Source organism: Leifsonia sp. 10L418, from assembly GCF_056395445.1.
The window spans coordinates 1-57,671 of sequence record NZ_JBFTJN010000011.1 but is presented as its reverse complement, the minus strand read 5'-3'; the positions used below and the strand labels follow the sequence as shown (position 1 = coordinate 57,671).

The 57,671-nt window shown below is 65.9% G+C and carries 43 protein-coding genes (1 of these 43 running past the window's edge); 31 read left to right on the top strand and 12 right to left on the bottom strand.

What is annotated here, in order from left to right; all coding sequences use genetic code 11:
- On the top strand, positions 1-710 hold the 3' portion of the coding sequence (locus tag AC1DCF_RS18070; RefSeq protein ID WP_441791923.1) for an IclR family transcriptional regulator. 61 nt of this gene lie to the left of the window's left edge; the window shows 710 of its 771 coding nt (coding positions 62-771); the start codon falls outside the window, past its left edge; it ends in the stop codon at positions 708-710.
- Positions 711-1,010: 300 nt separating this feature from the next.
- Here AC1DCF_RS18070 and hutH read toward each other — a convergent pair whose 3' ends face one another.
- From hutH to AC1DCF_RS18055, 3 genes are all read right to left on the bottom strand, one after another.
- Positions 1,011-2,561, bottom strand: a complete 1,551-nt coding sequence (gene hutH, locus AC1DCF_RS18065; RefSeq protein ID WP_477212194.1) for a histidine ammonia-lyase — start codon at positions 2,559-2,561, stop codon at positions 1,011-1,013.
- 210 nt (positions 2,562-2,771) lie between these two features.
- Positions 2,772-3,800, bottom strand: coding sequence for an alpha/beta hydrolase (locus AC1DCF_RS18060; RefSeq protein WP_477212193.1), 1,029 nt, complete (start codon positions 3,798-3,800; stop codon positions 2,772-2,774).
- 148 nt (positions 3,801-3,948) lie between these two features.
- Positions 3,949-4,449: a GNAT family N-acetyltransferase gene (locus AC1DCF_RS18055; protein ID WP_477212192.1), complete on the bottom strand. Its 501-nt coding sequence runs from the start codon at positions 4,447-4,449 to the stop codon at positions 3,949-3,951.
- Positions 4,450-4,548: 99 nt separating this feature from the next.
- Between AC1DCF_RS18055 and AC1DCF_RS18050 the strand changes: the two genes are divergently transcribed.
- Positions 4,549-5,616: a lactonase family protein gene (locus AC1DCF_RS18050; RefSeq protein ID WP_477212191.1), complete on the top strand. Its 1,068-nt coding sequence runs from the start codon at positions 4,549-4,551 to the stop codon at positions 5,614-5,616.
- 257 nt (positions 5,617-5,873) lie between these two features.
- Positions 5,874-8,225 carry a DEAD/DEAH box helicase gene (locus tag AC1DCF_RS18045; protein ID WP_477212190.1) on the top strand — a complete coding sequence of 784 codons (2,352 nt, stop codon included), beginning with the start codon at positions 5,874-5,876 and terminating at the stop codon, positions 8,223-8,225.
- Positions 8,226-8,509: 284 nt separating this feature from the next.
- On the opposite strand, the gene AC1DCF_RS18040 is transcribed toward AC1DCF_RS18045, so the two are convergent.
- Positions 8,510-9,046, bottom strand: coding sequence for a dihydrofolate reductase family protein (locus AC1DCF_RS18040; RefSeq protein WP_477212189.1), 537 nt, complete (start codon positions 9,044-9,046; stop codon positions 8,510-8,512).
- Between the two features lie 153 nt (positions 9,047-9,199).
- Positions 9,200-9,715 carry a CarD family transcriptional regulator gene (locus AC1DCF_RS18035; RefSeq protein ID WP_441791931.1) on the bottom strand — a complete coding sequence of 172 codons (516 nt, stop codon included), beginning with the start codon at positions 9,713-9,715 and terminating at the stop codon, positions 9,200-9,202.
- Positions 9,716-10,186: 471 nt separating this feature from the next.
- Between AC1DCF_RS18035 and AC1DCF_RS18030 the strand changes: the two genes are divergently transcribed.
- From AC1DCF_RS18030 to AC1DCF_RS18005, 6 genes are all read left to right on the top strand, one after another.
- Positions 10,187-14,224, top strand: coding sequence for an ExeM/NucH family extracellular endonuclease (locus tag AC1DCF_RS18030; RefSeq protein ID WP_477212188.1), 4,038 nt, complete (start codon positions 10,187-10,189; stop codon positions 14,222-14,224).
- 112 nt (positions 14,225-14,336) lie between these two features.
- Positions 14,337-14,990: a hypothetical protein gene (locus AC1DCF_RS18025; protein WP_477212187.1), complete on the top strand. Its 654-nt coding sequence runs from the start codon at positions 14,337-14,339 to the stop codon at positions 14,988-14,990.
- Positions 14,991-15,112: 122 nt separating this feature from the next.
- On the top strand, positions 15,113-15,832 hold the full coding sequence (locus AC1DCF_RS18020) for a YcnI family copper-binding membrane protein (protein ID WP_477212186.1): 720 nt from the start codon (positions 15,113-15,115) through the stop codon (positions 15,830-15,832).
- 9 nt (positions 15,833-15,841) lie between these two features.
- Positions 15,842-16,558, top strand: coding sequence for a copper resistance CopC family protein (locus AC1DCF_RS18015; protein ID WP_477212185.1), 717 nt, complete (start codon positions 15,842-15,844; stop codon positions 16,556-16,558).
- Between the two features lie 310 nt (positions 16,559-16,868).
- Positions 16,869-17,678 (top strand): thymidylate synthase, encoded by an 810-nt coding sequence (locus AC1DCF_RS18010; RefSeq protein ID WP_477212184.1) that lies wholly within the window; start codon positions 16,869-16,871, stop codon positions 17,676-17,678.
- Entirely contained in the window at positions 17,675-18,205 is a 531-nt protein-coding gene (locus AC1DCF_RS18005) for a dihydrofolate reductase (RefSeq protein ID WP_477212183.1), read from the top strand. Before AC1DCF_RS18010 ends, AC1DCF_RS18005 begins: the two co-directional genes overlap by 4 nt.
- Positions 18,206-18,396: 191 nt before the next feature.
- Here AC1DCF_RS18005 and AC1DCF_RS18000 read toward each other — a convergent pair whose 3' ends face one another.
- Complete coding sequence (locus AC1DCF_RS18000) at positions 18,397-19,059, bottom strand: fasciclin domain-containing protein (protein WP_477212182.1); 663 nt, start codon at positions 19,057-19,059, stop codon at positions 18,397-18,399.
- 342 nt (positions 19,060-19,401) lie between these two features.
- On the opposite strand from AC1DCF_RS18000, the gene AC1DCF_RS17995 reads away from it, so the two are divergent.
- Positions 19,402-21,123, top strand: coding sequence for a cytochrome c biogenesis protein CcdA (locus AC1DCF_RS17995; protein WP_477212181.1), 1,722 nt, complete (start codon positions 19,402-19,404; stop codon positions 21,121-21,123).
- 138 nt (positions 21,124-21,261) lie between these two features.
- On the opposite strand, the gene AC1DCF_RS17990 is transcribed toward AC1DCF_RS17995, so the two are convergent.
- On the bottom strand, positions 21,262-23,424 hold the full coding sequence (locus AC1DCF_RS17990; RefSeq protein ID WP_477212180.1) for a YhgE/Pip domain-containing protein: 2,163 nt from the start codon (positions 23,422-23,424) through the stop codon (positions 21,262-21,264).
- Between the two features lie 58 nt (positions 23,425-23,482).
- Positions 23,483-24,076, bottom strand: coding sequence for a TetR/AcrR family transcriptional regulator (locus AC1DCF_RS17985; protein WP_477212179.1), 594 nt, complete (start codon positions 24,074-24,076; stop codon positions 23,483-23,485).
- A gap of 192 nt (positions 24,077-24,268) precedes the next feature.
- Here AC1DCF_RS17985 and recQ point away from each other — a divergent pair, with 192 nt between their 5' ends.
- Positions 24,269-26,344 carry a DNA helicase RecQ gene (gene recQ, locus AC1DCF_RS17980; protein WP_477212178.1) on the top strand — a complete coding sequence of 692 codons (2,076 nt, stop codon included), beginning with the start codon at positions 24,269-24,271 and terminating at the stop codon, positions 26,342-26,344.
- A gap of 44 nt (positions 26,345-26,388) precedes the next feature.
- Here the strand turns inward: recQ and AC1DCF_RS17975 are convergent, their stop codons facing one another.
- The gene (locus AC1DCF_RS17975; RefSeq protein WP_477212177.1) at positions 26,389-26,973 is read right to left on the bottom strand and encodes a YdeI/OmpD-associated family protein; all 585 of its coding nucleotides are present in this window, start codon (positions 26,971-26,973) and stop codon (positions 26,389-26,391) included.
- Positions 26,973-27,497, bottom strand: coding sequence for a DUF1697 domain-containing protein (locus tag AC1DCF_RS17970; RefSeq protein ID WP_477212176.1), 525 nt, complete (start codon positions 27,495-27,497; stop codon positions 26,973-26,975). Before AC1DCF_RS17970 ends, AC1DCF_RS17975 begins: the two co-directional genes overlap by 1 nt.
- 115 nt (positions 27,498-27,612) lie before the next feature.
- Between AC1DCF_RS17970 and AC1DCF_RS17965 the strand changes: the two genes are divergently transcribed.
- From AC1DCF_RS17965 to AC1DCF_RS17955, 3 genes are all read left to right on the top strand, one after another.
- Positions 27,613-28,326 (top strand): PadR family transcriptional regulator, encoded by a 714-nt coding sequence (locus AC1DCF_RS17965; RefSeq protein WP_477212175.1) that lies wholly within the window; start codon positions 27,613-27,615, stop codon positions 28,324-28,326.
- Between the two features lie 212 nt (positions 28,327-28,538).
- Positions 28,539-29,573, top strand: a complete 1,035-nt coding sequence (locus AC1DCF_RS17960; RefSeq protein ID WP_477212174.1) for an ATP-binding cassette domain-containing protein — start codon at positions 28,539-28,541, stop codon at positions 29,571-29,573.
- Positions 29,570-30,355, top strand: a complete 786-nt coding sequence (locus AC1DCF_RS17955) for an ABC transporter permease (protein ID WP_477212173.1) — start codon at positions 29,570-29,572, stop codon at positions 30,353-30,355. Before AC1DCF_RS17960 ends, AC1DCF_RS17955 begins: the two co-directional genes overlap by 4 nt.
- A 199-nt stretch (positions 30,356-30,554) precedes the next feature.
- Here the strand turns inward: AC1DCF_RS17955 and AC1DCF_RS17950 are convergent, their stop codons facing one another.
- Both AC1DCF_RS17950 and AC1DCF_RS17945 read right to left on the bottom strand, forming a co-directional pair.
- The gene (locus tag AC1DCF_RS17950; protein WP_477212172.1) at positions 30,555-31,643 is read right to left on the bottom strand and encodes a hypothetical protein; all 1,089 of its coding nucleotides are present in this window, start codon (positions 31,641-31,643) and stop codon (positions 30,555-30,557) included.
- The gene (locus tag AC1DCF_RS17945) at positions 31,640-32,005 is read right to left on the bottom strand and encodes a PadR family transcriptional regulator (protein WP_477212171.1); all 366 of its coding nucleotides are present in this window, start codon (positions 32,003-32,005) and stop codon (positions 31,640-31,642) included. Before AC1DCF_RS17945 ends, AC1DCF_RS17950 begins: the two co-directional genes overlap by 4 nt.
- A 301-nt stretch (positions 32,006-32,306) precedes the next feature.
- Here AC1DCF_RS17945 and AC1DCF_RS17940 point away from each other — a divergent pair, with 301 nt between their 5' ends.
- From AC1DCF_RS17940 to AC1DCF_RS17860, 17 genes are all read left to right on the top strand, one after another.
- Positions 32,307-34,463, top strand: coding sequence for an acyl-CoA dehydrogenase family protein (locus tag AC1DCF_RS17940; RefSeq protein ID WP_477212170.1), 2,157 nt, complete (start codon positions 32,307-32,309; stop codon positions 34,461-34,463).
- A gap of 296 nt (positions 34,464-34,759) precedes the next feature.
- On the top strand, positions 34,760-39,631 hold the full coding sequence (locus tag AC1DCF_RS17935; protein WP_477212169.1) for a DUF4082 domain-containing protein: 4,872 nt from the start codon (positions 34,760-34,762) through the stop codon (positions 39,629-39,631).
- 52 nt (positions 39,632-39,683) lie between these two features.
- Entirely contained in the window at positions 39,684-40,835 is a 1,152-nt protein-coding gene (locus AC1DCF_RS17930) for a Gfo/Idh/MocA family protein (protein WP_477212168.1), read from the top strand.
- Positions 40,835-41,830, top strand: a complete 996-nt coding sequence (locus AC1DCF_RS17925; RefSeq protein ID WP_477212167.1) for an NAD-dependent epimerase/dehydratase family protein — start codon at positions 40,835-40,837, stop codon at positions 41,828-41,830. Before AC1DCF_RS17930 ends, AC1DCF_RS17925 begins: the two co-directional genes overlap by 1 nt.
- Positions 41,827-42,993 (top strand): DegT/DnrJ/EryC1/StrS family aminotransferase, encoded by a 1,167-nt coding sequence (locus AC1DCF_RS17920; RefSeq protein ID WP_477212166.1) that lies wholly within the window; start codon positions 41,827-41,829, stop codon positions 42,991-42,993. Before AC1DCF_RS17925 ends, AC1DCF_RS17920 begins: the two co-directional genes overlap by 4 nt.
- Complete coding sequence (locus AC1DCF_RS17915) at positions 42,990-43,625, top strand: NeuD/PglB/VioB family sugar acetyltransferase (protein ID WP_477212165.1); 636 nt, start codon at positions 42,990-42,992, stop codon at positions 43,623-43,625. The genes AC1DCF_RS17920 and AC1DCF_RS17915 overlap by 4 nt, the downstream gene beginning before the upstream one ends.
- Complete coding sequence (locus AC1DCF_RS17910) at positions 43,622-44,743, top strand: DegT/DnrJ/EryC1/StrS family aminotransferase (RefSeq protein ID WP_477212164.1); 1,122 nt, start codon at positions 43,622-43,624, stop codon at positions 44,741-44,743. Before AC1DCF_RS17915 ends, AC1DCF_RS17910 begins: the two co-directional genes overlap by 4 nt.
- The gene (locus AC1DCF_RS17905) at positions 44,740-45,984 is read left to right on the top strand and encodes a glycosyltransferase family 4 protein (protein ID WP_477212163.1); all 1,245 of its coding nucleotides are present in this window, start codon (positions 44,740-44,742) and stop codon (positions 45,982-45,984) included. Before AC1DCF_RS17910 ends, AC1DCF_RS17905 begins: the two co-directional genes overlap by 4 nt.
- Complete coding sequence (locus AC1DCF_RS17900) at positions 45,984-47,570, top strand: lipopolysaccharide biosynthesis protein (protein ID WP_477212227.1); 1,587 nt, start codon at positions 45,984-45,986, stop codon at positions 47,568-47,570. The genes AC1DCF_RS17905 and AC1DCF_RS17900 overlap by 1 nt, the downstream gene beginning before the upstream one ends.
- The gene (locus AC1DCF_RS17895) at positions 47,567-49,012 is read left to right on the top strand and encodes a glycosyltransferase family 4 protein (protein ID WP_477212162.1); all 1,446 of its coding nucleotides are present in this window, start codon (positions 47,567-47,569) and stop codon (positions 49,010-49,012) included. The genes AC1DCF_RS17900 and AC1DCF_RS17895 overlap by 4 nt, the downstream gene beginning before the upstream one ends.
- Complete coding sequence (locus tag AC1DCF_RS17890; RefSeq protein WP_477212161.1) at positions 49,009-50,220, top strand: rhamnosyltransferase WsaF family glycosyltransferase; 1,212 nt, start codon at positions 49,009-49,011, stop codon at positions 50,218-50,220. The genes AC1DCF_RS17895 and AC1DCF_RS17890 overlap by 4 nt, the downstream gene beginning before the upstream one ends.
- Positions 50,217-51,575: a glycosyltransferase family 4 protein gene (locus AC1DCF_RS17885; RefSeq protein WP_477212160.1), complete on the top strand. Its 1,359-nt coding sequence runs from the start codon at positions 50,217-50,219 to the stop codon at positions 51,573-51,575. The genes AC1DCF_RS17890 and AC1DCF_RS17885 overlap by 4 nt, the downstream gene beginning before the upstream one ends.
- Positions 51,572-53,140, top strand: a complete 1,569-nt coding sequence (locus tag AC1DCF_RS17880) for an acyl-CoA ligase (AMP-forming), exosortase A system-associated (RefSeq protein WP_477212159.1) — start codon at positions 51,572-51,574, stop codon at positions 53,138-53,140. Before AC1DCF_RS17885 ends, AC1DCF_RS17880 begins: the two co-directional genes overlap by 4 nt.
- Complete coding sequence (locus AC1DCF_RS17875) at positions 53,137-54,363, top strand: pyridoxal-dependent decarboxylase, exosortase A system-associated (protein WP_477212158.1); 1,227 nt, start codon at positions 53,137-53,139, stop codon at positions 54,361-54,363. The genes AC1DCF_RS17880 and AC1DCF_RS17875 overlap by 4 nt, the downstream gene beginning before the upstream one ends.
- A 28-nt stretch (positions 54,364-54,391) precedes the next feature.
- Entirely contained in the window at positions 54,392-54,649 is a 258-nt protein-coding gene (locus tag AC1DCF_RS17870; RefSeq protein ID WP_441791960.1) for an acyl carrier protein, read from the top strand.
- Complete coding sequence (locus AC1DCF_RS17865; RefSeq protein WP_477212157.1) at positions 54,627-56,414, top strand: hypothetical protein; 1,788 nt, start codon at positions 54,627-54,629, stop codon at positions 56,412-56,414. Before AC1DCF_RS17870 ends, AC1DCF_RS17865 begins: the two co-directional genes overlap by 23 nt.
- On the top strand, positions 56,411-57,671 hold a 1,261-nt coding region (locus tag AC1DCF_RS17860; RefSeq protein ID WP_477212156.1), incomplete at its 3' end, for a DUF4082 domain-containing protein. The genes AC1DCF_RS17865 and AC1DCF_RS17860, both read left to right, overlap by 4 nt.

Genomic DNA, 57,671 nt, shown 5'->3' with positions numbered 1-57,671 from the left:
CCCAGCGTGGTCCGGTGCCGGCATCCTCCATTGCGACGGCGCTCGATCTGCCGCGGTCGAGCGTCTATCACTTGCTGACGGTGCTCACCGAGCGGGGGTTCGCCCTGCATCTGCCCGAGGAGAAACGCTACGGTCTCGGCATCGCGGCATTTGAACTCAGCACGGGATTCTCGCGCCAGGAGCCGCTCAGCCGGGTCGGCCAGCCGCTGCTGGCCGGTCTGGTCGACCGGTTGGGCGAGTCCGGGCACCTCGCCGTGCTGCACGGCCGGGACGTGCTGTACATCGCCGAAGAGCGGGCGCCGCGCCGGCCCCGGTTGGTGACGGATGTCGGCATCCGTCTTCCCGGACACCTGACGGCAAGCGGTCGCGCACTTCTGGCCACCCTGCCGCCGGCGCAGTTGCGCGCTCTCTACCCGGATTCCTCGGCTTTCGTCGAGCGCAATGGGCACGCTCCGCACAGCTATTCAGAGCTCAAACGCATCCTCAATCAGGTGCGTGAGGACGGCTATGCGACCGAAGACGGCGAGGTGACGTCGGACTTCGCGTCGATCGCCGTCTCCGTGCGTGATCACGTCGGCTGGCCGGCCGCCGGAATCGCGATCACCTTTCCGCGCGGCAATGTGCCGCCCGAGAAGTGGCCGCAACTGGCGGCGCAGATTGCGGAGGTGGCGGCGGAACTGTCGCGGCGCATCCGCGGTCGCGTCGCCTAGTCCCTATCCACCTCCCCGTTGGTGCTAGTCCCCGTCGGTGTGTGTTTCGGTGGCTAACTCCGGTAATCCTGGAGGCCGAGCGGCATCCGCCGCATTGCTCCGCGGGGGAAGAAGGCCAGCGGGAGCGGATTACCGGAGTTAGCCACGGGCGCCGAGGCTGAACCTCGCAGTTCGGCCCCGGTGGACAGCGGCAGGGTTGGTGGCTAACTCCGGTAATCCGACCGGCGGCTGCCGAAGGAGTCCGGTGCCGGCGGGTAATAGCGCCGGATTACCGGAGTTACCAACGCGGATGCGGAAGAGCTAGCGCAGAGTGCCGACGGCCCCCGCCGCGGCATCCCGCACCGCACCCGACTGCACGAGACCGACGATCGCCTCGATCTCCGGCGAGAGAAAACGGTCGCTGCCGGGGCCCTCGGCGACGGTGCGCACGAGATCGCGCACAGCGCCGGTCGCCGGGCCAGGCAACAGCGGGGCGCGCAGGTCGAGCGACCGCGCGGCGGTCATCACTTCGATGGCGAGCACCCGGCCGAGGCCGTCGATCGACTTGCGCAGCTTACGCGCGCCGGCCCAACCCATCGACACGTGGTCTTCCTGCATCGCCGACGACGGAATCGAGTCGACGGATGCCGGCACGGCCAGTCGCTTGAGCTCCGAGACGATCCCGGCAGCCGTGTACTGCGCAATCATCAGCCCGGAGTCGACGCCGACCTCGTGCGCGAGGAACGGCGGGAGCCCCTTGTTGCGCGAGACGTCGAGGTGGCGGTCGGTGCGGCGCTCGCTCATGCTCGCGACATCCGCCGCGGCGATGGCCAGAAAGTCGAGCACGTAGGCGACGGGGGCGCCGTGGAAGTTGCCGTTCGACTCGACCCGGCCGTCGAGCGTGACGACGGGGTTGTCGACCGCGCTGGAAAGCTCGCGACCGGCAATCAGGGCGGCGTGGCTCGCGGTGTCGCGGGCGGCGCCGTGCACCTGCGGCGAGCAGCGCAGCGAGTAGGCATCCTGAACCGTGGTGTCCCACGGGCCGGCGTGGCTCGCCACCATGGGGGAGTCGCCGAGAAGGGCGCGCAGGTTGGCCGCGCTCTCACCTTGGCCAAGCTGCGGGCGAAGAGCCTGCAGGTCGGCGGCGAAAACGGCGTCGGTACCGAGCAGCGCCTCGACGCTCATCGCGGCGGCGATGTCGGCGGTCGAGAGCAGCATGGCGAGGTCAGCGAGCGCGAGCACGAGCATCCCGAGCATGCCGTCGGTGCCGTTGATGAGGGCAAGGCCCTCCTTCTCAGCGAGTACGACGGGGGTGATGCCGGCCGCGGCGAGGGCCTGTCCGGCATCCATGAATGTGCCCTCGGCATCCCGGACTTCGCCCTCACCCATGATCGCGAGCGCGCAGTGCGCGAGCGGCGCGAGGTCACCCGAACAGCCGAGCGAACCATATTCGCGCACGACCGGCGTGATCCCGGCGTTGAGCACGGCGGCGTAGGTCTCGGCGGTGGCCGGGCGCACGCCGGTGCGACCGGTCATCAGGGTCGAGAGGCGCAGAAGCATGAGCGCGCGCACGACCTCGCGCTCGATCTCCGGGCCGCTGCCGGCCGCGTGCGAGCGCACGAGACTGGCCTGCAGCTGGGCGCGGCGGTCGGAGGTGATGAAGGTGGTGGCGAGGGCGCCGAAGCCGGTGGAGATTCCGTAGTGCGGGTCAACGTCGCTGGCCAGATCGTCGATGATGCGCCGGGTCGCGGCGACGCCGGCGAGAGCCGTCGGGTCAAGAGTAAGAGGGGCGTTGTGGCGGGCGACGGCCACGACGTCGGCGAAGCTGACGGGGCCAGTGCCCACGGTGACGGATGCTGCGGAGAAGGTCATACTCTGATTCGACACTACGCAGACGGCTCAGGCAATCAATCCGAACCGGGTGCTGTCTGCGATTCCAGACGCACGGCTGCGTCCCCTGTCAGGTGCTGTCGCGAAAACCGCAAGATCTGGCCCGGTGTGAGCGAAAGCCGCACAGATCGTGCGTGATTCGGTGACAGTTGCGGTTTTCGCTGACAGCGCTCGGAGCGAACCCGCTCCCTGCTACCGGCCGAGCGTGCTGTGCAGAAAAGCGGCGACGGTGGCCCGCATCGGCTCGTCGAGAATCCCGATCGAATGCGCGGCGCCTGGCACCTCGACCAGGGTATGCACGACGCCAATCTTCTCGAGATGGGCGGCATAGTCGGTCGCCTGAGTCAGCGGCATGAATTCCTCGGAGGCGGTGCCGATGAAGACCGGCGGATCGTCGGCATCCGCTGCACCTAGTGCCGATGCGGCCCGCGCGGCCTCGCAGTCGGTCAGCGTGCTGCAGCCGAGGTAGCGCAGCGTGATTCGCCGCAGATCGCCGGTCAGCGCCGCTGCGGCCGCGGCCGGCGCAGCAGGAACCGCCGCGCCGGGCGGGGTGCTCGCCGCCGTCGTCCAGGTGTTCCGCCGTGTTGCCTCGCCAGCGGCGACTGCTGCCTCGCGCAGGTCGAATGGTGCCGACAAGACGGCGACGGATGCGACGCGCGATCCCGTCGTCCAACTCCCCGTTCCGCGGGCGCCGAGCAGCGCGGCCAAGTTGCCTCCGGCTGAGCCGCCGAACACGCCGATTCGATCGGGGTCGATGCCGTAGGTCGTGGCGTTCTCCGGCGCTCTGATCCACTCGACCGCGCGCGAGACATCCTCGATGGCTGCGGGGAACGGGGCGGCAGGAGCCAAACGATAGTTCACCGAATAGGCGACGAAACCGGTCGAGGCCAACCAGAGGCAGACCGCCCGCCAGTCGCTGCTCGCCTTGTCACCGCGCGCCCAGCTGCCGCCGTGAATCGAGACGACAGCCGGCCGTAGGGCGCCAGCGGCGGGTGAGCACACGTCGAGGGTGAGCATCGTTCCGTCGGCGAGGATGTCGTAGACGACATCGGCCGCCACGTCGATGTCGGCCGGCGGGGTGAACGTGCGGATGCCGATGATCTCGTCGGTCATCAGTTCGCTGCCGGTCGTGGTCGGATCCGTCTGCACCACGGGGTGAGTCGGCACATGAAAACCAGTGAGCATGCCGGTGCCCACGAGCATCAGAGTGACGGCGCCCACGATCGCCAGAGCCCGGACGCGGCGGCTGCCAGATCCCAGACTGGGACGAACACTATTCACGCGGACTCCGGGTTCCCTCTTGATATGAATGAGTCGAGACTAGAGGGCCGCCGGGCACGCCAGCGAATCAGCGGGAGTCTGGCCCTGCTCAGAGCGACTTCGCGAAGCACAGACTCTGAGTGGCGCCGATGTACTCACCGAAGAGCGGTATCTCCTGATAGCCGCGCTTTCGGTAGAGGCGCAGGGCTGCGCTGTGCAGCGGACCGGTTTCGAGCATGAGTTCGACGGCGCCTGCGTCCTGGGCATCGGATTCGATCCGGTCGAGCAATGTCGCAGCGACGCCCTGGCTGCGTCCGTCGGGATGAACGAAAAGGCTCTTGAGCTCGGCGGTGACTCTGGCTGCGCCGTGAGCTGCGCCATTCGCCGTCTCCTCAGTCGAAATCGACAGCACGAGAGCGGCCATGCCGAGGGCGCGGGCGTCGTCATCCCTCGCCAGATACACCGAGACATCCGGGTGGTCGAGTTTCTCGACACCCAGGAGAAAGTTGGTCTCTGGGGGATAGAGGGCGTGAGCAAAGTCGGCGCTCAACCGCACCAGGGTCTCGACCTCGGGTTGACGGGGTGACTCGATGCTGATCGTCAGTGCCATGCGCCCAGACTAGGTGGCGGAGATTTCGTGGAGGTTTCGGTCAAGCGTGGCGCGGCGTCATGACGAGGTGACGGGCGAAGATGCGGAAGGATGGCGGATATGGTCGACCAGTCAACAGCCCTTCCTGCTCTCTCGCTCTGGTGCGGCGGCTACACCAGCCCGACGGGAACGGCACCAGGGATCTCGGCGCTCGGCAGGGCGCCCGGTGCGGCAGAGCCTGCGTCGGTGACTGCGGTGGTGGCCGGCTCTCCCTCTTTCATGGCCGCGCATCCCACTCTTTCCCTGATCTATGCCGTCCTCGAGGTCGACGGGACCGTGCAGGCCTTTCGTCGGGTCGCAGAAACCGGGCTTGAACCCATCGGCGCGGAATGGCCGGCCGGCCCCGCGGCGTGCCATGTCTTCGTCGACCCCGAGGGCCGCTTTCTCGTCGTCACCTGCTGGGGCGACGGGGCTGTGCTGTTCTACGAGCTCGATGCCGACGGGGCGATCGTCTCGCGACACAGTGCGGCAGCGGCCACCGACCCCTACCCGGGCGCTGACCGGCAGTCGAGGGCGCACGCCACGGCGCTGCTTCCCGATGGACGCATCCTCACGACCGACCTGGGTTTTGATGTTCTGCGCGTCTGGCGGGTCGAACCGACTGGCTCTGCCACCGCCGGAACCGGCCTGATTCTCACCCAGGAGCTGCCACTCGGCGCCGGAACCGGCCCGCGTCACCTCACCGTTCACTCGAGCGGCCACGTATACGTCGTCACCGAATACTCGATCGAAGCCGTCGTGATCGGTCAAGACTCCGATGGAATCCTCGACGTGCGCGGCCGCATCCCGGCCACCATCGCCGGCGCCCAGTCGACGGATTCGGCGGCGGAGATCTCGCTCAACGAGGCGGGCACCCGGGTCTACGTCACGGTGCGCGGCTCCAACCGGCTTTCGACGCTCGAGGTGCAGAACGAGGGTGCGCGGCTCGAGCTCATCGGCGACGTCGACTGCGGCGGAAACTGGCCGCGTCACCATCTGCAGCTTGGAGAATGGCTTTTCGTGGCGAATCAGCTCTCGAACGAGGTGAGCGTTTTCTCGCTCGATCCCAGTTCAGGGCTGCCCGCGACGCCCGTCGGTAGCATCCCCGTCGGCTCGCCGAGCTGTCTGATTCCTCGTCGCCCGCAGTAACCGACGAGCGGTGCGGGCGGATGTTGCCAGTGACTTTTCAGCTTCCATCCGGTAACGTAGACAAGTCGGCTCTTGACACCGTGCGGTTTTTGTTTGCGCGGATGGGTTTGTAAGTCAGGTGGGCCGGTTCATCAGTAATCCGCTGGTGGAAATCACTGTATGTGAACGGTCCCGGCCATTGACTGCCCGGGTTCTCAGGTTGCGTCGCAGAAGCGGCGCCGTTTGCCATGTACTCAACACAACCCAGAAATACCTCTATGCCTAAGAGCAAGAAGCCTGCCGTCGGTCGCGCGGCCAAGAATTTCGATCCTAACCACTCCGGTGGTTCACGGGGCGGAGCCCCCAAGACAGGCAGCAAGAGCCCGAGCCACCGCGGTTTCCGCGCTGACGAAGGCGCCCCCAAGAAGCAGCGCTGGAACGCCGACGAGCGTGCAACCCGCTCCGCGTCCCGCCCCGCCGGCGACCGTCCGGCTTATGGCAACGACCGCTCAGAGCGTCCCGCCTATGGTGGAGCCCGCACCGAGCGCCCGGCCTACAACAACGACCGTGGCGACCGTGCTCCGCGCACCGACCGCCCCGCATACATCAACGACCGCCCGGCCCGTGGTGAGCGTCCGTCCTACGGTGACCGTGCCCCGCGCACTGACCGTCCGGCGTACAACAACGACCGTCCGTCGTACGGTGACCGTCCGGCCCGTACCGAGCGTCCCTCGTACGGTGACCGTGCCCCGCGGACTGACCGTCCGGCCTACAACAACGACCGTCCGGCTCGTACCGAGCGTCCGTCGTACGGCGACCGTGCTCCGCGCACTGACCGTCCGGCCTACAACAACGACCGTCCGTCGTACGGTGACCGTCCGGCCCGTACCGAGCGTCCGTCGTACGGCGACCGTGCTCCGCGCACCGATCGTCCGGCCTACAACAACGACCGTCCGGCCCGTACCGAGCGTCCGTCCTACGGCGACCGTGCTCCGCGCACTGACCGTCCGGCGTACAACAACGACCGTCCGTCGTACGGTGACCGTCCGGCGCGCACCGAGCGTCCCTCGTACGGCGACCGTGCCCCGCGCACTGACCGTCCGGCCTACAACAACGACCGTCCGGCTCGTACCGAGCGTCCGTCGTACGGCGACCGTCCGGCTCGTGCCGAGCGTCCTTCCTACGGCGACCGTGCCCCGCGCACTGCCCGTCCGGCCTACAACAACGACCGCCCGGCTCGCACCGAGCGCCCGTCGTACGGTGACCGTCCGGCCCGCACGGAGCGTCCGTCCTACGGCAGCGACCGCGCCCCGCGTCGCGACTTCAACAGCGACCGCCCGAGCATGAGCAGCAGCGGCGACAGCAAGTTCTACCCGAGCCGCGAAGACAAGCCTCGCTTCACCGCCGAAGAAGACGTGGTTCTGGAGCGTCTCGAAGCGCAGGCCACGACGGCATCCGATGTCGTCGGCGTCAGCTTTGCCGACCTCGGCCTCGGTGGCAACATCGTGCGTGAGCTCGGACTGCTCGGTGCGGCCAGCCCGTTCCCGATCCAGGCTGCCACCATCCCCGACGTGCTCGCCGGCCGCGACGTGCTCGGCCGCGGCCGCACCGGCTCCGGCAAGACCATCGCCTTCGGCGCTCCCCTCGTGGAGAAGCTGATGGAGAACGAGGGAAGCAAGAACCGCCAGCAGGGCCGCAAGCCCCGCGCGCTGATCCTTGCCCCGACCCGCGAGCTCGCGCTGCAGATCGACCGCACCGTGCAGCCCATCGCACGCAGCGTCGGCCTCTTCACCACGCAGGTCTACGGCGGAGTTCCGCAGTACCGTCAGGTCAGCGCTCTGCAGCGCGGCGTCGACATCATCATTGGTACCCCTGGCCGCATCGAAGACCTCATCGACCAGGGCAAGCTCGACCTCAGCCAGGTCAGCATCACCGTGCTCGACGAGGCAGACCACATGTGCGACCTGGGCTTCCTCGAGCCGGTGCAGCGCATCCTCAACCAGACCAAGAAGGGCGGCCAGAAGCTCCTCTTCTCGGCCACGCTCGACAAGGGTGTTGCCACCCTGGTCAAGCAGTTCCTGACCAACCCGTCCGTGCACGAGGTCGCCGGTGAAGACCAGGCCTCCTCGACCATCGACCACAAGGTTCTGGTTGTCGAGCACCGCGACAAGAGCGCCATCATCGAGCAGCTCTCCAACCGCGACGGCAAGACGCTGATCTTCAGCCGCACCCGTGCCTACGCTGAGCAGCTTGCTGACCAGCTCGAAGATGCAGGAATCAAGGCCACCAGCCTGCACGGCGACCTGAACCAGGCCCGCCGTACCCGCAACCTCGCGTTGCTGACCAGCGGCCGCGTGAACGTGCTTGTCGCAACGGATGTCGCTGCCCGCGGCATCCACGTCGACGACATCGACCTGGTCATCCAGGCCGACGCCCCCGACGAGTACAAGACCTACCTGCACCGCGCCGGCCGCACCGGCCGTGCGGGCAAGACCGGTACCGTTGTCACGCTCATCCCGAAGCAGCGTCAGCGTCGCATGGACGAGCTTCTCGGCCGCGCCGAGATCGATGCCAGCTACGCCAACGCCGTTCCCGGCGACTCGTCAGTCAGGGCCCTCGCGAACCTCTAGGTTCTGAGAGACAAGGGGCATCCACCGTCACGGTGGGTGCCCTTTTTCATGCCTGGGCGAGAGAAACCCGTGACCAGGTGCGCAAAAGAGCGCCTCGATTCGCGCGACGCGCCGAGGCGTTGCTTTCGCAATAGTGCCGCTCACCCCTACGCTTCAGATGTTGCCCGTGTGCCGTTAGCGGTACGCATCCGTGCTCGGCTGCAATTCGGGTTTGCAGCCGGGAACGTGCGACACGTAGTCTGCGGGGCGTCCATTGGACGCCCCGCAGTCTGCGTCGGGCGCCATTACGTCAGCCGGTAGACCAGCTCGATCGCACCATTCTCAAACGATGTCGTGTGTGCGAGTTCGAGGGGCGCCGTCGGGGTCCCGAGCGGCAACAACCGTTTGCCAGACCCCAACACGACCGGAACGATCGTGAGTTTCAGCTCATCGAGCAGGCCGGCATCGGCGAACTGGGCGGCGACGACTCCGCCACCCATCACCCAGACGTTCTTGCCGGCAGCCGCGCTGAGCGCCTCGGCGTGAGCAGCCGCGACGTCGCCGTGAAAGAAACGGATGTCCGCGCCCGGCACGGCCGTGAGCTCGCGGGAGGTCAGCACCCAGACGGGGAAAGCTCCGTAGGCCCATTCGTTGGTGCCGTCGCCGACGATGTAGTCGTAGGTGGTGGAGCCCATGATGATGGCTCCGATGCCGCTGAGAAACTCGTCATAGAGGGCCTGAAAGGTCTCGAAATCGAATTGAAGCAGCCATTCCAGGCGATCGTTGTCGTCGGCGATGAAACCGTCGATCGAGGACGCGACGTAGTACTGGGTGAGTGCCATATGGTGAACTCTACGCAGCACTCCTGACCTTCGCAGGGTGAGCGCCACCAACAACACGGAGTGATACGCCGACTGCCACCCCGGGAATCCCGGGGTGGCAGTCAGTGTGTGAAGGCGCGCGTCGTGACACGACGCGCGCCTTTCAGGTTTGGTCTAAGCCGTTTCGGTGAGCACCGGCTCGGTGATCGCGCCGTTGAGCACGTCGTCGAGCGCAATGACGGTGTCTTCAGACGACGTGCCGAGCGCCAACGCCAGCTCGGACTCGAGCAGCTGTCGCGACTTGGCGAGCATCCGCTTCTCGCCGGCCGAAACGCCGCCGTCCTGCTCGCGGCGCCACAGGTCGCGAACAACCTCGGCGACGCGGGTGACGCTGTCACTGGCCATCTTCTCCTGGTTCGCCTTGAAACGGCGGCTCCAGTTCGTGGCTTCCTCGGTGAACGGATCGCGCAGCACCTTGTAGACCTCTTCGAGCCCTGCGGCGTCGATGACGTCGCGCACTCCGACAAGCTCAGCGTTCGCGATCGGAAGCTGGATGACGAGCTGCGACGAGTGCACCCTCAAAGTCATCGCCGGCTGGGCGACGCCTTTCAGCGTGATCGTGGAGAGTTCAGTGATGGTGACCGCACCGTGGTGCGGATAGACGAGGGTTTCCCCAACGATGAACTTCAAACTTCCTCGATTCAGATCGCGATGCGCGCGGCTACGTGTGGCACCGACATGTCGAACAGCTGCCCGTAAAACGTCAAACGGGAGTTGTGGTCGTGGAGGCGCCCGGCATCATACCAAGCGACCAACCTTTCAATTGTGCCACAGTCGCCTGGGAGTCCCCCTTGCGACGCTCGGATGAGGCGAACACAGCACGAGAAGCGGGATCAGATGATCGCCGCAACCCTCACTGAGCCGCCGACGTCGGCGACGCATCCGTGCCCCGTGTGCTGGCCGCCAACTTAAGAGCAGGCAAACAGTCCAGTGATTGTCTAGCCCCGGTTGCGGGTCATCCCTAGACTCTGGCTACCCCTGAACGGGTGCGACCCATGCATGGGTCGCTCGGTTCAGGGATTGGTAACTCGAAACACGCAACTCAACCCGTTCGATACACGCGTTCCACAAGGACGTTCGATTAGCGAGGAGTACACGGTCTTGAAACACTCCACCCACGGTTCGCCCGACATGCCGGGCCAGAGAACCAGCAGCGCAGAACACTCACGATTCCTAGCGAGGGGCGGGCGCACAACGGCCATTGCCCTGGCCACCGCCGCCACCCTCGGCCTCACTGCCCTCGTCGCCGCTCCGGCGCACGCCGCAGAGGTCACTCACACCATCGCCGACGTTCAAGGCTCGGGCTCGTCAAGCCCCCTCGTCGGCAACGTCGTCACCGTCGAGGGCGTGGTCACCGCCGACCACCGGGTCGGCGGCTACAACGGCGTCTACATCCAAACTGCGGGTTCCGGGGGAGAAACGGATGCGACTCCCGGCGTCTCGGACGGCGTCTTTGTCGCCGTCGGCGCGGTCACACCCACCTTCGCTATCGGCGATCTGGTGAGAGTGACGGGTCCCGTCGTTGAAAACTTTGGCCTCACGCAGGTCACCGGTTCCGCCGCCGGAGCCGTCGAAGTCGTGACGGCCGGGGTCGGCGTGCCGGCAGCGACAGCCCTGCCCGACACCGTCGTCGGCGCAGACCGTGAGCAGTTCGAAAGCATGCTCGTCGCGCCGACCGGAACCTACCGGCTCAGCTCAAGCCACCAGCTCTTCAATTTCGGCACGCTCTGGCTCTCGGCCGGCAGCGACCCGCTCGTCAAGAGCACCGAACAGGTGCGTCCGGGCGCAGAAGCCACGGCGATTGCCGCGGCGAACCGGGCCAACCGGTTGTTCCTCGACGACGGCTACAGCATCCAGGTCGGCAACAAGGCGCACCTGGGCGAGCAGCCCTACTTCACGACCGATACCGTCGTGCGCGTCGGTGACATGGTCGACTTCCCCGAGCAGCTTGTGCTGTCGTACGGGTTCGACGACTGGCGCCTCCAGCCGGTGGTTCCCATCGACGACGCCAGCGACGCGGCCTACAAGCCGACGTTCGAGCCGACCAACCCGCGCCCCGGCGCCCCGCCCGCTGTCGGAGGTGACATCCAGGCCGCCTCATTCAACGTGTTCAACTACTTCACCACGTTGAAGAGTGTCAATTCGGCAGCGCGCGGCGCCACCACCCAGGCGCAGTTCGACATCCAAAAATCGAAGATCGTCGCGGCCATCAACGGCCTCGACGCCGAAGTCGTCAGCCTGATGGAGATCGAGAACTCGATCAAGTTCGGCCAGCCGATCGATACGGCACTCGCCGACCTCGTGAGCGGTTTGAACGCCGCCGCCGGCAGCGACGTCTGGGCCTATGTGCCCACCCCGGCAGCGCTGAACGATGCGGCGATCACCGACTTCATCACGACGGCCATCATCTATAAGAAGGCCGCCCTCACTCCGGTCGGAGCCAGCCAAGCGCAGATCGACGAAGCGGTCTGGAATACCGCTCGGGAGCCGATCGCCCAGACGTTCACGGCCGGGCAGAAGACCCTCACCGTCGTGGCCAACCACTTCAAGTCGAAGAGCGGAACCGGAACCGAGCCGGCCGACGGCCAGGGGCAGTTCAACACCGAGCGCACCGCCCAAGCCCACGCCCTCGTGAGTTTCGTCGACACGCTGAAGGCGTCATCCGGCAGTGAGAACGTGTTGCTGCTCGGCGACTTCAACGCCTACGCGCAGGAAGACCCACTGCAGGTGTTCGCCGATGCAGGTTACGTCGACTTGGTTCCGGCGAAAGCCGCCGACCAGTACACCTACACGTTCGACGGCGAGCTCGGCTCGCTCGATCACGCGATTGCGACGCCGGCGCTGGCCGCCTCGATCACCGGGACCGGTGTCTGGGGGATCAACGCGTCGGAGTGGGGCGATCGCGGCTTCGCGTTCAAGGCCACTGAGTCCGCAACCCCGTATCGCTCAAGCGATCACGACCCGATCGTTGTCGGCATCTCGCAGGAAGTGGTGCCGGTCGACATCAATGTCGTCACCACCAACGACTTCCACGGTCGCATCGAACAGGCTTCGCCCTCTGGCGGTGGCGCGGTGCTCTCCGGAGCGGTCAAGCAGATCAGAGCGCAGAACCCGAACACCGTCTTCGCGGCGGCCGGCGACCTGATCGGGGCATCCACGTTCACGTCGTTCATCCAACAGGACAACCCGACGATCGACGTACTGAACGCGGCGGGACTCGACGTCAGCTCTGTGGGCAACCACGAGTTCGACCAGGGCTTTGCCGACCTCACCGACCGGGTGATTCCGCGGGCGAACTGGGAGTATCTCGGCGCCAACGTCTACGACAAGACGACCGGCAAGCCGGCCCTTCCTGAGTACTTCGTTGAGACCTTCAACGGCGTCTCGGTGGGCTTCATCGGGGCGGTGACGAACGAGCTTCCCTCCCTGGTGAGCCCGGCCGGCATCGCGAACCTGGAGATCCGTGACGTCACCACCGAGACCAACCGAGTGGCCGACGCCCTGCGTGACGGCAACCCGGCCAACGGTGAAGCGGATGTCGTCATTCTGCTCGTGCACGAAGGTGCGGCGACGACGGCGCTCAGCTCGGCCACCGATGATTCGGCGTTCGGCCGGATTGTGAACGGGGTCGATGGCGACGTCAACGCGATCGTCTCCGGACACACGCACCTCGCCTACAACCACGTGATCAATGGGCGTCCCGTCATCTCGGCCGGTCAGTACGGCGAGAAGATCGGCCTGATGAACCTGTCGGTGAACCCCGAGACGAAGGAGCTGCTGGCGATCAGCAACCAGATTCTGCCGCTGATGAATACAGCCGCCGTGCCTCCGGTCGCGCTGTTCCCGGCCGACCCGGCGGTGACGCCGATCGTGGCGGCAGCGACGGCGGCAGCCAACCAGCTCGGTTCGGTGAAGGTCGGAGACATCACGGCCGACTTCAACCGGGCCCGGCAAACAGCGGGAACCGAGAATCGGGGTGGTGAGTCGACGCTCGGAAACTTCGTCGCCGACGCGCAGCTGCTGGCCACTCAGACGGCCGGCGCCGAGATCGCGTTCATGAACCCGGGCGGTCTCCGCACCGACATGAAGTTCGCGTCGAGTGGGGCGACCGATCCCGACGGAAATCTGACCTACAAGGAGGCGGCGAGCGTTCAGCCGTTCGCCAACACGTTGGTCACAATGAAACTGACCGGCGCCCAGCTGAAGCAGGTGCTCGAAGAGCAGTGGCAGCCGAGCGGCGCAAGCCGACCGTTCCTGCGGCTCGGTGTCTCGAAGGGTCTGAACTACACCTACGACCCGACGGCCGCCGCCGGTTCCCGCATCACCCACATGTTCTTGAACGGCGTGGAGATCACGTCGGGTGAGAGCCACACGGTGACCGTGAACTCGTTCCTCGCATCCGGTGGTGACAACTTCCTCACCTTCGCTGCGGGAACAGCCAAGGCCGACTCCGGCAAGGTCGACCTGCAATCGATGGTCGACTACTTCAAGGCGGTGGGCACGGCGTCTCCGGACTACGCGCAACGCGCCGTCGGGGTCACCCTCAGTGCGCCTGACGCCGACGGCTACAGCGCCGGCGACGTGGTGACTCTCGGACTGTCATCGCTGCTCTTCAGCGCGGGCGAGCCGGTCGGCACCACAGCCACCGTGTCGCTCGGCGGGGTTGCGCTCGGTTCGGCGCCGATCGACCCGGCCATCGTCGACACAACGGATGAGGTGGGCCGGGCAACCGTCAGTGTCACCATTCCCGCCGGTGCGTCGGGTGCCTCGGCACTGACCGTTACCGTCGACACGACCGGCACCACCGTACGGGTGCCGATCACGTTCAGTGTTCCGGAGCCGCCCAAGGCGGCAAGCAGCACCTCGGGTTCGCTGAGCAAGCTGTTGGCCAAGTACCAGTCAACGGTGCAGTACACGCTCACGGTCACGGCCGACGGCGTGGTTCCGACCGGGAAGGTCACGATTAAGGATGGCGACACCACGATCGCCACGGTGACCTTGACGGCCTCCGACAAGGGAAAGGTGAAGCTCAACCTGCCCAAGCTGAACGCGGGGATTCACTCGATCACCGCGCACTACGCCGGATCTGACACCGTCAAGGCGTCAACCTCCGGGCCGAGCGTGCTCGTGCTCTGGTAGTTCAGTAGCGACGGATGATGGGGTCTCGCGGTGCGGGGCCCCATCACTCGTTCGTGAGACTCGCCTTCTCGTGCCCGATAGGCTGGAGAAACCACTGCACGAGGAGACGACGATGGGCACACGCTGGGCGCGATTCGCCCGCGGCTGGATTGTCGCCCTGTTCTCCACTTTTGTGGCCGGCCTCTCGCACGCACTGGCGGGCGGCGCTGTTCCGAGCATCGTGGCCGTAGTTCTTTCACTCGCGTTCGCCGGAATCGTCTGCATCGGCTTGGCCGGGCGCACCCTGTCGCTCGCGCGGCTGGCCGTGTCTGTGCTGATCAGCCAGTTGATCTTTCACGGGCTCTTCTCCTTCGGTGCGCCCGGCGGCGCACTGACCGTGTCGCCCGCCTCCGCGTCGGCCGGCACTGCCGGAAACGGGGCACACGAGCACGGGCCGATCGGCGTCCTGGTTGACCTCGGCTCCGCCCCGGTCGGTCACGCTGCCGGCCATGACGCGGTTTGGATGTGGGTGGCCCACACCGTCGCCGCCCTGATCACCATCGTGGCGCTGCGTCACGGTGAGGCTGCGTTCTGGGGCCTGTTCGACACCGTGCGTCTCGGCATCCGTTCGCTGTTCACGGCGCTCGCCGGGGTGCTGGTCGGGGCGACGCTGCCGGGTATTCCACATTCTGCGGCGACGACCGCACGCGTGTTCACGCCGCGTGATCTTGCTCTTGTCTTCTCCCGAATGCGGCATCGCGGGCCGCCTGCTCTGAGCTTCGCCTGACTGCGGTCGGGCAAAACAGATCAGACCCATTCCCGCACGCACCGAACCGACTGCAGGCACAGCCCTGACCCTCCCCACGATTCGTGGGGCCTCGGTGCGCTCATTCGCACAAGGACAACTCAATGAAGCTCAAGAACACCCTCATCGCCGGCTCCACCCTCGCGGCCGGCGCCCTGCTCGCCGTCGCCGTTCCGCTCTCGGCCAGTGCTCACATCTCGGTTGATTCGCCGTCGACGGCGGCCGGTTCATACACCGTGCTGACCTTCGCCCTTCCGCACGGCTGCGACGGGTCGGCCACCACCGCCCTGGCGATTTCGATCCCGGAACAGATCGCGAGCGTCACCCCGACGGTCAACCCGGGCTGGGATGTCTCGAAGGTTGACGTCGATCTGGCGAAGCCGATCACCGACGGTGCCGGCAACACCATCAGCACGCGCCTCGGTCAGGTCGTCTACACCGCGAAGACTCCGTTCCCCGACGGTCTGCGCGACACCTTCGCGCTCAGTATGCAGCTCCCCGCCGATGCCGCGGGCAGCACGCTCGAGTTCCCGATTCTGCAGACCTGCGAGGTCGGCGAGACGAACTGGAACCAGGCACCGAAGGCCGACGGTTCTGAGCCGGATCACCCCGCACCTGCGATCGCGGTCACCGCGGCGGTCGCGGAGGGCGAGGGGCACGGCGGCCACGGAGGAGCGGAGTCCGAGGATTCGGCAGCAAGCGAAACCCATGCTGACGCGGCATCCGATGATGTGATCGCCCGCGTGCTCGGCATCAGCGGACTGATCGTCGGTGCCGTCGGTGTTGTGCTCGCGGTCACCGCGCGCCGCAAGACCTCGGCCTAGGCTGTCGGCATGCGATCAAACGCACAGCGACACGCTCGTGCCCGGATTGTCGGCACCCGCATTGTCAGCACCTGGGTCGTCGGCGTGGCGGTGGCCGGTGCGGTGCTCGTCGGATCGGTGCTGGCCGGTCCGGCGAGCCCGGCATCGGCCCACAACTCGGTGATCAGCACGACACCGGCTGCCGGCTCGGTCGTGACAGAGCAGCCGCCTGTCTTCCAGGTGACCACGAACGACAATCTGCTGAACCTCGACGGAATGGGATCCGGCATGGCGATGCAGATTTCGGGGCCGGCGGATGCCGCCTCGCCGCTCTATTACGGTGACGGCTGTGTGACGGTCTTCGGGCCGACGCTGGAGATGAAGGCTCAACTCGGCGAGCCGGGGGAGTACACGGTCGTCTGGCAGGTCGTGTCGACGGATGGTCACTCGATCTCGGGGGACTTCAGCTTCACCTGGCAGCCGAACGCCGACCAGCAGCTCGCCGAGGGCGCCTCGACGCCGCCGGATTGCGGCGGAACCGCATCGGGCGGATCTGCCGCCAAACCCACGCAGACGGATGCCGCGACACCGGCGCCGGCTCCCGAGAACGCCGCCCTCGGCGACGTGCTCTGGATCGGGGCTGCGGTGGCTGCGGTGCTGGCGGCAACTCTGGTCACTCTGCTGGTGGTCGGTCGCAGGAAGCCGCCGGCCGGCACTCCTCCCGCGGAATCTCCGCCTACCGAGTAACCCATCTTTAACCTGAGGAGGGGGCGGATTCGCCCCCTCCTCCCCATCCCATGAATCGCTGTAGTTGCCTTTGTTCTTCGTATTCGGGCGGCGAAGCTCGCACCTGCTCGCTACTGCGCCGACGGTTGGCTGCAGGGGCTGGGGTGTGGCGAACGGGCCTCCATGGGCGCAGCCCATGGAGCCATCCGGCGGCGCCCCCGAGTTCTTCTTCTTGTTCTTCTTCTTGTTTTGACTTCTTGTTTGTCTAAACGTCTGTCTCATGTCTTTCGTCTTCACTGTGATCAAAATCCAGGAACGATACGATTACAAGGTGACTTCGACGATCCCCACCCCCTACGAAGACCTCCTGCGCGACACCCTCGCCAACGGAGCTCAGAAGACCGATCGCACCGGAACCGGCACGCGCAGCGTCTTCGGCCGCCAACTGCGCTTCGACCTTGCCGAGGGATTCCCGCTGATCACCACCAAGCGGGTGCACTTCAAGTCGATCGCCTACGAACTGCTCTGGTTCCTGCGTGGCGAAAGCAACGTGGAGTGGCTCCGCGACAAGGGTGTGACGATCTGGGACGAGTGGGCGGATGCCGACGGCGACCTGGGCCCGGTCTACGGCGTGCAGTGGCGTTCCTGGCCCACGCCGGATGGCGGTCACATCGACCAGATCTCCGAGGTCATCGAGGCGATCAAGACCACGCCGGATTCCCGTCGACTGATCGTGTCGGCCTGGAATGTGGCGGACATCCCCGACATGGCGTTGGCCCCCTGCCACGCCCTGTTCCAGTTCTATGTCGCCGACGGCAAGCTCTCCTGCCAGCTCTACCAGCGCAGCGCTGACCTCTTCCTCGGTGTGCCATTCAACATCGCGAGCTACGCGCTGCTCACCCAGCTCGTTGCCGAGCAGGTCGGCCTCGAACTCGGCGAATTCGTCTGGACCGGCGGCGACTGCCACATCTACGACAACCACGTCGAGCAGGTGACCGAGCAGCTCAGCCGGGAGCCGTTCCCGGCCCCGCAGCTGCGCATCGCGACGAAGCGCGACAGCATCTTCGACTACGAATACGACGATCTCGTGATTGAGAACTACCAGCACCACCCCGCCATCCGCGGTGCGGTCGCAGTATGACGATCGGGCTGATCTGGGCCGAGTCGGCCGGTGGCGTGATTGGCAAAGACGGGGTCATGCCCTGGCATGTGCCCGAAGACCTCGCGCATTTCAAAGAGGTGACGAGGGATGGCGCGGTGATCATGGGTCGCAAGACCTGGGACTCGCTGCCGCCACGGTTTCGTCCGCTGCCGGGCCGGCGCAACATCGTGATCACCCGACAGACCGACTGGGCTGCAGACGGTGCCGACACCGTGCACTCGCTGGACGACGCGCTCGCGCTCACCCGTGCCTCGGATGAGTCGGTCTGGGTGATCGGCGGCGCCGAGATCTTCGCCCTCGCCCTGCCTCTGGCCGATCGCCTCGAGGTGACCGAGCTGCGCGCGACGTTCGACGGCGACACTGTGGCGCCCACGATCGATGCGTCCTGGACCGTGACGGCGTCCGACCCGTCCGCGTCGGATCTCGCTGAGTCTGATGCAGGCCTCGGATGGCATACCTCGCGTTCCGGTCTCGACTACCGTTTCCTGACCTACCACCGGGCCTGATCGCATCCGTTTCGGTGGTCGAGCCTGTCGAGACCTCGTGGCCGGGCCTCCAAACGCTGGTTGCGTCTGAGGAGCGGCTAGCGTGATCTCGACAGGCTCGATCACCGTTCGCGTGACATCCTCACGATCAAGGGCGACGACGACGGCCCGCCGCCCTCAAGGGGCCGCGGGCCGTTCATTTGCTTCAGCGACTAGTTCGTCGGCATCAGAACCGAATCGATCAGGTAGACCGTGGCGTTGGCCGTGTGCACGCCACCGCAGATCACTTTGGCGTCGTTGACCATGATGTTGTCTCCGCTGCCGGTGACGGTGACCGTTCCACCTTCGACAGTGGTCTGGGTGCCTTCGATGGCGTCAGGGGCGATCTGGCCGGCAACCACGTGGTAGGTCAGGATCTTGCTCAGCGTCGCGGCGCCTTCTGGCGTCTTCAGCGAGTCGACGGTGGCCGCATCGATCTTGGCGAATGCCGAGTCGACCGGTGCGAACACCGTGAACTCGCTGCCGTTGAGGGTGTCGACCAGGTTGACATCCGGGTTGAGCTGGCCGGAGACCGCGGCGACCAGTGTGGTCAACAGCGGGTTGTTCGACGCGGCGACGGCGACCGGGTCTGATGACATCCCGGTGATCGAACCGGCCCCGCTCGGAACCTGGTCTGCGTAGGCGGCGCATCCCGGGCCCACCAGATCGGCGGCCGGGTCGGCGGTCATCGCCGGTGCGCTCGCTGCCGCTGAGGGCTTTGCCGACGCGCCTTCATTGGTGGTGCTGCTGGCGCCCATCGAACAGGCGGAGAGACCGACGACGGCGATCGCGGCGACGGAGAGGGTGGTCAGTGCCTTGCGGGTGAAGAGTTGCATGGGAGTTCTCCTTCAATGAAGTGGCCGGATGGCCGCCAGGCCCACGTGCTGTGCGGCCTTCACTGCATCATTCGGAGCCCCGTCCGGGATGGTTTGGACAATTCTCAAAACTTCTTGCGGGACTCGAGTGGTACCGAAATCAGGAACGGAGGTGTGTCGCGGCCGTCGAGGCCGCACTGCTCCGGGCACGGGTCCCGGCCGACACACCTCCACTCCTGATTTTGGTCTCGTACGGCGCCGGCAACCCCACGCCCAGACCGCCAGGGCGAGACGGCGGCCCAGCCGGGCCAATCCCAAACCTCAGTTCCTCCGAACCCCACTGGACAGACTTTGGAGGAGACCGTGCTCTCACTTGCCCTCATCGGATTCTTCGGTGGCCTCATCACCGGAATCTCACCGTGCATCCTGCCCGTACTTCCCGTCATCTTCTTCTCCGGGGGAGTGCAGGGGGCTCGCAACAGCGACGGAACAACGGATGCGCCCCCGCCGCCATCACGCTGGCGGCCCTACCTCGTCATCCTGGGCCTGGTCGTGAGTTTCAGTGTCTTCACCCTCATCGGCTCGCTGCTTCTCACCCTGCTGCACCTGCCGCAGGATGTGCTGCGCTGGGCCGGCCTGATCGTGCTGGTGCTCATCGGAATCGGGCTGATCGTTCCGCAGTTCGAGCGCATCCTCGAAAAGCCGTTCTCCTGGATCCCGCAGCGCAACGTCGGCACCGAACGCGGCGGTTTCGTGCTCGGTCTTGCCCTTGGCGCCGTCTACGTGCCCTGCGCCGGACCGGTGCTGGCCGCGATCACCGTCGCCGGATCCACCGGCCGCATCGGTCCGGAGACGGTCGTACTCACCGTCACCTTTGCGGTCGGTGCGGCCATCCCGCTGCTCGTTTTCGCCCTGGCCGGTCGCCGGGTCGCCGAACGTGTGAAGTCGTTTCGCAAGCACCAGCGCGGCATCCGTATCGGTGGCGGCGTCGTGATGATCGCCCTTGCGGTCGGGCTCGTTCTCAACGTGCCGCAGGCGTTGCAGCGTCTCGTGCCCGACTATACGAGCGTGCTCCAAGATCAGTTCAGCAACTCGAAGCAGATCAGCGCCTCCCTCGATCTCGGCGGGATCGTCACCGCCGAGAACAAGGACCTCTCCAAATGCACGAATGGCGCCCCCGAGCTGGAGAGCTGCGGCACCGCACCGGCGATCACCGGCATCCAGCAGTGGTTCAACACTCCCGGCGATCGGCCGATCAGTCTGGCCGATGAGACGGGCAAGGTCGTTCTGATCGACTTCTGGGCCTACTCCTGCATCAATTGCCAGCGCTCGATCCCGCACGTCGTCGCCTGGGACAAGGCCTACAAAGACCTGGGCCTGCAGGTCATCGGAATCCATTCCCCGGAGTACGCCTTCGAGAAGGTGCCGGCGAATGTGATGAACGGCGCCGAAGGGTTCGGCCTCACCTACCCGGTCGCCCTCGACAACTCCCTGTCGACCTGGACCAACTACCGCAACCGCTACTGGCCGGCCCATTACCTGATCGACGCATCCGGCACCGTGCGCAATATCAAATTCGGCGAGGGCGACTACGCCACGACCGAGAAACTGATCCGCGAGCTGCTGGTGCAGGCGAACCCGGATGTGGCCCTGCCACCGGCCACCGAGGTTGCCGATGCCACACCGACGGATGCGACCACGCCAGAGACTTACCTCGGCACCACCAAGCAGGTCAACTATGCGGGCACCGAGAAGTACTCGGGCGCGACCGGCTCGTTCACCGTGCCGAAGAAGTTGGCCCAGAACTCCTTCGCGCTCGACGGCGACTGGAAGCTCGGCACCCAGTCGATCACCCCGACGGGCAGCACAGCCGAGATCGCGCTCAACTACACCGGGCGCGAAGTGCAGATCGTGCTGGCGGGAAGCGGAACCGTGACTTACACGGTCGATGGAGTCACGAAGACGATCGACGTGTCGGGCACACCGAATGCGCACACGCTACTAACAACGAAGAAGTCGGGGTCCGGAACCCTCACCGCCACGCTCTCGGCCGGCGTCGAAGCGTTCTCCTTCACCTTCGGATAGAACGTCAACCTCGGTTGACCGCGAGACTCCAGACGACGAGAGTCCAGGCCGCGGGACCCCAGACAACTCGTGAAGAACGGATGCCCCCGGCAGACCTGCACAGGTCGGCCGGGGGCATCCGTGTCGGTGCGTCGTTCGCTACATGACCTGGGGCAGCGCGACGGGTGCCTCCGCGAGAAACTCACTGCGGTTCAGGCGTCGCCGGGTGACGAAGGCCGCGATGCCAATCGCGACGAGTGCACCGATCGCCCAGAAGACGAGACTCCACACCCAGGGGCCGACTCCGAGCGTGCCGCCGGCAATCAACGTGCGGAATGACTGCACGGCGTCGGTGAGGGGCAGATAGTTGTGCAACGCCTGGAAGAAAGGGGCCGCGGTCTGGATGGGATAGGTTCCCCCGGCGGCGCTGAGCTGCAGAACGACGAACAGCAAGCCGACGAATCTGCCGGGCGCACCGAGGAGCGCGATGAGTGCTTGATTGATGGCCATGAAGGTGAGCGATGCAAGGATCGCAATTCCGAACGTTGCGGGGAGGTTCACGATGTCGATGCCGACGGCGAACTTCACTGCGAGCACAGCAAGCGTCGCTTGCACGACGGCGATGAGCGCGTTCGGAAGATAAGAGCGCAACGCAACCAACCACAACGGCAAGCGTGAACCGACGAGGCGCGTGTTGAGCGCCGGGCGCATGAAGAACACCGCAAGGCTGCCGATCCACAGTCCCAACGACAGAAAGTACGGAGCGAGACCGGCGCCATAGAGCGCGACAGCATTCTCCCGCTCGGCATCGAGCGCGATGGGGGCGGCGGCAACGTTGCCAAGCTGGTTTGCTTGCGTGTTCGTGTAGGTCGGAATCTTCAGTACACCGTCGGCGAGCCCGGTCGAGAGGGTGTGTGCGCCGTCGTCGACCCGGTGTGCGCCGTCGGCTGCAGAGGAGGCACCGGACTTGAGGGTGTCCGCCCCCGTGGCGAGGCTGCTGCTGCTGCTCGCCGCGGTCGTGATCGACGAGACCAACGTCGTGAGTTTCACGGTCAAGCCATCGAATCCCGTGTTGAGGCTGCCGAGTCCGGCGGCGAGAGTTGTCGCACCTTCGCTCGCGGCGAGGGTTCCGTCCCGAACATCTGCGGCGCCGGAGGCCAGGGCGCTCAGCCCGGTGCCTTCACTCGCCGATCCGACCAAGGCTTCCGCCCCGGCATCCAGGGCGGAGACGCTGCTGCTCACGGTTCCGGCTCCATCGGAGACCTGGTGGGCGGCGGTGTCGAGCTGCTGAAGCGCGGCGGCACGCTGCGGATCGGTCATGGTGTTGTAGCCGGCGACGAGTTGGTCGAGGGAGCCGGCGACCTGCGCGGCGCCCGCAGCGAGCGTCGGTGTCGCGGTATCGAGGGTGTCGAGCCCGTCCGAGAGCTGGGTTCCGCCGGTCAGCGCGCGATCGGCGCCGGCGGCCAGGGACGACGTTCCACCCTGCAGGGTCGCCAGGCCGGTGCTGAGATCGGTTGCGCCGGTGGTGGCTTGGCCGATGCCGGCGTTCAATGCGGAGAGCCCGGCGGGTAGCGCATCCGTTGCCGAGGAGATCTGGCCCAGCCCGCTGCTGAGTTTCCCCGCTCCGATGGCGAGCGTCGATGCGCCATCGGCGAGGGCGGATGCACCGGTCGAAAGTTCGCTCGTGCCGTCGGCGAGGGTGGCCGCACCCTCTGCGGCGTCGGCAATGCTGTCGTGCACAGTGGTGAAACCGAGGTAGACGTTTTCGAGGTATGTCGACGAGACCGTGTCTGCGAGATTCCGCACCAGAGTGTTGCCCAGAGACTGGGCCATGCTTCCGGTGATGTAGTTGGTCGCGTCGTTGGTCGTGATCGAGAGCATGCCCTGTTTGGCCGCGTTCGCGTCGGTCGGCTCAACCGTCGCCGGCGAGGTTGCGTTTGCTGAGAAATCGGTCGGGATCGTGAGCACGGCCAGATAGTCACCGCGCGCCAGTCCCGCTTTGGCCTTGTCGGCGTCGGTGACAGTCCACCCGAAACCTTCTTTGCTGTCACCGTTCGCGTCGACGAGCGCCGAGACGACGTCGTCACCGAGCTGGATCGAGCTCGAGCTTCCGGCGCTGTCCTCGACAGTCGCTCCGGCGTCGAGGTTCACGATCGCCGCGGGCACATTGCCGATATTGCCGGCGGGGTCGTTGTTCGACCAGATCAAGGCAGCAGCGTAGATCAGCGGGATGATGCTCAGGGCGATCAAGACGACAATCGCGAAGGGTTTCGGCAGCGTGAGCCGGCGGCGCGCGCGGGCAGCTGAACGGAGAAGGGCCATAACTTTACTTTCGAATGCGTGTGTGGGGAGGTGTGAGAAAACGGATGTCGCTGCTCGGTCAGCTGCGGAGGGTGTCGGGAACCCCGGCGAGGGTGAGCATCAGGTCGGACAGGCGTTCCGCGAAAGCCTCGGGGGTGTCGCGCCCGGGGAAGTCCGTCTCGAGCCATTGCAGCACCAGCCAGGTCGACCCCGCTGCGATTGAAGTGATCCGATCGTCGTCAGCTCGACTTCCTGGGGCGAGATGAGCGCCGAGCACGTGCTCGCTCATGCGGGTGGAGATATATCCGACCGCCGCAGACAGCACGACATAGCTACTCGAGCCCCGAAGCACACGCCGGTACACCTCGCGCCGGAGGGAGACGTGCTCAAGGAGCATTCGAATTGTGCCGCGCAAGAACTCGACACCGGCTCGGTCCGTGAGCTGTGCGTCGCTCCGGGCGAAGGATGCCTCGAGGTCCGCGACAACTGCGGCCGCGATGAGGGCGGGCACATCTGCAAAATGCTGGTAAAACGTGGGCCGGCTCACTCCGGCTCGCGAGGCGACCTCGGTGACGGTCAACGCGTCAGCGTGCGCTTCACCGAGAAGCTGCTCAGCTATGGCCAGGAGCGCGGCGCGCGACCGGATCGCCCGCGGATCGGTAGGTTCCGGCACGATCGCCCTCTCGTAAATCTATTTTACAATCGTAAGAGACTACGTCCGATGTTGATTTGCTGTCAAATGGCGTATCGCCGGGTGCGCGGTCGTTGGCGTGCCGGGCGCGTGCACAGGCTCCGGAGTTCGTGACGCGTGCACAGCCTCACGCCGAGCAGCAGTCGTTCAGGGGCGCGCCGGTAGGCTTGCCCGGTGAGTTGGAACGACGAAATTCCGTGGGATCCGAACGAGGTTCCGCCGCCCATCGACGACGGGTATGCCGAGTACTACGGGGCCCCGCCGCCCCCGGATGACGCCTATCAGGCGCCGGACTTCGCCGACTCCCCGGTCAGCCGGGCCGGGGGCTTGGGTGCTCCCAGCGGTCCCAACGGCACCGCATCACACGCCGCGTCCGCCGACATCCGTCGCAACCCGGCCACCGCCAAGTTCACCACCGCCGCCGAAGCGCTGCACACGGTCTTCGGCTACGACTCGTTCCGCGGTGAGCAGGCCGCGATCATCGACCAGCTCATCAATGGTGGCGACGCCGTCGTGCTGATGCCGACCGGTGGCGGTAAGAGCCTCTGCTACCAGATCCCGTCGCTCGTGCGCCCGGGCACCGGCATTGTCGTGTCCCCGCTGATCGCCCTCATGCAAGATCAGGTCGACGCGCTCACCGCTGTCGGCGTGCGCGCTGCATTCCTGAACTCCAGCCAGGACGCCGAGTCCCGCAATCAGGTGGAACGCGACTACATCGCCGGCAACCTCGACCTTCTGTACGTCGCACCCGAGCGTCTCTCGCTCGAGTCGACCAAGCGGTTTCTCGACCGCGGTGAGATCGCACTCTTCGCCATCGACGAAGCCCACTGTGTGTCGCAGTGGGGCCACGACTTTCGGCCCGACTACCTCGCGCTGTCCGAGCTGGCCGACCGCTGGCCCGATGTGCCGCGCATCGCGCTCACCGCCACGGCGACGGATGCGACGCACCAGGAGATCACCTCCCGGCTGCAGCTGGAGCAGGCGAAGCACTTCGTCGCCAGCTTCGACCGGCCGAACATCCAGTACCGCATCGTCAACAAGGCCGAGCCGCGCAAGCAGCTGCTCAGCTTCATCAAGACCGAGCACCCGGACGACGCGGGAATCGTCTACGCGCTCAGCCGCAAGAGCGTCGAGGCGACCGCCGAGTTCTTGCAGGCCAGCGGCCTCAACGCCCTGCCGTACCACGCGGGTCTCGACGCCCGGGTGCGCGCCCGCAACCAGGCCCGATTCCTGCGCGAAGACGGCGTGATCATCGTCGCCACCATCGCGTTCGGCATGGGCATCGACAAGCCCGATGTGCGCTTCGTCGCCCACATCGACCTGCCGAAGAGCGTCGAGGGCTACTACCAGGAGACCGGTCGCGCCGGCCGTGACGGCCTGCCGTCGACCGGATGGCTCACCTACGGGCTGCAGGACGTCGTGCAGCAGCGGCGCATGATCGACGAGTCGCCGGGCGACCTCGCGCACCGCCGCAAGCTGTCCGCGCACCTCGACGCCATGCTCGCGCTCTGCGAAACCGTTGACTGCCGCCGCGTCAATCTGCTGCGTTACTTCGGCCAGCAGAGCGAGCCCTGCGGCAACTGCGATACGTGTATCACTCCGCCGGCCGCCTGGGACGGCACGATTCCCGCCCAGAAGCTGCTCTCCACGATTGTGCGTCTGCTGCGCGAGCGCAATCAGCGCTTCGGAGCCGGGCACCTGGTCGACATCCTGCGCGGAAAAGTCACCCCGCGCGTCACCCAGCACGGGCACGACCAGCTCGCCACGTGGAACATCGGCTCCGACCTCAGCGACCAGCAGTGGCGCGGCGTCGTGCGACAGCTTCTCGCGCAGGGGCTTATCGCGACCCAGGGTGAGTACGGTGTGCTGGCGGTGACGGATGCCGCGGCCGAGGTGCTTGCCGGCAACCACGCCGTGCAGCTGCGGCACGAGCCGGAGCGTGCCGAACGTGCGGAACGCGGCGCTCGCTCGTCCCGCAGTTCGAGCAAGGCGAAAGCCGCCGACCTGTCGCCCGCCGACGAGGAGCTCTTCGAAGCGCTGCGCGCCTGGCGCTCGGCCGAGTCGCGCGAACAGGGTGTTCCCGCCTACATCGTCTTCGGCGATGCCACCCTGATTGCGATCGCCGCCGCGAAGCCGGCGTCGCTTGGCGACCTCGACGGCATCACCGGAATCGGGGCGAAGAAGCTGGAGTCCTACGGCCAGAAGGTCATCGACGTGGTGGCGGCGGGGGCGTTCGTCCCGGCGCTGTAGCGCGGTCTCCTCGTCCCGCTATCTCGGGATCGGCGCGTCGGGCCTCACGCCTTCCGCGGATAGATCGTCTCGCCGCGCGCAAGCATCTCGACATACGTCACGATCTTGCGCTCACGCGTCTCGGCACGCTTGACGTTCGCAATCCGAAACAGGATCGCGAACCGATTCGCGCTGTCCAACTGCTCGAACAGTGCCAACGCCGCCGGCGAGGCGGCGAGAGCGGCAGCCAGGTCGTCGGGAACGACGGCGGTGCTCGCGGGCGCATAGGCGGCATCCCACCGGCCATCGGACTTCGCCCGGTCGATCTCGGCCAAGCCGGCCGGGGTCATCCGTCCCGCGTCGATGAGGGCTTGCACCCGGTCCCGGTTGATCTGCGACCAGATGCTGCGTGGGCCGCGCGGAGTGTAGAGCTGCCGAAAATGCGTCTCATCGAGTCGGTTGCGCTGCCCGTCAATCCAGCCGAAACAGAGGGCTTCCTCGAGCGCCTCCAGATAGCTGACGCTCGGTATCCCCGACCCCTTCTTGCCGATCGCGAGTTGCACCCCGGGCGATTTGGCGGCATGAGCCTCGAGCCAGGCGCGCCATTCGGCGGCACTTCCGAACACGAGCAGCTCCCGTTCCACCGCCATCAGAGCACCAGTTTCTGCAGTGTGCGCAGATTGCGCGTCGTCGTGGTCGCCTTGTGCTTGGCGCGCGCCGTCTCCTTCGAAAACGTGCTGCCGAGGGTATTGCCGCGTTCAACGGTCCAGTAGATGACCCCGTCGCCGGGCCGGATGCTCTCGAACTCCGCATCCAGCTTGTCTTGCCAGGTGAGCAGTTCGGCGGCCAAGGCCGGGTCGAGGGTGAAGATGACATATGGATGCCACCCCTCGCGTTCGGCCTCGAACGGAAAGTCCTCGATGATGCGCCCGATCGTCTTCACGTCGAGCACGTGCACCCACGCTTCGTAGCCGAATCGCTCGCCGAGGGCTGCCTCGATCTGGGGCTTGAGCTCAGCGGCTGAAATGGGAGAGTCGAACAACACATTCCCGCTCGCCAACACGGTCTTCACGTTGTCGAATCCGAGGCCCGAAAATAGCGCGGCAACGTCGGCCATCTTCAGGTTGATTCCGCCGACATTCACACCACGGAGCAGGGCTGCATAACGAGTCATGAGGCGAGAATATCGGCTGGCGCCGACATCCGCGCGACCTCGCATACCCGCAAATGGATGCTCTTGACAGAGCACTCGGTGCGGAATACTCTGAGTGAAGTATTTGGAGGTGAGTATGTCGAAGCGAGTGATTTCGAACCCACTGGCCCTGGCCGTGCTGTCGTGCTTGTGGGAGCGCCCGATGTACCCGTACGAGATGACCACCAACCTGCGAGAGCGCGGAAAAGAAGACAGCATCAAGCTGAACTTCGGTTCGCTCTACGCGGTGATCAAGTCGCTCGAGAAGCACCAGTTCATCGAGGCGAGTCATACGGAGCGTGAGGGCAATCGTCCGGAGCGCATCGTTTATGCGATCACGGATGCCGGCCGCGTCGAGTCGAGAGAATGGCTCAGCGAGCTGCTGGCCGAGCCGGTCAAAGAGTACCCGGCGTTCGAGACCGGACTCTCGCTGATGCCCATGCTCCCGCCCGCCGACGCCATTGTCTTGTTGCAGGAACGACTCGACCGGCTGGGCGTCGAGCTCGCTGCCCGAGCCGACGAACGTGCGTCGGCCCTCATGCAGAGCCTTCCCGAACTGTTCCTGATCGAGTTCGACTACCGCGTCGCGATCATGACCGCGGAACGCAATTTCGTCGCATCGTCGGTCGAGCGGTTTGCGAACGGCAGTTTCGGCGGGATGCAGTTCTGGACGCGCCTGCACGAGCTTCTCGGGGAAGGCCGCACTGCGGCGGATATTCAGGCCGAGTTCGGCGCCGAGATTTTCGGCGATCCCGAATTCGGCAGCCCCGGCCTCCGCGCGAACAAGGAGGACGCCGACCCCGCGCCCTGACCCGCACACAACTCAACAGCCACCCATAAAAACGGTGGCCCGGATGCGCCAACATCCGAGCCACCTCACATCCGAGTCGTTCCAGCGTGAGCTGAATTCTGCGTCAACAGTCGCCTCAGAGCGTGCTGTCAGTTTAGAGCTGACCGCACGCTCATGCACCGCACCCAACCGCATCTCACACCGGAGCGCTCCCACCCCCAAGGAGGAGCCTCATGGCTACATCACAGACAGATCTGGCGCTTCACGCGACCGATCTGGTCAAAACCTATTCAGGCGGACGCGGCAAGCCGCCGATCCGTGCCCTCGACGGACTGAGTTTCCAGGCCGAAGCCGGAACCATTTTCGGCCTGCTCGGTCCGAACGGAGCCGGCAAATCCACCACCGTGAAGATTCTGTCGACGTTGTCACGCGCCGACTCGGGAACTGCGACGGTCGCCGGAATCGATGTGGGCAAGCATCCGGAGCAGGTGCGCCACGCCATCGGATTCGTCGCCCAGAAACAAGTCTCAGACCCCATGGACACGGGCTGGGAGAACCTCGTGCTCGCCGGGCGCCTGCACGGCATGAGTGCGAAGGCCGCCCACGCGCGGGCCGACGACCTGCTTGGCCGGTTCGCTCTCGAAAGCGCGGCCAAGCGCCAGGTGAAGACCTATTCGGGCGGCATGGCCCGCAAACTCGACGTGGCGCTCGGGCTGATGCACCGGCCGGCCGTGTTGTTTCTCGATGAGCCGACCACCGGACTCGACCCCGAAGCCCGCGCCGAGATGTGGGCAGAGATCGAGCGGATGGCCCGGCAGGAGCAGATGACGGTTCTGCTCACCACTCACTACCTCGAGGAGGCCGACCACCTGGCCAACCGGCTCGCGATCGTCGACCGCGGCCGCATCGTCGCCGAAGGCACGCCCGATGAGCTGAAGAGCGGCCTGCGTGGCGATGCCGTCGTGGTGGATCTGCGGGAAACCGCTGACCTGCCCGCCGCCCGCGCCGCACTCGAACGGGTGCCGGCCTTTCTCGAGCTGACGCTCGAGGGGCGCACGCTCCGCGCCCGGGCGGACGACGGCGCGACGGCTTTGCCGCTCGCCCTCGCCACCCTCGACGCGGCAAACCTGCGCGTGGCATCCGCCACCGTCGCCCGTCCCAGCCTGGACGACGTGTACCTGCGTCACACCGGGCACAGTTTCGCCCGTGCCCACGCGAACAGCGGGGCCGTTCCCGCTGTAGAACTCGCCGAGGAGAGTGCATCATGAGCATCGCAACCGCCGTCACCCACACCGGAATTCTCACTGCCCGCCAATTGCGCGCGGCCTGGCGCATCCCGGCCTTCCTGGTCCTGAACCTGGTGCAGCCCATGATCTGGCTGCTCCTGTTCGGCCAGCTCTTCAAATCAGTCGTCGACATCCCCGGCTTCACCGGGGAAGAGAGCTATCTCGAGTTCCTCACGCCCGGAATCGTGATGATGATGGCGTTGTTCGGCAGCGCCTGGGCCGGCACCACCTACATCCAGGACATGGATCGTGGCGTGATGGACCGCCTGCTCACCTCCCCGACGAATCGGGGTGCCCTGATGGTGTCGACGCTGGCCTATCAGGCGATCCTGACCCTGATCCAAACCCTGATCGTCGTCGGCGTCGCCTGGCTGTTCGGGGCGCGATTCGAGGGGGGAGCAGCGGGCATCCTGCTCATGGTCGTCGCCGCGATGCTGCTGACGGCCATCTTCTCGGCGCTGTCGAACGCGGCGGCTCTGCTCGCCCGCAATCAGAACGTGCTCATCGGGATCTCGCAAATGATCTCAATTCCGCTGATCTTCCTCAGCAGCGCGCTGATGCAGACGAGCCTGTCGGCCTCCTGGGTGGCGACCGCCGCGGCCTACAACCCGGTCGAATGGGCGGTCATCGTGGCTAGGCAGGCGTTGCAAGCCACACCGGACTGGGCAACGATCTGGGCGCACCTCGGGATGCTGGCGGCGCTGGCCGTCGTCATGGCGTGGCTGTCGACGCGGGCTTTCCGCGCCTATCAGCGCTCGGCCTAGGCCGCACGTAACGGAGGAGATTCTGCGACTCGCCGCCACCGACCGACAGGTTGGGGCGGCGTGGCGCAGAATCTCCTCCTCTGCGTTCAGTCGACGGATGCGTCGGCGTCGGCGAGCGCCTGATTCTCCCGTCCGAGAGCTTCGAGAGCTTCGGTGACGAGATACGTGATGTCGACGAAGAGGATGCGCTCCTGCTCGGTCATGGTGTCGGCTGAGTCTCTGCGGTCGGCGCGTTGGCGCCAGCCGCGGCGGCGTCGGCAGGTGCGGGGTCGGCCGACGGGCCGACTGAGGGGACGGCACTCGGCGTCGGAGTCGGCATCCCCGGCAGCGACGGCACCTTCGCGAACGGAGGCGCAGCGGCCCGCGCATTCTTCAGGTCGGGTTCGCCACCATCGGGATTCTTGACAACATCGAGAGGGAACACGTTCCAGTTCCGACCGCCATAGGCGCCCAGGAACGGGACAGTGGAGGCATCCGTGCCGATGAAATAGAAGTAGTCGTGGTCCTGATCAACGTAATCAGAGCCAACCGTGGTGAGCGGCTCGCCGATCTGGTTGAAGAGCTGCACATTGGTCAGCGGGTTGCCGTCGGCGTCATAGGCAAAGATGTTCGATACCCGCGCGCCGTCGATCCAGAGCCCGGTCTGGTCAGGGGCAGGTTCTGTGAACTGAGTGACCGTGAGGTAGGTCGTGCCCGTCGAGTTGATGGCGGCCGTGAGCAGAAAGGGCAGCGCTATGGCCGTGACGATGCTGACAAGTGTTCTGACCGTCTTCAGCCAGGATGTCGGCAGCCATTTTCCGCGCCCCCACTGCACGCTCACGAGCACGGCCGCGAGCAGAAACGGCCAGCGCGACGGCGTGAGCGGGTCCATGCTGAATTTGCCGGCAACGAGGGTGGCCAGCTCGTAGACCGCCCAACCGCGCAGCAACCACCACACCGGACGCAGCGCAATGACGAAGTCGGTCAGCCACGCCCCKACCGGCGTCGCCCGAATCCGTCGCACCAACGCGGCGCGGGCATCAGCGACAGCGTCTCGCCACCTTCGCTTCGGCGGAACCAAGGCACGGCGCTCAGGAAACCCCGCTGAAGCGCGCAACTCTGCGGCGTACAGCTCGGGGTCGCCGAGCGTCAAAGCTCCGTCCTGGTCAGAAGCCTGCTCCAAGAGATCGGCCTCGAGGCCGCCCGTCAGATCGTCAACATCCTCGGCCGGAAGATCATCGAGATACGTCCGGATCGCGGCGGCGAAGGCCGCTACCTCGGCGTCCAAGAGTGTCGCGGTGTCGCTCATATCTTCTCCCCAATCTTCCGAATCACAGGTTTCCGTAGAGGCGCGGGTTCGGCCAGCAACTGCGTCATCGCCGTCGCAAAGTCCCCCCAGATCTGCCGCTGTTGGGCGAGCATCTGGGTGCCTTCCGGGTTTATCGCGTAGTACTTGCGATGAGGGCCGTCCTCGGACGGCACCACGTAGCTCGACAGCGCGCCCGCCGCATAGAGTCTGCGCAGTGTGCCGTACACCGAGGCGTCACCCACTTCGCCGAGCCCGGCGTCGCGTAGCCGCCGCACGATGTCGTAGCCGTACCCATCCTCGTGTTGAACCACCGCGAGCACCGCGACATCCAGCACGCCCTTCAACAACTGTGTTGTATCCATTCGGCCTCCCTCAATCTGCAGTCACGGTAGCACGCACTGCACAGTAGTGTGGCGCGCGAACTAGCGTGTCGTGCGTCAGAGCGGTGGCCGGGCAGGCGATCCGGGCCCGCCGTGCGGTATCCGTTTTGTAGAAGTACGACCCGCTCAGACTCGTCGACCTGAGGAAACCTACAGAACGGATGCCGCGCACGGCATACTTCTTTGTCGCCGTCTCACGCACTATTTCCGCCGCGTTCGAGCCGCGCCTAACGTGGGTGCACAGCAGGCAACGACAGCACCGCGTGAAAGAAGAGGACCGACGATGGTTGATACCGCACAGCGCCCCGCCCCCCGTTCCCCCAAGTCGGCAGCGGCCTCCGCTGCCTCAGGCACCGAAAAGACGGCCAGCACAACCGCCGCCGTCGACCCGAACGTCAACACCGGCCCGATCAAGATTGCCGGCGACCCGACCGCGCCGCACGTCGACCTCGAGCAGCTCGGCCGCATGCTCCTCGGCACCTGGGCCGACGTGCGTCTCGCCGCCCGCAAGCTCACCGCGCAGCCCGAGATGCAGCGCATCGAAGGCCAGTCGATGGCCGAGCACCGCGCCCGCGTCTTCGCCCAGATGCAGGTCCTCGCCGACAACGGCCACGTGCACCGCGCCTTCCCCTCTTCCCTGGGCGGCCACGACGACCACGGCGGAAACATCGCCGGCTTCGAAGAACTCGTCACCGCCGACCCGAGCCTGCAGATCAAGGGCGGCGTGCAGTGGGGCCTGTTCGGCGCCGCCGTGCTGCACCTCGGTACCCAGAAGCACCACGACGCCCTCCTTCCCGACATCATGAGCCTCAAGACTCCCGGCGCGTTCGCCATGACCGAGATCGGTCACGGTTCGGATGTCGCGAGCATCGGCACGACCGCCACCTACGACCCCGACACCGAAGAGTTCGTCATTCACACGCCGTTCAAGGCAGCCTGGAAAGAGTTCCTCGGCAACGCGGCGAACGACGGGATCGCCGCCGTCGTCTTCGCCCAGCTGATCACGCAGGGCGTGAACCACGGCGTGCACGCCTTCTACACGCCGATCCGCGACGAGAACGGCGACTTTCTGCCCGGGATCGGAGGGGAAGACGACGGATTGAAGGGTGGCCTGAACGGCATCGACAATGGTCGTCTGCACTTCACGAACGTGCGGATTCCACGCGAAAACCTCCTCAACCGCTACAGCGACGTTGCCCCCGACGGCAGCTACACGAGCTCGATCCACAGCCCCGGCCGACGCTTCTTCACCATGCTCGGCACCCTCGTGCAGGGCCGGGTGTCACTCGACGGCTCGGCGGTTGCGGCGTCCGCGCTCGGCCTCACGATCGCCATCACCTACGCCGGTCAGCGCCGCCAGTTCACGGCCGGCAGCGACACCGATGAAGAGGTCATCCTCGACTACCAGCGGCACCAGCGCCGGCTGCTGCCGCGCTTGGCCACCACGTATGCGGCCACGTTCGCGCACGACGAGTTCCTGGTGAAGTTCGAAGAAGTGTTCAGCGGCAAGGCCGACACCGACGACGACCGCCAAGACCTCGAGACCTTGGCCGCAGTGCTCAAGCCGCTCTCAACCTGGCACGCACTCGACACCCTTCAGGAGGCGCGCGAAGCCTGTGGGGGAGCCGGTTTCATCGCCGCGAACCGCCTCGTCGGGCTGCGTGCCGACCTCGACGTGTACGCCACGTTCGAGGGCGACAACAATGTGCTGTTGCAGCTCGTGGCCAAGCGCCTGCTCACCGATTACAGCAAGCAGTTCGCCTCGGCGGATGTCGGCGCCCTTGCCCGCTACGTGGTCAAGAACGCCGCCGACCGTGCCTTCAACGGCACGGGCCTGCGCCGTCTCACCCAGAACGTTTCAGACCGAGGCTCCACGGCGCGATCCGTTGGCGCGCTGCGAGAGACCGCCGTGCAGCGTGAGCTGCTGACCGACCGGGTCGAGAGCATGATCGCCGCTGCGGCGACCGTACTGCGTCCGGCGAGCAAGCTTCCGAAGAAGCAGGCGGCGGACCTGTTCAACTCCCAGCAGAATCAGCTGATCGAAGCGGCGCGCGCTCATGGTGAACTGCTGCAGTGGGAGGCCTTCACGCGCGCTGTCGATGCGACGACGGATGCCGGCACCAAGCAGGTGCTGACCTGGCTGCGCGATCTGTTCGGGCTCGGCCTGATCGAGAAGCACCTCTCCTGGTACCTGATCAACGGGCGTCTGTCGGCTCAGCGGGCCGTGGCGCTCACCGCATACATCGACCGGCTGATCGCCCGCATCCGCCCGCACGCCCAAGATCTCGTCGACGCTTTCGGCTACTCGCAGGAACACCTGCGAGCCCCGATCTCGAGCGGCATCGAGGCGGAGCGTCAGGCCGAGGCTCGCGCCTACTACCGCGACCTGCGCGCTTCCGGCACTGCACCGATCGATGAGAAGGCCTCGAAGAAGCGGTAGCCCGCGAAATTCTCCCCTCGTTAGGGGGGTATGTGTGGTTTGGTCTTTTGTGCCAATCTCAGTAGGTGAGCGAAAGTCAGGTTTGATCTACCTGGCTTTTCCCCTGATTTTCGCTCGCAGCTGGGACGGCACTCACATCGTTTGCAACTCGAGACGAGGTGCCAGCGACTGGGAGACGTTACCCGAACGGCTCCAGGCAGACCACGTGCCGGGGAGCGATCGTGTCTCAGTCGTTGCATTTTGAAACACCCGGTGGACCCTCCCGGCAGTCGGATTCCCCTCGCTCCCGATGGGGGGTGACATCCGCCACCCTCGTGATTGCGCTGTTTTCGAGCTCGCTGCTCGCCTTCACCGCGACGCCCGCAGAAGCGGCGACGGGCTGCGGTGTGGCAGCGAACCCGATCCTCTGCGAGAACGCACTTCCCGGCACCGACCCATCGGTCTGGGACATCAGTGGCGCCGGTGACAGTGACATCCAGGGATTCTCGACCGATATCAGCGTGAACGTCGGCAAGACCATTCAGTTCAAGGTCGACACCACCGCTCGTGCCTACACGATCGAGATCTTCCGGAGCGGTTGGTATCAGGGCCTCGGCGCCCGAAAGATCGCCGATGTCACACCGTCTGCCACGCTCCCGCAGTCACAGCCCCAGTGCATCACGGATGCCGCCACCGAGCTGTATGACTGCGGCACCTGGAAAGTCTCGGCATCGTGGGCGGTGCCGGCCGACGCCGTGTCGGGGGTGTACTTCGCTCTGCTGACGAGAAACGACAACGGGGACTCCAGCCACATCACATTCGTTGTGCGCAACGAGGCGAGCCACTCGGCCGTGCTGTTCCAGACATCCGATCCCACCTGGCAGGCGTACAACACCTACGGTGGTTCCGATTTCTACCGGGGTGCTGCGAACGGGCGCGCCTACAAGGTGAGCTACAACCGTCCGGTCGTGACCAGAGACGGAATCGGTGGACGCGACTTCTACTTCAGCAACGAGTACCCGATGGTGCGATTCCTGGAGAAGAACGGCTACGACGTCTCGTATTTCAGCGGCGTCGACACCGACCGTTTCGGCGGGGCCCTGCTCAACCACAAGGTGTTCCTCTCTGTCGGCCATGATGAGTACTGGTCGGCGGCCCAGCGCAACAATGTGACGGCTGCGCGCGACGCCGGGGTGAATCTGCAGTTCCTCTCCGGCAACGAAATGTATTGGCACACTCGCTATGCGCCGTCGGCTGATCCGAGTGCCACCGCCTATCGCACCCTGGTGTCGTACAAGGAAACCTGGGCATACGGGAAGATCGATCCCTCTGCCGAATGGACAGGCACCTGGCGGGACCCCCGGTATGCCTCGCAAGCCAACGGTGCGGGCGTTCCGGAGAATGCACTCTCCGGCACGATGTACATGTCGAACTTCTCCGACCTTGCCGTGACTGTCTCCGCGGCAGAGGGAAAGGCGAGACTCTGGCGAAACACAAGCTTGGCGAGCCTGGCTGCCGGCACCACAGCGGCTCTGGCCGCGCACACGATCGGCTATGAGTCGAACGAGAACATCGACAACGGCTTCCAGCCGGCGGGCTTGATCAACCTCTCGACGACGACGGGGGCTGTGCCCGAATACCTTCAGGACTTCGGAAACACGACCGAGGTCGGCACGACCACCCACCACGTCACGCTCTACCGTGCGGCGAGCGGCGCACTCGTCTTCTCGGCGGGCAGCGTGCAGTGGACGTGGGGACTCGATCAGACGCACGACGGGAACGGCGCCCCCGCCGATCCCCGCATGCAACAAGCCCAGGTCAATCTGCTCGCCGACATGGGGGCGCAGCCCGCTTCGCTCTCCAGCGGACTCGTCGCGAGTCCGGCCAGCACCGATCACACGGCCCCCACCGCGGTCATCAGCTCCCCGGCGCCCGGTGCATCGGTCGCAAACGGATCAACCGTCACTGTCACCGGAACGGCCGCCGATGTCGGTGGAGTCGTCGCCGGGGTCGAGGTCTCGACCGACGGCGGCACACAGTGGCACCCGGCAACGGGCAAGACGACCTGGAGCTACACCTATATTCAACGCGGGGCCGGTTCAGGGAACATCAAGGTGCGCGCCGTCGACGACAGTGGAAACTACCCGTCGACGCCGAGCCAGGCAGCCCTGACCATCGCCGGCCCGTACACCGTGTTCGGCAGTGAGGCGCCGCCCACTCCCGATTCCGGAGACTCGGCTTCCGTTGAACTCGGATTGCGGTTCACTCCCAACCAGAGCGGATTCATCTCCGGGGTGCGGTTCTACAAGAGCGTCGGCAACACGGGCACTCACACGGGTTCGCTCTGGAGCTCCGCCGGCGTGCGACTCGGCACCGTGACATTCGCCAACGAAACCGGCTCGGGATGGCAAAGCGCAACGTTTGCCCAGCCGGTTGCCGTGGCGGCAGGCACAACCTACACGGTTTCGTACTCCGCTCCGAATGGCCACTATGCCGCCACGAACTACGAATGGGCGTACCGCGGCCGGACCGCGGCACCGCTTACCGTCGCCGGAGGGTTCGGTGCGACGCCGGCCGGTGTGTACAACACTTCGATCGGCGCTTTCCCCACCGACAGCTTCAATCAAGGCAACTATTTCGTCGATGCTGTGTTCACAACGACTGACAGCACGCCACTCTCGGCGGGCGGGCAGATTCCCCTTCCTGGTTCGTCGAGCGTGCCGACAAACACTGCTGTCAGCGCCGTGCTGTCGAAAGACGTCGTCCCCACATCCGTGGTGATCACCGTCAAGAATCCGGCGGGCGTCGCGGTTCCGGGAAGCGTCAGCTACGTCGCGGCGACCCGCACCGCAAAGTTCACGCCGACTTCGGCGCTCGCGGATGCCACGACCTACGCGGTCACCGTCGCGGCAACCGCGACCGGCGGCGGGTCACTGGCAGCCGGCCAGAGCTGGACATTCAAGACTGCGCAGGCCTCCGGCACCGAGGGAGTCTGCCCCTGCGGCCTCTTCCCCGACGCGACGGTACCAACAACTCTCGAGGTCGCCGAAGGTCTTCCGGTTGCCCTCGGTGTGCGTTTCTCCAGCACGTCGAACGGAACCATTTCAGGCATTCGTTTCTACAAGAGTGCGGGAAACACGGGGTCGCACACCGGAACACTGTGGTCGTCGACGGGAACTCAGCTGGCGACCGCCGCGTTCACCGCTGAGAGCACTGCCGGTTGGCAGACAGTGACGTTCAGCACCCCGGTGACGATCACAGCCGGAACTCAATACATCGCGTCGTACACCAACCCGAAGGGGATCTGGTCGGCGTCACCCGGCGCCTTCGCCGGGTCCGGGATCACCAGAGGCCCACTCGTCGCCGGCTCCAATGCCGGTGCATTCACCTACGACCCGGGATTCCCCGGCTCGCAATCCGCCACCAACTACCTCGTCGATGTCGTCTTCAACGGAGTTCTTGACCCGCTCACTGTCGTCAATCAAACGCCGGCAAATGGCGCCGTCGATGTGGACATCGCCTCCACCATCTCGGTACGCCTGTCGACGCCCGTCGTAGCCGGTTACGCCCTGACCGTGACAAGCGGGGGCACAGCGGTGGCCGGGGCGACGGCCCTCTCGGCCGACGGCCTGACCATCACTTTCACGCCGGCGCAGTCCCTTCCTGTCGGCGCATCGGTCGCAATGAATCTCAGCAATGTCCGGTCGACACAGGGGGTCGCTCTGTCGACACAGACCTGGTCGTTCGCAACCCAGTCGTCTGGCGTCTTCACGGTGCTCGCCAACCGGACACCCGCCGTTGCAGCGGCAGCCGATGCGCAGGCCGTTGAGCTCGGGATGTCGTTCTCCGCCAGTCAAGCCGGTGCCGTCACCGCAATCCGCTTCTTCAAAGGCAGCGGGAACACGGGCTCGCACACCGGATCCCTCTGGTCGGCGACCGGCACTCGCCTGGCCACGGTGACGTTCACCGGTGAGACGGCAAGCGGATGGCAGACGGCGCAGCTCACGACGCCGGTCTCGTTGGTCGCCGGGCAAACCTACGTCGTCTCGTACCTTGCCCCGAACGGCAGGTACTCCTATACCTCGAATGACTTCACGCAACCGAAGTCCAGCGGGCCGCTCACGGCGGGTTCAACGAATAACGGGCGCTTCCTCTATGGCGCAGCGGGCGGCTTCCCGACGGACAGCTGGAATGCCACCAACTACTTCGTCGACGTGATCTTCGCCCAGGGGCCGACCCCGACCCCGACCCCGACCCCGACGCCGACTCCGACTCCGACGCCGACTCCGACGCCGACGCCGACTCCGACGCCGACGCCGACGCCGACGCCGACGCCGACTCCGACGCCGACGCCGACTCCGACGCCGACTCCGACTCCGACGCCGACTCCGACGCCGACTCCGACTCCGACCCCGACGCCGACTCCGGTCACCGTCGTGTCGGCCACTCCGGCAGCCGGTGCCTCGGCTGTTGCGCCGACCACTACGGTGACAGCCCAGCTCTCGGCCGACCCGGTCGGCACCGTCTCGCTGAGCGTGACCGGCCCCGCCGGATCGGTGCCGGGGGTTGCCTCGTATTCCGCTGCAACCCGCACCGCCAGTTTCGTGCCGACCGATCCGCTCGCGTGGTCGACGTCGTATGCGGCGGCCGTCACAATCGATACAGTTGCGGCATCCGGCGGTTCCTGGTCGTTCACGACTGCGGCCCCACCGCCCACGGTGAGCGCGCTGTCGATCTTCGCGGCAGACGCGACACCGATCGTCCCGGCCTGGGCCGACCAGAGTGAGATCCAGGTGGGGGTGCGGTTCACCTCGGCGGTGGCGGGGAATATCACCGGCATCCGGTTCTACAAAGGTGCGCAAAACACCGGAACCCACGACGGATACCTCTGGTCGAACACCGGCGCCCTGCTGGCTCACGTGGTTTTCGCAAATGAAACCGCGACCGGATGGCAGAGCGCGACCTTCGATCAACCGGTGTCGATCCAGCCCGGGGTTGAGTATCGCGCGAGCTATCACAGCACCGTCGGCTGGTACTCGGTCACCGCGGGCGGCCTGGCCGCTCCCGTGATCAACGGTCCGCTGTCCACGCCGGCGTCCGGAGCCGTCTACCGATACGGCGCTTCCTATCCCGACCAATTGTCCACTCACAACTACTGGATCGACGTCTTCTTCGTCCCTGCTCCATAACGAGTTGCCCGGCAGCGCGGCCGCTACCCGATCGGCCTCGCATCATCGACTAATGGGGGAGAAATTGACCGAGAAACTGAGAATCGCCGTCGTCGGAGCTGGATACTGGGGCCCCAACCTGGCCCGCAACTTCCATGCCTCTCCAGAATGGGAACTCGTCGCCATCTGCGACATTGACCACGATCGCGCAGCAGCTCTGGCCGAGCAGGTAGGTGGGGCACGCGTCGTCACGTCGCTCAGCACCTTGCTCGACGCCGAAGACATCGATGCGATAGCGATCGCCACTCCGGCACGAACCCATCACGGAATCACGCGGGACGCCTTGAACGCCGGCAAGCATGTCGTGGTCGAGAAACCGCTGGCGGACACCGGTGAGAGGGGGCGTGACATGGTGCGCGCGGCAGCCGAACGCGGCCTGGTGCTGATGGCGGACCACACGTATTGCTATACCCCTGCGGTGCAAAAGATTCGGGAGCTCATCGCTGAGGGCGCCCTGGGTGACATTCTTTTCATCGACTCGGTGCGCATCAACCTGGGCTTGATCAGACCGGATGTCGACGTGTTCTGGGATCTCGCGCCCCACGATCTGTCGATCATCGACTTTGTGCTTCCCGGGGGGCTCCATCCACTCAGTGTGTCGGCGCACGGGGCTGATCCGGTGGGCGCCGGGAAGTCATGTTTGGGGTATCTCGCGTTGCCGTTGCAGAACGGTGCGATGGCGCACGTCCACGTCAATTGGCTGAGCCCGACGAAAATTCGCCAGATGATCATCGGGGGCACCAAACGAACTCTGGTCTGGGACGATCTCAACCCGCAGCAGCGCGTCAGCGTTTACGACCGCGGCGTGGATCTGGGTCTGCAGACACTCGACGGATCGGAACGTACCGAGGCCACGATCTCGTATCGCCTGGGGGATACCTGGTCTCCAGCCCTGCCTGAGCGGGAGGCCCTCGGCGCCATGGCTGCAGAATTCGCCGCATGCATTCGTGAACAGCGACCCTCCCGAACCGACGGAGCAGCCGGCCTCCGCGTGCTGGCCGTGCTCGAGGCAGCGAATCGCAGCCTCGAAGCAGCAGGTGCTGCCGTGGTGCCGTCGACCGTCCCGGCATCCGCGGGCGCGACGGCGACTGCATCCGTCGCGCCGTCACTGTTCGTGGCACATCCAGAATCTGGCCCAGATCGAGAGTTGGTGGGAGAACACTGATGACGAAACTTGAGGGGGCCGCCGTCCTCGTGACCGGCGGCGCAGGGACGATCGGATCAGAGATCGTCGACCAACTACTCGACGCGGGCGTCGCACAAGTCGACGTTCTCGACAACCTCGTGCGTGGCCGGCTGGCGAACCTCGAGGGTGCCCTGGCGTCGGGCCGAGTGACTCTGATCGAGGGGGATTTGAGGGATCGCGATCTGGTGCACGATGTGACCAGGGGCAAGGACCTCGTGTTCCACCAGGCGGCGATCAGGATCACTCAGTGTGCTGAAGAACCCCGACTGGCGCTGGAAGTTCTCGTTGACGGAACGTTCAACGTCATCGAGGCGGCGGTCGAACATTCAGTGAGCAAACTGATCTCCGCGTCGAGCGCATCCGTCTACGGACTCGCGGAGCAGTTCCCCACGACCGAACGCCACCACCACCACAACAACGACACCTTTTATGGTGCGGCGAAATCGTTCAACGAGGGCATGCTGCGCAGCTTCCGGGCGATGAACGGGCTCGATTATGTGGGGCTTCGCTACTTCAATGTGTACGGACCCCGGATGGATGTGCATGGGCTCTATACCGAGGTGCTGGTGCGTTGGATGGAGCGCATCGCCGACGGGAAACCGCCGCTGATCTTCGGTGACGGCCTGCAGACGATGGATTTCGTCTTCACCCGGGACATCGCACGGGCGAACCTCCTTGCCGCGGCGAGCGACGTTCGCGAAGGCATCTTCAACATCGCGAGTGGAACCGAGACGAGCCTGCTCGGTCTGGCCGAGGCTCTGCTCGCCGCGATGGGGTCGGATCTCTCGGTCGAGCATGGCCCGGAGCGGGCGGTGAACGGGGTGGCCCGGAGGCTCGCCGACACCTCTGCGGCCCGTGACACTCTCAATTTTGAGGCGTCGGTGTCGCTCGAAGACGGACTACGGGAACTCGTCGAGTGGTGGGAACCGTTGCGCGACGAAATCGCCGCGGGGCGATCGTTGGTGACGTCATGACCCGCATCAATGTGATGAAGCCATGGATGGGCTCGGAGGAGATGCTCGCACTCAGCGAGGTGATCGCATCGGGGTGGGTGGCCCAGGGGCCGAAGGTGGCGCAGTTCGAGCGCGAGTTCGCCGCTGCGATGCAAGCCGGCCACGCCGTCGCCACCTCGAATTGCACAACCGCCCTGCACTTGGCGCTCATCGTGGCGGGTGTCGGCGCCGGCGACGAGGTGATCGTCCCGTCGTTCTCGTTCATCGCCACCGCGAACGCGCCGACGTATGTTGGAGCGCGACCGATCTTTATCGACGTCGACCCCGCCACCGGCTGTGTCACGGCAGACGGCGTGGTAGCCGCCATCACCCCGCGCACGCGTGCCGTGATCGTGGTTGATCAGGGTGGCATTCCGGTCGACCTCGATTCCATACGCGCGGTGTGTGATCCGCGGGGCCTCGTTGTCATCGAAGACGCCGCCTGCGGGGCCGGATCCACCTATCGCGGCCGCCCGGTGGGGGCGGGCGCCGATCTCGCCGCGTGGTCCTTCCACCCGCGCAAACTGTTGACCACGGGGGAGGGGGGAATGCTGACAACCTCGAATGCCGAATGGGCGGAGCGGGCACGGCGGTTGAGAGAACACGCCATGAGCGTCTCGGCCAGCGACCGGCAGTCACACGTGCTTGCGCCGGCCGAGGAATATCTGGAGATCGGCTTCAACTACCGGATGACCGACCTGCAGGCGGCCGTGGGCATCGCGCAACTCGGGCGTCTGCCCGAGATTGTGCGCAGGCGTCGTGAGATCGCCGACGGCTACACCGCGGCGCTTCAGGGCATCGACGGGCTCCGCCCGGTCGGCGACCCCGATTGGGGCACCTCGAACTTCCAGTCCTACTGGGTCGAGGTCCAGCCCGAGTTTCCGACCGATCGCGACGGCCTGCTCGTGGCGCTCGCGGAAGCCGACATTTCCGCGCGGCGGGGCATCATGGCCGCGCACCGCCAACCGGCCTACTGGACTACCGAGACCGGCGACGCATCGCTCGGAGTGACGGAACGCCTCACCGACAACACGCTGATTCTGCCGTTGTTCCACCAAATGACGGAGGAGGAACAGCGCCGCGTCGTCGATGTGCTGCGCGCGAGCTCCGCCGCACGGGCCGGCGCGGGCGGCAGGCTCTCATGAGAGACCTAATCCTGCTCGCGGCCAGTGGGCTGGCCAGGGAACTCGCATCGGCGGATCTGAGCGACTGCCGGGTGGTCGGTGTGCTCGATGACAATCGCGCGCTGCACGGTACTGAGTGTGCCGGTGCGACGGTGCTGGGCGGGGTTGCGCTCGCGGCCGAACTCGATGCCTACTTCGTGTTGTGCATGGGGTCCGGGCGTGCGCGTCGCCACGGGCGTCAGCGCCTCGCCGAGCTCGGCGTCGTCGATTCGCGTTTCGCCACGGTCATCGACGCCTCGGTGCGCGTGCCGGAATCCTGCCAGGTCGGTGTCGGAAGCGTTGTGCTCGCTGGGACCGTGCTGACCGCATCCGTCACCGTGGGGCGTCACGTCGTGCTCATGCCCCACGTCACGCTCACCCACGACAACGTGGTCGACGACTTCGCGACGCTCGCGGCCGGCGTCTCCCTGGGCGGCTCGGTGCACGTGGGCGAAGCCGCCTCCCTCGGAATGAACTCCTCGGTGCGACAGGGGCTTCTCGTCGGCCCCGACGCCGTCGTCGGCATGGGCGCGGTGGTGCTGGAGCACGTTCCGGATGCCGAGACCTGGGTGGGCGTCCCCGCACGCGCGATCGAGAGGACGGTGCGAGCATGAAGGTTCCGTTCCTCGATTTGGCCGCGCAGCAGGCTGAGATCGCCGAGGAAGTGCTTCCGGTGTGGGAGCGCCTCTTTGCGACAGCCGGCTTCATCGGCGGAGAACAGGTCGACGCATTCGAGCGTGAGTATGCAGAGTTCATCGGCGTGGGCCACTGCGTCGGGGTCGGCAACGGCACCGACGCTGTGGAACTTGCGCTGCGGGCGATCGGAGTGAGCTCAGACGACGAGGTGATCATGCCGGTGAACACCTTCATCGCCACCGCCGAGGCTGTCTCCCGGGTCGGTGCCGTTCCGGTCTTTGTCGACGTCGACCCCGAACATCTGCTGATCGACCCGACCGCCGTCGAGGCGGCGATCACCCCGCGCACGCGGGCGATCATTCCCGTGCACCTGTACGGCCAGACTGCGCCGATGGAGGAGCTCGTCGCGATCGCCATGCGGCACGGGCTCTTCGTCGTCGAAGACGCCGCCCAGTCGCAGGGCGCGTCGTCGTCGGTCGGTCGTGCCGGCGCGATCGGCCACGTCGCGGCGACGAGCTTCTACCCGGGCAAGAATCTCGGCGCGGCCGGCGACGCGGGCGCGGTACTCACCGACGACCCGGACATCGCGGAACGGGTGAGAAACCTCGGTGCTCACGGCAGCTCGGTGAAGTATGTGCACGACCGGGTGGGGGTGAACTCGCGCCTCGACGCAGTGCAGGCTGCGGTCTTGCGCGCGAAGCTGCGCCGACTCGACAACTGGAACGCCGCGCGCCGGGCCGGAGCTGCTCGTTACTCCGAGCAACTTGCCGAGGTGCCCGGAGTGCGAGTGCCCACCGTGCGACCGGGTAACGAAGACGTCTGGCATCTCTACGTCGTGCAGGTCGATGAGCGCGCCCGGGTGCTTGCCGAGCTCACTGCTGCGGGCATCGGCGCCGCCATCCACTATCCGACGCCGCTGCATCTCACGGCGGCCTATGCCGGCCTCGGCTATCGACAAGGCCAGTTCCCGGTCGCGGAGGCTGCGGGCGATCGCATCCTGTCGCTTCCGATGTTCCCGCATCTCACCTCTGACCTGCAGGCGATGGTCGTCGCCGAGCTCACCACTGCCACGACGGCGAGGGGATCCGGGCGATGAATGACGCGACCAACGGGGCATCGATGCTCACAGTACTGGTGCATCTCAACAGCCTTGAGCTGGGCGGCACGCAGATCAACGCTGTCGATCTTGCGGCGGAGATGCGCGGTCGTGGCGTCGAATCGATCCTGTTGGGCGCCCGTGACACCATTCCGGATGGCCCGTCGCTGATTGAGGTCGCAGCGGCGCGTGGTCTGCAGATCTCTCTCTACGATCCCGCGCCGAGCATCTTTCCGCGTGCGCGCCAGATCACCGCCTTCGCCCGCCGACACCACGTCGATCTCGTGCACGTCTACGGATCATGGGGTGGCGGCGCACGACCGACCTACTGGGGGCCTTCCCGGTTTGCACGGACGCCGTGGGTGCAGACCGTGTACGAGATGAGCGTGTCGCCCAAGCTCTACCGTCGTGTGCCGATGATCGTCGGTACGGGCTATCAGCGCGATGAGCAGCAGGACCGCCCGGGGCGAACCATCCTCATCAGCCCGCCCGTCGATCTGATTGAGAATCACCCCGACGTGCACGACCGGACGCAGTTTCGCCGTGTGAGTCGAATCGATGACGGCCCGCTCTTGGTCATCGTCAGCCGGCTTGACGCCAGCATGAAGTCCATCCCTGCCTTCGCCGCGATCGACGCGATGCGCATGCTTGCACCGATGGGAGCAAGCCTTGCGCTTGTTGGCACGGGCGACAATGTGGCTGCGACCCAGGCCAGAGCGGATGCCGTCAACGAGGAGGTGGGCAGAGACGCCGTGCGGCTGATCGGGCCGATGGCCGACCCACGACCCGCCTACGCCGCAGCCGACATTATGCTCGGGATGGGCGGCTCCGCCGCACGGTCATTGGCATTCGCGAAACCGCTCGTCGTGCAAGGTGAAGCGGGATGGTCGATGCTGTTCGAGCCGTCGTCCGCCGAGACCCTCGCACGATCCAGTTACTGGAGTCCCGAGGCAGTTCCTGACCCTGCCGCGCGGCTTGCCGCGATCGTCTCACCACTTCTTGCCGACGCCGAGCGGCGCACCGAACTCGGCAGTTTCGGTCGGGCTTTCGCCGAGGAACACTTCTCCCTCACCGCGATGGCCGACCGGCTCAGCGACTTCTACCGCACTGTCCAGGGCGAGTACACGAGCCGGGATTGGCTCGCCGACCTGCCGTTCGAAGGGCGAACGCTTTCCGCCAAGGTCGTCCGCGCGACTCGACACGCGCTGCGTCTCGCGCCGATCTCGGAGGAGGGTGCGTGATGGAGGTCGAGCGGAAGCGGGACGCCCCTGCCGAACTCTTCACCGACGTACCTGAGGTCGGGGGAGCGCCGAACGCGCTGCCGCCGATGGAATCGGCCCCTCCGCTCGATGTCGGGCGCAGTGCTGCCGCGGGAGTCGTCTGGCTGACGGTTCAAAAATGGGCGATTCGAGTGCTCAGCTTTGTGACGATCGCGGTGCTCACCCGACTGCTCAGCCCGGCGGATTTCGGCGCCGTGGCGGCAGCCTCGACGGTGCTGCCGTTCTTCTTCCTGCTCGCCGATCTCGGGTTCGCCGCCTACATCGTTCAGGTCGAGAAGACCGACCGAACAATGCTGAGCACCGCCTTTTGGTTCTCGATGACGGCGGGGATACTGCTCTGCGGGTGTGTCTTCTTCGCCGCGCCGCTGCTCGGCGCGGTCTTCGGATCCGCCGGCGTCGTACCGGTTCTGCAGGTGCTCTCGCTCTGGGTCGTCGTCACCGCAATCGGCTCGGTTCCGACAGCCCTCCTGCGCCGCGACATGCGGTTCCGGGCGATCGCGGCGCAGGGAGCGGCGGCTGCCGTCGTAGCCCAAGTCGTCGCGATCTTCATGGCATTGTCCGGCCTTGGAGTCTGGGCTCTCGTTGCACAGTCGCTCGTGGCAGCCGTCATCTCGACCGTGCTGGCGTGGTGGGCGGTCACCTGGCATCCGACGTTTGAGTTTTCACGAACGGACTTCGTGCGGATGGCGCGCTTCGGCGGTCAGGTGCTGGGGGTCGAGTTCGTTGCAATGCTCCGTGCCTGGGGTGAGGCCGCCGTCATCTCGGCGACCCTCGGTCTTGCGGCACTCGGGTATATGAGCATCGCCCAGCGCCTCGTGCAAATCGTGCAGGACCTGACGGGAAGTGCGATAGTCCCGGTCACCAACGTCGCCTTCGCCAAGATTCGCGATTCGGCCGCGCGATTGCGCGATGCCTACCTCCGCGCGCTCAAAGTGACCTACGCCGCTTTGTCGTTGCCGCTCACCATCGTTGCCGTCGCGGCCCCGCTGATGATCCCGATTCTTTTCGGCGACGGGTGGCAGCAGAGCTATCAGGTGGCGCAGGTGCTCGCGCTCGCCGGCACACTCTCGGTTGGAGCATGGCTGGATCATGGCTTGTTCTACGGGTTGGGCAGGCCCGGCGCCTGGTTCGTCTACGCCGTGATCATCGACCTGCTGACTTTCGCCACCACCGTCTTCACCGTGCGGTGGGGACTCGTCGCCGTCGCCGTCGGATTCTTGTGCGTTGCGACCCTAGCCACGTTCGTCCGTTGGTTCCTCGTCGCACGTGCTCTGCAGACGCGCCCGCGCGTGATCGCCGGTCCGTTCGTCTATCTGGTCATCGCCGTCGTATGCATGGCAGCGGCCGGGTGGGGCGTCAAGCTCTGGACGGCTGCACTTCCGCCCTGGCTTTCGATTGTTCTGATCGTGCTCGCGATGCTCGCGGTGCACATCGGGATCACGCTCCTGATGGCCCGGCCCGCAATTCATGAAGCGCTCAGGATCGCGAGTCGGTTCGGGATCGGCGCACGTTTTCAGTTCCTCGCGCGGATGCGAGAGCAGTCATGACCGCCGCCCCGGGGCTGGCCACTCGAGTGGGCGGACAAACGGTCGCGCTGACGCTTCGCGTCGTCACCGCGGCGACCGGGATGCTGCCGCCACGCATCCGCTACGGGTATGTGCACCGGATCACTCAGGTTTTTCTGCGCAAGCCGCTCCCGGAATTGCGCGCACGGATGGCCGATTCGATATCGGGGTCGTCGGCGCCGGCCGGATGCGCCGAAGATCTCACCTGCGTCCTCGGGGTTGGCGCACTCGACATCGGCGGGATCGGCTCGGTCGTCGAGGTGCTCGCCACCTGGCTTCCGGCGGCCGGGGTCACCCCGGCCGTTGTCTGCCTCGGTGACGGTGTGCGTGCACAACGCATCCGCGACCTGGGTATCGAGGTGCGTTCCGTATTCGATGGTGCGACGGCGCTCCGCGCGATCGACGAACTCCGCCCGGATGTCATTCAGCTCCACGGTGCCCCGGCCTTTCTTGAAGCGGCCGCCCAGGAGAACGGAGCGCCGCTCGTGCCGGTGATGCACAACACAGAGATCCACTTCTCCCGTGCCAGATGGCGCAGGTTGTCGGAGCTTCTCAGCCGATCCGCTTCCGCCGTCGCCGTCAGCGAGCTTGTCCGCACGTTCCACGCGGCTCACCTGCCGGTGCTGCTCCGGTCGCGGATCGCGGTGATCCCGAACGCTGCGCCGGGAAGCCGTGCGCCCGACGCCGAGCAGCGTCGTGTCGCCCGCGAGAGTCTTGAGCGCGCCGTTGGCGGTCGTTTTCACGATGACGTCGTCTTCGTCTGCCTTGCCCGGTACGACGCGCAGAAGAACATCGCCGGGACGGTTGCCTCATTTCTGGCGTGCGTTGCGGCAGGCGTGCCGGCACAGCTCGTGATCGCGGGCGAACCATCCGACTGGGTCGAATTTCGGCGATCCGACGCGATCCGACGCGGCAGTCGAGATGCCGACCGGGTGCATCTGCTCGCCAGCTCTGACGCACGGACGCTCCTTGCCGCCGCCGACGCCTTCGTTCTCAACTCCTTCTTCGAGGGATGGCCTGTTGCCGCGACGGAAGCGTGGACCGCGGGTCTGCCGCTCATCCTGAGCGATGTCGGGGGAGCACGTGAGCTTGTTGCCCGCGATCCCGCTCGATCGGTTCTCATTGCCAACGGGGCGGGAGAGGCGAGCGTCGTGACCGACGCACGGGTTGAGCGTGCACGGTGGAGCGCGGGACACCAGCGAAATGCGTCCGAGTTCGGGGATGCCATCCGTCGCGTCGTCGACACGGTGCAGCGCGAACGTGTGGCGCCGATCCCGCCGCGCGACGCGGCCGACGGTGTCGTCGCCATGATCGAGGCGCACGCGCGTGTGCTGCGGGACGCAGCAGGTCGAAGTTCCTCCGGAAGTTCGACCCGGCCGGGCCGATTTACGGGCGATGAAGTGAGAGGGGCGGTCGCGACATGAGTCGAGGGGCACAACTGATCGGGAAGACGCGCCGAGCGCTGGCCGTCGGCCTGCCCGGGATCGCGCAGCGTATCGCGCAGCGGGCCTACCGCAAAACGGGCGCGGCAGACCTCCTCTTCAATCTCGACCTGGATGACCTCCTCGTCGACGTGCCCGCCGAGCTGCCCGTGCCCGCGACTCGTCCGGAGCAGGGCCGACCGCTTCGCATCGGCTGGGTGACCACGCCGCCGGCGGCAGGATCAGGCGGGCACACCACGCTCTTCCGAATCGTCGAGGCACTGGAGGCAGCGGGGCACAACAGCGTGCTGTTCCTCTACGACAAGCACGGTCTCGACGTCGCACGCCTGACTTCGGTAATCCGGGAGTACTGGCCGGGCATGCAGGCCGAAATTCGGGATGCGCGTGCCGGGATCGCGGATGTCGATGCGGTCGTCGCGACCTCGTGGGAGTCCGCGCACGTGATCGTCAAGTACGCGCGCTCGCCGATGCGGCGCCTCTATTTCATTCAGGACTACGAGCCGTATTTCTACGGGCACGGTGCCGAGTCCGCGCTGGCTGCGATGACCTACCGGCTTCCGTTCCGTCGCATCGCACTCGGCGAAATGCTCGACGGGATGATCCGCGAGCAGACCGGGCTCGCCAGCGATGTCGTACCGTTCGGCTGCGACTCGGCCGTGTACCACTTGCCCGCCGTTGGAACCGTGCGCAGCGGAATCGTCTTCTACTGTCGTCCGGACTTCCCGCGCCGCGGCTATCAGCTCGCCTGCATCGCGCTCATGGTGTTCCACCGGAGACACCCTGACCAGGAGATCCACGTGTATGGGGCGCCGCCGCGAGGACTCAACATCCCCATCACTTTCCACGGGCGCATGACGACCAGTGCGTTGAACGACCTGTACGGGCGGACGATCGCCGGACTCGCGATGTCCTTCACCAACATCACCCTCGTTGCAGAGGAGATGCTCGCCGCGGGCAACATCCCGGTTGTCAATGACATTCCGCTCGCGCGCCAGGTGCTGCCCAATCCCCATGTGCTCTGGGCGGAGCCGACCGCTGTCGCGCTGGCCGACGCGCTGAGCGCTGCTGTGACCGCCGACGACCTCGCCGGCCGCGCAGCGGATGCCGCGGCATCCGTCGTCGGACGGTCGTGGAAGCCGACCCAGGACGCCGTCGTCCGCATCATCGTCGAGGAGGTGACGGGAGCATGACCGCAACAACTATTGTTCAGCCGCCGCACGTGCTCATCATCGTGCAGAATCTACCGGTCCCACTGGATCGGAGGGTGTGGCTGGAATGCCAGGCGCTGATCGCACGGGGGTACCGAGTCAGTGTGATCTGCCCGAAGGGGCCAGGCGACCCCGGATATCAGCACCTCGACGGAGTGGACATCTACAAGTACCGCCCTGCGCCGGAGGCGGAAGGACTCGTCGGATTCGCCTGGGAGTTCGCGTACAGCTGGGTGCGCACTGCGTGGCTGTCAACGCGGGTGCGACGCAATCGACGATTCCACATCATGCAGTCGTGCAATCCACCCGACACATTTTGGCTGCTGGCACTTCTCTGGCGTCCCTTCGGAGTCACATTCGTCTTCGACCACCACGATTTGAATCCCGAGCTCTTCATTTCCAGGTTCGGTGAGCCGCAGGGCGGGGCGAGGTCTCTCGAGTACCGCGGCCTGCTGTGGCTCGAACGCCGAACACTCCGCGCCGCGCATCGGATCATCTCGACGAACGAGTCGTACAAAGCTGTTGCAATCCGACGCGGAGGCCGCCGACCAGAGGAGGTGACGGTTGTACGCAGCGGACCGGACACCCGTCAGATGCGCCCGATCTACCCCGCGCGACCACGACCTTCCGATGAGATCAATCTGGTCTACCTCGGCATTATGGGCCCCCAGGACGGAGTCGACCAGGTGCTTCTCGTCGTTGACGAACTGGTGCACCATCGTGGACGCACGAATGTGACTGTCACCCTCCTCGGTTTCGGCGACTGCCTCGAGAACCTCAAGGCGCAATCGGCCGAACTGGGACTCGGAGAGTATGTCACCTTCACTGGACGCGTGGACCGCGCGGCGATCGCGGAGCACCTCAGCCGGGCCGACATCGGACTCTGCCCGGACTTGAAGACCCCACTCAACGATCTGTCGACGATGAACAAGACGATGGAGTACATGTCGTATGGGCTACCGGCCGTGTCCTACGACCTGATCGAGACTCGCGTCTCCGGCGGAGACGCGCTGCTCTACGTCCCCTCGAGCGATATCACGGCGTTCGCCGATGCCGTCGAGACGTTGATCGACGACCAGGCGCTGCGGGCCGAGCTCGGAAGGAAGGCCCGCGCGCGAGTGGCCACGCTCATGGATTGGCGGCCGCAAGCTGAGGCCTATGTCGGGGTGTTCGATGAGTTGTCCGGATTCTCGCAGGCCGGTCCGGCCGTCCCCGCGACCGAGGTCTCGCCCAGTATCGACCCAGAGGGCCGACGCTACGTCGACCTTGATGACGCCGAGGAGTTCAACCGATTCCTCATCGAACGCAGCGCGCAGGCCGAGAGGAGAAGACGATGATGCCGGCCAGGACGAGCCTCCATCACCTGCTCAGCCAGGCGGCCGCCGCGACCCCGGATTCACCGGCGTTGACCTACCGCAATGTCACCATCAGCTACGACGAGACCTGGCGGATGTCCCGCGCCGCCGCAGCACAGCTCCTTGACGTAGGCCTTCAGCGTGGCGACCGTGTGGCGATCTACCTCGAGAAGCGCTTCGAAACGGTCGCGTCGATCTTCGCCGTCTCAGCTGCCGGGGGGATATTTGTCCCGGTCAACCACGTGCTCAAAGCGACCCAGGTGTCTCACATCCTCCAGGACAGCGGCGCACGAGTGCTCATCACCTCGGCCGACCGGCTCTCTCAGCTCAGCTCTGTGCTTCCGACGACGCGTGTCGCGCACGTGATCGTCGTGGGCGATGTAGCGCCAGATCCCGCCGCATCCTGGCAGGTCCACTGTTGGGAAGACGGGCAGGCGGCGGGGGGAGTCCCGCGCCGGTCCCTTGCGATCGACATCGACCCGGCCGCGATCTTGTATACCTCCGGCAGCACTGGCAAGCCCAAGGGAGTCGTGCTCAGTCACCGCAACCTGATCGTCGGCGCCGAGAGCGTGAGCACATACCTGGAGAACACCAGCGATGACGTCATCCTCAGCGTGCTCCCGCTGAGCTTCGACGCCGGCTTGAGCCAGGTGACGACCGCCTTCTCGGTCGGCGCCCACTGCGTCCTCATGAATTACCTCCTGCCACGGGAAGTGGTCAAATTGTGCGAGCGCTACGGCGTCACTGGCCTCACCTGTGTGCCTCCGCTCTGGCTGCAATTGGCTGACTTGAACTGGCCGGAGACGGCCGCCCGTCGCATGCGGTACTGGGCCAACACGGGGGGCAGGATGCCGCGTCCGACCCTCGATCGATTGAGAGGGGTTTTCACCGGGGCCGACCCCTACCTGATGTACGGCCTCACGGAGGCGTTCCGGTCCACCTACCTTGATCCCTCGGAAGTCGATCGTCGTCCCGACTCAATCGGAAAGGCCATCCCCAATGCCGAGGTTATTGTCCTCCGACCAGACGGGACGCCGTGTGAGGCTGGTGAGGAAGGCGAACTTGTGCACCGCGGCGCCCTTGTCGCGCTCGGCTACTGGAACGACCCGATCCGTACTGCCGAACGCTATCGCCTCGTGAATCACCCGGACCAGCAGTGGCGCGCCCCCGAGCGGGCTGTCTGGTCGGGGGATACGGTGGTGGCCGACGAGGAGGGCTTCTTGTACTTCGTAGGCCGCACTGACCAGATGATCAAGACCTCGGGGTACCGGGTGAGCCCGAGCGAGATTGAGGACGCCGCGTACAGCACCGGTCTCGTGCGCGACACCGTCGCCCTCGGCGAGGATGACCCCGTTCTCGGGCAGCGGATCGTGCTGGTGGTCACACCGACGACGGCCGAACTCGACATCGCCGCGCTTGTCGCCGCACTCAAGCAAATCCTGCCCCTCTACATGGTCCCGTCCCGTATCGACGTTCGCGACGACCTGCCCCGTTCAGCCAACGGCAAATACGACCGCATGCTCCTCATGTCGGAGGTGTCCGGATGAAACCGCAGGAACACATCGCCGCGTTCGGCACTCTGGACGGCGAGCTCCGGGTCGGCGGGATTCCGCTCAGCCGGCTCGCCGCACGCGTTGGGTCGACGCCATTCTTCGCCTACGACCGCGCGCTGCTCGACCAGCGTGTCGATCGACTGCGCTCCGTGCTCCCCGCACGTGTCGAACTGAGCTTCGCGATGAAGGCAAATCCCATGCCCGCCATCGTGCAATATCTGGCACGCAGGCTCGACCGGATTGACGTCGCCTCCGGGCTTGAGCTGCGGACTGCGCTCGACACCACGATCTGGCCTGACAAGGTCAGCTTTGCGGGGCCCGGCAAGACGCCTGCGGAGATCCGGCAGGCGGTCGCAGCCGGCATTCTCGTCGAGGTCGAGTCCACTACTGAATTCCGCCGGGTGATCGCGGCGGGCGACCAGCTCGGGCTCACACCGAACGTTGCCGTGCGTGTGAACCCCGACTTCGCGGTGAAGGGATCGGGGATGCGGATGGGCGGCGGACCGCAGCAGTTCGGCATCGACGCGGAACAGGTACCTGCGGTGCTGCGCGAATACGCCACGGCGGGAGCGAACGTGCTCGGCTTCCACGTGTTCGCCGGTTCGCAGAACCTGAACGCGGCGATCATCGCCGAGGCGCAGCGGCACACCGTCGACCTGGTGAGCGGCCTCGCCGAGCACCTGCCCACTCCTGTGCGTTACCTCAACCTGGGTGGCGGATTCGGCATCCCATATGTCGAGAAGGACCAGCCGCTCGACCTGGACGCCGTCGCAGGAAACCTCCACGAGCTAGTTGACGGGCCAATCGCCGAGCGGATGCCCGAGGCGAGCCCGGTGATTGAACTTGGTCGCTATCTTGTCGGGGAGTGCGGGGTTTACGTCACCCGGGTGCTCGACCGCAAGGTGTCGCGCGGCACGACCTTCCTTGTCGTGGACGGAGGCATGCATCACCAGCTCGCCGCCTCGGGCAACTTCGGCCAGGCCATCCGTCGCAACTACCCCGTCGCGGTTGGAAATCGCGCCGAACTCGCTGCAGAAGAAAATGTCACGGTCGTGGGATGTCTCTGCACCCCTCTCGACTTGCTCGCTGATGGAGTTGAGCTGCCTCCGGCCGATATTGACGACCTCGTCGTGATCTTCCAGGCGGGCGCGTACGGCCTGACCGCCAGCCCGACCGCATTCCTCGGGCATCCCGCACCCGCGGAAGTGCTCGTCTGACCTGTCCTCGTCTCATAAAGGAGTAACCATGACTGACACCCTGAACGCCGTTCGAACCGTCCTGATCGAGGCGCTCGAGCTGCGCCAACGCCCGGAAGACCTCGAGGAGGACACCGCGTTGTTCGGCTCTCTGCCGGAACTTGACTCGTTCGGCGTCGTGAGCCTCGTGGCATCCCTCGAGGATCGCTTCGACATCACCGTCGACGACGACGAGTTCGGCGCCGAGATCTTCGAGACGGTGGGCACTCTCACTGGGTTCGTCGATGCAAAACTCGCGGCCGCTTAGCCAGGGGCCACACGGCGCCCTCCCGGGATTCGTCGCCGTCGACCGCGACGATGCGGTGATCGACGGGATGCTCGGGCGCCACGAGAGCCTGACGACGACGGCGAGCGGTCCGGCGAGACTGGCCTCGTGGGGCTTGAAATCGGTGAATCCGTCATCATCGACCTTGGCGCTCTCCCGCGTGAGGAGGACAAGCCACGGTGAAGTTTCTGCAACGGAGATCGCCGAATGCATGCGGCAGGATCCCGGGGGCCTGACGCGACTGCTCCCTCCCTTCGCCGCGGTGCGCGGTGACGAACGGGGGGTGACCATGGTGGCCGACTCGATGGGGTTCAGGCAGCTCTATCACAGCGTGCCGGATGCCGCAGGCCCGCCGGTCCTCTCCACGTCGGCCCTGTTCGCGGGGTGGATCCGTGGTGCCGAAATCGACCACACCGCGGTCGCTGTCCAATCCCTGCTCGGGTGGCAACTCGGCCAGCGCACGTTGTTCCGCGAGGTCGACAAGCTCGCCCCCGGTGCGATCGCCCACCTCGGCACCGACGGTGTGCGAGTGAGCGCGACGGAACGAGAGGCCGAGGCCGGGATTTCACTGGAGGAGGCTGTGTTCGCGGCCGCTGCGATACTGCGTGTGTCGTTGGAGGCACTCCTGGACGACCACCCCGACGCGGTGCTGCAACTCACTGGCGGACAGGATTCCCGTCTGCTCCTCAGCGCCATCCCTGTCGCCCGACGGCGAGGGCTCAGCGCTATGACGCTGGGTGCGCCGGGCAGCGGTGACGTCATCATCGCCCGGCAGCTCGCCGAGCGTTACGGGATGCGGCACGACGTACACGGCCTCGCAGCTCTCGACGGGGTGAATGCCGCGGGGGCGTGGGAACTCGTGCAGGAGGCTGCGATGCGACTGGACGGAATGTCAGATCCGGTTGCCCTCGCCGCCCTCACCGTCGCGGAGCGCGACTTCGATCAGGGTGTGCGGATCTCGGGACTCGGCGGGGAGATTGCCCGTGGCTTTTACTATGTCGGCGCCGTGCGGGAGCGGGCATTTACGCGAAAGGATGCGGAGCAGCTCGCGGGGTGGCGCATGTTCGCGAACGAAGCCGTCGAGCCGGGCCTGCTCGACCCAGAGTTCTCGTCGTGGGCGCGCTCGACGGCCGACGATGAGGTGGCCTCCGCCCTGTCGGCGGCAGGGGGCGAGTGGTTCAGGGCCACGGACGAGTTGTACCTGCGGCACCGCATGCAGCGATGGGCGGGGATCACCGACACCGCGGTCGGCGCTCAACGGATAATTGTCAACCCGATGCTGTGCCAGGAGTTTCTCAGTATCGCCTCGAGGCTGTCTCCGGAGGACAAAGCGCATTCGCTGTTCCTCGCCCGACTGCAGATGGAACTCGACCCGGAGCTGGGCAGAATCCCCCTCGAGGGACGCTCGGCCCCGATTGCCACGGCGTACCCGAACCCGTGGCGATCGGCAGCCGGTGCCCTGAATACGGGACGCCGTGTGGCTCGAAAGGTCGGCCAACGTCTTCGGCACGGTAATCGTCCTCCGGTCGGGGGTTTCCAGCTCGCGGGGAAGGTCGTGGAACACTGGCGCACGCATCCGGAGGTGCTGTCGGCGACGGAGCTGACGACCTTCATCCGAGCGGACTGGATCGACGACATGCTCGCTGGGCGAGTCGTACCGCGACCGAGTTCGGTCGCCTTTCTGGCTAACCTCATCGTGGCGAGCGGTGCTCGAGTCCCACGGGGCGACCCGACGGGCGCGCGATGACGCATTTCCCTGATGCCGACAATGTCTCGGCCAAGTCCGGCGCCTCCTTCCGACGCAGACGCTTGGCGGCCTTTCTCGCGATCGTGCTCGTGCTCGTGCTGGCGGCGACAGCAGGCCTGTGGTTCCTGGGCACGGCAACTGCGGCTCCCGACACAATCATGGGCAGCTCGGCTCCAACGAAGCTGGCGCAAAACTCGGACTCCAATGGGGTCGAGGTCGGCACGCGGTTCAGCGTGCTCGCCGACGGCACGGCCACCGGGATGCGCTTTTGGAAGGTTTCCGCAGCCCCCGGGTCCCATGAGGGAACCCTCTGGACGGCTCAAGGAAAGAAGCTCGCGACGGCCACTTTCGCGGGCGAGACGAGTTCCGGTTGGCAGTCCGCGGAGTTCGACGATGAGATCGCGCTGCAGGCGGGTCAGACGTATGTCGTCTCCTACTACGCCGCGGCGGGGCGTTACGCGGTGACGGAGGAGTACAGCGGGACCTCCCTTTCGCCCGATCTGGAGATCTCCCCGGGATTCGGCCTCTTCACCTACGGATCTGCGACGCGTTTTCCCACCGACACCTACCGCAACAGCTCGTACTGGGTGGACGTGGTGTTCACGCCAGACTCGCCGCTCGACCAGAGGAAGACCGGCACGGCGTCGACACGACCTGCTGCGGCGCCGGCGCCGGCGCCGGCGCCGACGCCGACTCCGACACCGACGCCAGTTCAGCCCACACTGGTCGAAGGATTTCCGTCGGAGGATACAACGGGAGTGCCCACCGGAACCGCACTCTCCCCGTATACCGGGCCGTGCCGGATCACGACCGCCGGAACCGTCATCGACGCCAAGACGGTGAACTGCACCCTGCAGGTTGAAGCGCAGGGTGTCGTGATCACCCGTTCAGTCATCAACGGAACTGTATTCACCGAGGAGGGCGGCGTCGGATCTTTCGCGATCAGTGATAGTGAGGTCGTCATCGGAGCCGAGATGGGAACCGGGATCGGTGATGCCCGCTTCACGGCCACCCGAGTAGAAGTGACCGGCGGAAATCGGTCAGTGAACTGCTCCCTCGATTGCACCATCGCCGACTCCTATCTCCACGGTCAGTTCCGTGACGCAGAGGGCAAGGCGCATGAATCCGGAATTCGGATGGGGTCAGGCTCTGTGATCCGCGGCAACACCATCGCCTGCGACGCACCCGATGTGGCCCCGGATGCCGGATGCTCGGCTGCCCTGACCGGCTACGGTGACTTCGCGGTCGTGAAGAACA

What these genes read in the sequence shown, in the direction of transcription:
- AC1DCF_RS17890 (WP_477212161.1), top strand. Translation starts at nt 49,009, where the DNA reads ATGAGTCGAGGGGCACAACTGATCGGGAAGACGCGCCGAGCGCTGGCC.
- AC1DCF_RS17955 (WP_477212173.1), top strand. Translation starts at nt 29,570, where the DNA reads ATGAGCATCGCAACCGCCGTCACCCACACCGGAATTCTCACTGCCCGC.
- AC1DCF_RS18025 (WP_477212187.1), top strand. Translation starts at nt 14,337, where the DNA reads ATGGGCACACGCTGGGCGCGATTCGCCCGCGGCTGGATTGTCGCCCTG.
- AC1DCF_RS17905 (WP_477212163.1), top strand. Translation starts at nt 44,740, where the DNA reads ATGAATGACGCGACCAACGGGGCATCGATGCTCACAGTACTGGTGCAT.
- hutH (WP_477212194.1), bottom strand. Translation starts at nt 2,561, where the DNA reads ATGACCTTCTCCGCAGCATCCGTCACCGTGGGCACTGGCCCCGTCAGC.
- AC1DCF_RS17970 (WP_477212176.1), bottom strand. Translation starts at nt 27,497, where the DNA reads ATGACTCGTTATGCAGCCCTGCTCCGTGGTGTGAATGTCGGCGGAATC.
- AC1DCF_RS18055 (WP_477212192.1), bottom strand. Translation starts at nt 4,449, where the DNA reads ATGGCACTGACGATCAGCATCGAGTCACCCCGTCAACCCGAGGTCGAG.
- AC1DCF_RS17920 (WP_477212166.1), top strand. Translation starts at nt 41,827, where the DNA reads ATGACCCGCATCAATGTGATGAAGCCATGGATGGGCTCGGAGGAGATG.
- AC1DCF_RS17945 (WP_477212171.1), bottom strand. Translation starts at nt 32,005, where the DNA reads ATGGATACAACACAGTTGTTGAAGGGCGTGCTGGATGTCGCGGTGCTC.
- AC1DCF_RS17895 (WP_477212162.1), top strand. Translation starts at nt 47,567, where the DNA reads ATGACCGCCGCCCCGGGGCTGGCCACTCGAGTGGGCGGACAAACGGTC.
- AC1DCF_RS18045 (WP_477212190.1), top strand. Translation starts at nt 5,874, where the DNA reads ATGCCTAAGAGCAAGAAGCCTGCCGTCGGTCGCGCGGCCAAGAATTTC.
- AC1DCF_RS18050 (WP_477212191.1), top strand. Translation starts at nt 4,549, where the DNA reads ATGGTCGACCAGTCAACAGCCCTTCCTGCTCTCTCGCTCTGGTGCGGC.
- AC1DCF_RS17940 (WP_477212170.1), top strand. Translation starts at nt 32,307, where the DNA reads ATGGTTGATACCGCACAGCGCCCCGCCCCCCGTTCCCCCAAGTCGGCA.
- AC1DCF_RS17960 (WP_477212174.1), top strand. Translation starts at nt 28,539, where the DNA reads ATGGCTACATCACAGACAGATCTGGCGCTTCACGCGACCGATCTGGTC.
- AC1DCF_RS17925 (WP_477212167.1), top strand. Translation starts at nt 40,835, where the DNA reads ATGACGAAACTTGAGGGGGCCGCCGTCCTCGTGACCGGCGGCGCAGGG.
- AC1DCF_RS17880 (WP_477212159.1), top strand. Translation starts at nt 51,572, where the DNA reads ATGATGCCGGCCAGGACGAGCCTCCATCACCTGCTCAGCCAGGCGGCC.
- AC1DCF_RS18015 (WP_477212185.1), top strand. Translation starts at nt 15,842, where the DNA reads ATGCGATCAAACGCACAGCGACACGCTCGTGCCCGGATTGTCGGCACC.
- AC1DCF_RS18020 (WP_477212186.1), top strand. Translation starts at nt 15,113, where the DNA reads ATGAAGCTCAAGAACACCCTCATCGCCGGCTCCACCCTCGCGGCCGGC.
- AC1DCF_RS17875 (WP_477212158.1), top strand. Translation starts at nt 53,137, where the DNA reads ATGAAACCGCAGGAACACATCGCCGCGTTCGGCACTCTGGACGGCGAG.
- AC1DCF_RS17865 (WP_477212157.1), top strand. Translation starts at nt 54,627, where the DNA reads ATGCAAAACTCGCGGCCGCTTAGCCAGGGGCCACACGGCGCCCTCCCG.
- AC1DCF_RS17910 (WP_477212164.1), top strand. Translation starts at nt 43,622, where the DNA reads ATGAAGGTTCCGTTCCTCGATTTGGCCGCGCAGCAGGCTGAGATCGCC.
- AC1DCF_RS17930 (WP_477212168.1), top strand. Translation starts at nt 39,684, where the DNA reads ATGGGGGAGAAATTGACCGAGAAACTGAGAATCGCCGTCGTCGGAGCT.
- AC1DCF_RS17885 (WP_477212160.1), top strand. Translation starts at nt 50,217, where the DNA reads ATGACCGCAACAACTATTGTTCAGCCGCCGCACGTGCTCATCATCGTG.
- AC1DCF_RS17870 (WP_441791960.1), top strand. Translation starts at nt 54,392, where the DNA reads ATGACTGACACCCTGAACGCCGTTCGAACCGTCCTGATCGAGGCGCTC.
- AC1DCF_RS17915 (WP_477212165.1), top strand. Translation starts at nt 42,990, where the DNA reads ATGAGAGACCTAATCCTGCTCGCGGCCAGTGGGCTGGCCAGGGAACTC.
- AC1DCF_RS17990 (WP_477212180.1), bottom strand. Translation starts at nt 23,424, where the DNA reads ATGGCCCTTCTCCGTTCAGCTGCCCGCGCGCGCCGCCGGCTCACGCTG.
- AC1DCF_RS18005 (WP_477212183.1), top strand. Translation starts at nt 17,675, where the DNA reads ATGACGATCGGGCTGATCTGGGCCGAGTCGGCCGGTGGCGTGATTGGC.
- AC1DCF_RS17975 (WP_477212177.1), bottom strand. Translation starts at nt 26,973, where the DNA reads ATGGCGGTGGAACGGGAGCTGCTCGTGTTCGGAAGTGCCGCCGAATGG.
- AC1DCF_RS18040 (WP_477212189.1), bottom strand. Translation starts at nt 9,046, where the DNA reads ATGGCACTCACCCAGTACTACGTCGCGTCCTCGATCGACGGTTTCATC.
- AC1DCF_RS17965 (WP_477212175.1), top strand. Translation starts at nt 27,613, where the DNA reads ATGTCGAAGCGAGTGATTTCGAACCCACTGGCCCTGGCCGTGCTGTCG.
- AC1DCF_RS17900 (WP_477212227.1), top strand. Translation starts at nt 45,984, where the DNA reads ATGGAGGTCGAGCGGAAGCGGGACGCCCCTGCCGAACTCTTCACCGAC.
- AC1DCF_RS18000 (WP_477212182.1), bottom strand. Translation starts at nt 19,059, where the DNA reads ATGCAACTCTTCACCCGCAAGGCACTGACCACCCTCTCCGTCGCCGCG.